Raw genomic sequence first — 57,671 nt, 5'->3', positions numbered from 1 at the left:
AATATCATGTTGGTCAGCCCTACCACATTACTGGTGGCTTTGCGCACTATCACCAATTTGTGGCGTTACGAGCATCAAAGCCAAAATGCGCAACGTATTGCTGAAAGGGCCGCCAGACTTTATGACAAAGTACGCTTGTTTGTTGATGATATGGCATCTTTGGGGCAAAGCCTCGATAAAGCACAACTAAGCTATCACCAGGCAATGAATAAGCTGTCCCAGGGGCGTGGTAACCTGATTGGGCAAATAGAAAGTTTTCGCACTCTAGGGGTCGAGGTAAAGCGGCCTATTAGCCCATTACTGGCAGAAAAAGCCTGCGCGGAGCATCAACCTGAGGGGGATTTAGCGCTATCCGATGACGCAGAATCGGGGGGATTCCCAGAGTAATTTAATTGGCACCGCAGCTAGGGGATGTGGGGCTTTCATCGGAGTTCTGGTACACTTCTTCGAAAGATTGACTGAAAAGCAGGCATAGAAAATGGTAGATCAGGAGAAGGAAACCACCCATTTTGGTTTTCGCACCGTAGCCAAAGAGCAGAAAGAAGGCATGGTGGCAGAAGTTTTTCATTCCGTAGCAGCTAAATACGATCTAATGAATGACCTGATGTCATTTGGTGTTCATCGTATTTGGAAGCGTTTTACGATTGACTGTAGCGGTGTCCGTCGTGGCCAACGCGTGTTGGATTTAGCAGGCGGTACTGGCGATCTGACAGCTAAGTTCTCCCGTTTAGTGGGTGAACAGGGTGAAGTCGTCCTGGCTGATATTAATGAATCCATGTTGCGGATGGGGCGTGAAAAACTCCGTGATAAGGGTATCGTAGGTAATGTTAGCTATGTGCAGGCCAATGCTGAAGCTTTACCTTTCCCTGATAATTATTTTGACTGCATTACCATTTCATTCGGTTTGAGAAATGTCACCGAAAAAGAAAAAGCATTACGTTCTATGTTTCGGGTACTGAAGCCGGGTGGACGTCTGTTAGTTCTTGAGTTCTCTAAGCCTCTCCTCGAACCGTTAAGCAAAGCCTACGATGCCTACTCCTTCCATATCTTGCCTAAAATTGGTGAGCTTGTGGCTCAGGACGCTGAAAGTTATCGCTATCTGGCAGAATCTATTCGGATGCATCCTGATCAAGAAACACTAAAAGGTATGATGGCCGACGCTGGGTTTGAAAACGTAACCTATTCCAATTTAACCGGTGGCATTGTTGCGTTACATCGGGGTTTTAAGTTCTAACAGGAATATGGCTATGTCACTAAGAACACTAATGCTGAAGCCCTTTTTATTGAAACCAAGGTTACTGACCCCCCTGATAACCGCAGCCTTAGAAACGGTTCTCAATGGTGTGTTGTTTAATGATAAAAGCCTGAAAGCTACACGTTCACGTTTAGTGGGCAAAGTGTTACGTATTGAATTACGTGAAATAAATTTCCCATTGCTGTTCGTGTTTAGCGAGCGCCAAGTCGATGTCTTAAGCCAGTGGGATGATGATGCGGACTGCATAGTCAAAACGGATGTCGCTGTATTGGCAAGATTACGTGACCGCCAGCAACTTTCGCCTTTAATGCGTACGGGTGAACTGGTGGTTGAAGGTGACATTCAAGTAGTCCAGCAACTTGTCGCGCTATTAGATCTTGCTGAGTGGGATCTTGCAGAATGGTTGGCACCTTATGTGGGTGATGTTGCTGCTGAAAGTCTGGGACAAGCTATTCACAAAAGTAGCGGTTTTCTTAGTAGGCAATTACGGCAACAGCAGCATTATTTGGCTGAAGCTATCACCGAGGAGTGGAAAATGGCTCCCAACCCGCTGGAAGTCATGTGGTTTCATGAAGAAGTCGATGTAACCGCTCGTGCAACCGAAGCTTTGAGTTCCAGATTGGCAACTATGGAGACAAAATAATGACGCCAGGAGAACTTCGGCGCCTGTACTTAATCATTCGGGTCTTCTTGAGTTATGGGTTGGATGAATTAATTCCAAATATACGTCTGACGCTACCACTACGGGTTGGGCGTCATCTGTTTTTTTGGTTATCTAACCGACATAAAGATAAGTCATTAGGTGAGCGTTTACGTCTTGCTTTGCAGGAGTTGGGGCCTGTCTGGATCAAATTCGGCCAAATGATGTCCACGCGCCGTGACTTGTTTCCTCCAAATATTGCCGATCAATTAGCTCTGCTACAAGATCGGGTCGCTTCTTTTGATGGTGCGTTAGCGCGTAAACATATTGAGATTGCAATGGGGGGGGCGTTAGAAACATGGTTTGATGATTTTGATTCACAAGCTCTAGCTTCAGCTTCCATTGCTCAAGTGCATACTGCACGCTTAAAAGAGAATGGTAAGGAAGTCGTACTGAAGGTTATTCGCCCTGATATCCTGCCGATTATTAAAGCTGATGTGCGTTTAATGTATCGTTTAGCTGGTTGGGTACCAAAGCTTTTACCTGATGGCCGCAGATTACGCCCGCGTGAGGTTGTTCGTGAATATGAAAAAACGCTGCTTGATGAACTGAACCTTCTGCGTGAAGCGGCTAATGCCATTCAACTACGTCGTAATTTTGAAGACAGTCCAATGCTCTACATTCCCGAGGTGTATTCGGACTATTGTCGTGAAAGTGTATTGGTCATGGAACGGATTTACGGCATCCCGGTATCTGATATTGCTGCTTTAGAAGACCAAGGTACCAATATGAAGTTACTGGCAGAGCGCGGGGTGCAAGTCTTTTTCACCCAGGTTTTCCGTGACAGCTTTTTCCACGCAGATATGCATCCGGGGAATATTTTTGTCAGCTATGAACATCCTCATGATCCGCTTTATATTGGTATTGATTGCGGTATTGTCGGCTCACTGAATAAAGCAGATAAACGTTATCTAGCTGAGAATTTCATTGCTTTCTTTAACCGCGATTACCGCCGGGTTGCTGAGTTACATGTGGACTCTGGCTGGGTACCTCGAGATACCAATGTCGAAGATTTTGAATTCGCCATCCGTACCGTTTGCGAACCTATCTTTGAAAAACCACTGGCAGAAATATCATTTGGGCATGTGCTGCTGAATCTCTTTAACACCGCGCGCCGTTTTAATATGGAAGTACAGCCACAGTTAGTTCTGTTACAGAAAACCTTGTTATATGTTGAAGGGTTAGGGCGTCAGCTTTATCCTCAGCTTGACCTCTGGACTACCGCCAAGCCGTTCCTGGAAAGTTGGCTGCGGGACCAGGTCGGCCTACCTGCCGTAATCCGTGCATTAAAAGAGAAAGCCCCTTTCTGGGCTGAGAAGTTCCCTGAGCTACCAGAACTGGTTTACGACAGCTTACAGCAGCATAAATTATTACAGCAAAGTGTGGAGAAGCTCACTATACAGATACAAGGTCAGCAACAACGTCAGGGGCAGTCACGGTATTTGTTCGGCGTTGGCGCTACACTATTAGTGAGCGGTACTATCTTATTCTTGGCCGATGCAACCGAAATCTCTACAGGGTTCATTGTTGCAGGTGTATTGGCTTGGTTTATCGGTTGGCGACGTACCAGTTAAATTATTTATCGCTGAGAATGTTGGGTTATGGGTTATTACATAACCGTGAGTTATATAAACTTGTTCAATAAGCTATGAGCTAGTTCAAAGTGCGGTAAGTTAGATCAGTATCCACAGAGGCTGTATAACGTATAATACGTTTCTCTGTGGAATAACCCCTATAAATAGAGGTGCATGTAATGGGTAGTATAAGTATTTGGCAGTTATTAATAATTGCTGTGATCGTAGTTCTGCTGTTTGGTACAAACAAATTGCGGACGTTAGGGTCAGATTTGGGCGCATCGATCAAGGGCTTTAAAAAAGCGATTGGCGATGATTCGCAAACTCCACCAACAAACGTTGATAAGACCAGCAATGATGCTGACTTTGCGAAATCGATTACTGAGAAACAACAGCTTGCAGCAAAAGCTGAAGAATCTAAGAGTCACGAAAAAGAACAGGGATAAGCTGTGTTCGATATCGGGTTTAGTGAACTGCTACTGGTTCTTGTTATCGGTCTGGTCGTGCTGGGGCCAGAGCGATTACCCGTAGCTGTAAGAACTGTCTCTGGCTGGATTCGTACATTGCGTTCGCTTGCTGCAACCGTACAAAACGAGTTGGCACAAGAGCTAAAACTACAAGAGTTACAAGACAGCCTGAAAAAGGTAGAGCAGGCTGGCTTACAAAATTTGACGCCTGAATTGAAGGCGTCGATGGATGAACTCAAAGAAGCTGCAGAAGCGCTAAAACGTTCTTATCATGCTGATGCTGGCTCAGAAGCTCCACATACGATCCATAACCCATTGGTGACAGAACCGGAAGCGATTCATGATGGTGTCACGCCAGCGGAGCCAGCAACACAGGTTTCCGCATCGGTGCAGGTCCCTAATATACTTGAAGCGGAGGCGGCGTCAGCGGCTGATTCTGTAATCGAAACTGCACCTGTTACTGCTGTAAAATTGGCGGTTCAGGGAAAGGGCTCGGCTAAGTTGATTCCAGAACAAGAAGTAGGGTTAGCCGATGTTATGGATAAACCCGTAATCAGGAAGCAAATCGACACAATCGATTCCGATGGCACGGATTTATCCAGTGCTGACCAATCTCGTATTCACCAACCTGGCGGCGATCGGTAAACATGGCTGTTGATGATACCCAACCTCTTATCTCTCATCTGATAGAACTGCGTAAGCGGTTACTGAATTGTATAATCACTATTTTGGTGGTTTTTCTGGTATTGGTCTTTTTTGCCAATGACATCTATCATTTGGTGTCAGCGCCGTTGATCAAACAGTTGCCTGCCGGTGCCAGTATGATTGCAACGGATGTAGCATCACCGTTTTTCACTCCTATCAAGCTGACCATGATGGTTTCGGTGTTCGTTTCTGCACCGATGATTCTTTATCAGGTTTGGGCATTTATTGCTCCTGCATTATATAAGCATGAGCGCCGCTTGATGGTACCGTTGTTGATATCCAGTAGCCTTTTATTTTATCTTGGGATGGCATTTGCATACTTTGTCGTCTTCCCATTGGCTTTTGGCTTTTTCGCCAAAACAGCGCCAGAAAGCGTACTGATAGCGACAGATATCACCAAATACCTCGATTTTGTCATGGCGCTCTTTATGGCCTTTGGTATTTCTTTCGAAGTTCCGATTGCGATCATTCTCTTGTGCTGGGCGGGTGTAACAACCCCAGAAGCATTGAAGAAAAAGCGGCCTTATGTGTTTGTCGGCGCCTTTGTTGTAGGGATGCTCCTTACACCTCCAGATGTATTGTCACAAACACTGTTGGCTATTCCGATGTATCTGTTATTTGAGGTTGGTGTATTCTTTGCCCGTTTTTATACCGGTAAACAGCGCCGTGCAGATATTGAAGAAAATGAAGGCACAGATAGTCATCCGAAAGCACCTTAAATTGATGAGTTGATGTTTTAGCCGCCCTTTTGGGCGGCTTCTGTTTTGGAACACTTATGTTTGATATCGGTGTTAATTTAACCAGCATACAGTTTGCAAAAGATTGTCATCAGGTAGTCCGCCGGGCAAAAGAAGCCGGGGTTCTCGGTATCCTGATTACCGGTACTGATGCAGATGAAAGCTTGGCAGCACAGACTCTGGCCGCTGAATACCCTGGCTATTGTTGGTCGACTACAGGTGTTCACCCTCATCATGCGAGCAGCTGGCAAGATAGTGTCGAGCAGAAGATTCGCACTTTGGCAGCTACTGTCCCCGTAGTCGCTATTGGTGAGTGCGGGTTAGACTTTAACCGTAATTTTTCCACCCCAGCGCAACAAGAAATCGCATTTACCGCTCAATTAGCTTTGGCTGCCGAACTTTCGCTGCCGGTATTTTTGCATTGTCGTGATGCTCACGAGCGTTTTATTGATTTGTTGGTTCCTTGGCTAGATAAAATACCGGCGGCTGTTGTGCATTGCTTCACGGGTAACGGTGATGAATTAGATGCCTGTTTAGCATTGGGTTTATCTATAGGTATCACTGGTTGGGTTTGCGATGAGCGTCGTGGCCTTGATCTTAGAGCTTTGTTACCGCGTATTCCTGTTCAGCAGTTATTATTGGAAACTGATGCCCCCTATTTATTGCCAAGGGATTTGAATCCTAAGCCGGCATCACGTCGCAATGAACCCTGTTTTCTGCCCCATATCGTCCAGCAGGTTGCAGCCTGGCGACAAGAAGACCCTAATTGGCTAGGACAGAAAACTGATGAAAACGCCCGCCGGGTTTTCCGGCTGGTTTGAGTTAGGAGAACAATATGAGCTATGCATTTCCGGGCACCTTTCCTGGTCGCCGTATGCGCCGTGTACGCCGTCATGACTTCAGTCGCCGTTTGGTTGCCGAGAATCAATTGACGGTCAATGACCTGATTTATCCGGTGTTTGTCATGGAAGGGACTAACCAGCAGCAAGCCGTTACTTCAATGCCGGGTGTTTCTCGCATGACAATTGATCTGCTACTGAAAGAAGCAGAAACAATTGCTAAGCTCGGTGTGCCGGTTATATCGCTATTCCCGGTTATTGAAGCGGGAAAAAAATCATTATATGCAGAAGAGGCGTATAACCCGGATGGTCTAGTTCAGCGTACTGTGCGTGCGTTGAAAGATGCAGTTCCTGAGCTAGGTATTCTGACTGACGTTGCACTCGATCCCTATACGACCCATGGTCAAGATGGTGTGATTGATTCTGATGGTTACGTGATCAATGATGTCACCAAAGAGATTCTAGTACGTCAGGCACTATCGCATGCTGAAGCTGGCGCTGAGATTATTGCACCAAGCGATATGATGGATGGCCGTATAGGCGCAATTCGTGATCAATTAGAGCTCCAAGGGTTAGTAAACACCCAGATAATGGCTTATTCAGCTAAGTATGCGTCTTGCTACTATGGTCCATTCCGCGATGCCATAGGCTCGAGCGGCAATCTAAAAGGGGGGAATAAAAAAACTTATCAGATGGATCCCGCCAACAGTGATGAAGCACTGCAAGAAATAGCCCAAGATTTACAAGAAGGTGCTGATATGGTGATGGTAAAACCAGGAATGCCATATCTGGATGTTGTACGCCGGGTGAAAGATACTTTTGGTGTTCCAACCTTTGCCTATCAGGTGTCTGGTGAATATGCCATGCATATGGCAGCGATTCAAAATGGCTGGCTTCAAGAGAAACCGACGGTGATGGAATCGTTGTTATGCTTTAAGCGGGCAGGTGCGGATGGCGTATTAACTTATTTCGCAAAGCAAGTTGCGCAATGGCTACATGATGACCAGATGCAGCGCTAAGGGATTATAGCTTAAGAGTCACAGCATTCAGATAGGCACTGGCTGCGCCTATCTGAATGAATTCTATAATGATGAGGTAATACCCATCTAGATTATTGTAAGTTAGCGTGTTATTGCTTTTCGAACTGACGATTGTCCAGGCTATGCTTAATTTGGCTATTGAGCATATTCAGTAACAACATCGAGCGGGCTTCACCATCAGGTTCGGTATAAATAGCCTGTAATCCGGCAAAAACGCCATCAATAATTGTTACAGTATCACCGGGTACCGGTACTTCCGGGGCAATTATCTTATCCACAGCATGGGCTTGCATATCTGCAATGACGGTTGCTGGGATCACTGCGGGCTGTGTACCAAAACGAACAAAATGGCTAACCCCCCGGGTGGCGCTGACGGTTGTGGTATGGATATTTTCCGGGTCAAACTCAGCGAATAAATAATTGGGGAATAGAGCCTCTATTGCCTCAATACGTTTCCCTCGAACTATCTTTTCGATAGTCACTATTGGTGTCCAACAGTTTACAGTCTGCCGTTCCAAATGCTCTTTGGCGCGTAAAATCTGACCGCGTTTACAATATAATAAATACCAAGATTTCATAGTTTCACATACCTTTGGGTACTATTTAGCAGCATAACAAAAGCAGTGAGCGAGATATAGTGAGGATAAATGGATCACTTCCAATATACAGATTATTTTGAGCGGTACGGATTGTACCTACGCTGATGAGAATTAGCGATAAATAATAACATGACGTTATTTTAAGGTGAGTTTGTATTCATTTTTAACAAAAAGACAGCAACCACTATAAAGACAGCCTATAATGGCGCATCCCATAGCCGCCGAAATGATCAGCATGAAATACCGTGACTTACGTGACTTCCTCTCATTACTGGAACAGAGGGGTGAACTTAAACGTATTAGCCAGCCCATTGATCCTTATTTGGAAATGACAGAAATTGCCGATCGCACGTTACGTGCTGGTGGGCCTGCGTTACTTTTTGAGAACCCTAAAGGTTACAGCATGCCCGTGCTGTGTAATCTGTTTGGCACCGCTAAGCGAGTCGCCATGGGGATGGGGCAAGAAGATGTCAGCGCCCTGCGAGATGTTGGTAAGTTATTGGCCTTCCTGAAAGAACCCGATCCTCCAAAAGGTTTCCGTGACTTACTTGATAAGCTGCCAAAATTTAAGCAGGTATTGAATATGCCAACGAAACGCTTGAACTCGGCCCCGTGTCAGGAGCAAGTTTGGCAAGGTGATGATGTTGATTTAAGCCGCATCCCTGTGATGCACTGCTGGCCAGAAGATGCCGCACCGCTAGTATCTTGGGGATTGACTATTACACGTGGTCCCCATAAAGAGCGACAGAACCTAGGCATCTATCGCCAGCAGGTACTGGGTAAAAACAAATTAATTATGCGTTGGCTATCCCATCGTGGTGGTGCGCTGGATTATCAGGAATGGTGTGAGGCACACCCTGGTGAACGTTTTCCGGTCGCTGTCGCCTTGGGAGCAGACCCTGCTACGATCTTAGCCGCAGTGACCCCAGTACCAGACACGCTGTCTGAATATGCCTTCGCTGGCTTGTTACGCGGGCATAAAACGGAAGTGGTGAAGTGTCTTTCCAATGACCTTGAAGTTCCTGCAAGTGCAGAAATTGTATTGGAAGGATATATCGAGCAGGGGGATATGGCTCCGGAAGGTCCTTATGGCGATCATACGGGCTATTACAATGAAATAGATAATTTCCCCGTGTTTACCGTCACGCATATTACACAGCGCCAAGACGCAATTTATCATTCAACTTATACGGGCCGGCCACCGGATGAACCTGCGGTGATGGGGGTGGCACTGAACGAAGTCTTTGTGCCTATTTTACAAAAGCAATTCCCGGAAATTGTTGATTTCTACTTGCCACCAGAAGGGTGCTCATACCGGTTGGCGGTGGTAACCATCAAGAAACAATATGCAGGCCATGCCAAACGCGTGATGATGGGAGTATGGTCGTTTTTACGCCAGTTTATGTATACCAAGTTTGTTATTGTTTGTGATGACGATATTAATGCTCGTGATTGGAATGATGTAATTTGGGCGATCACCACCCGGATGGACCCATCCCGCGATACTGTGTTAATTGAAAACACACCGATAGATTATTTGGATTTCGCCTCACCGGTTTCCGGCTTGGGATCGAAAATGGGGCTGGATGCCACCAACAAATGGCCAGCAGAGACTCCGCGTGAATGGGGGCGTCCAATTAAGATGGACGAAGAGGTCCGTGCCCGTATTGATGCTATTTGGGATGAGCTGGCTATTTTCAGTGACAAAGACGCGAAACGCTAACCAGCGTCGGCTTTGTACTTGGTTTTGCATTTGATGACCCGACAGAGGGACGGCATGACAACTTTAAGCTGTAAAGTAACCTCCGTAGAGGCCATTACCGATACGGTGTACCGGGTGCAATTGGTGCCTGAATCTTCTTTTTCTTTCCGCGCCGGGCAGTATTTGATGGTGGTGATGGATGAGCGTGATAAGCGTCCGTTTTCGATGGCTTCCACACCGTTGCAGCAAGACTTTATCGAGTTACATATCGGTGCTTCAGAGCTGAATTTGTACGCAATGGCGGTGATGGACCGCATCCTAAAAGAGAAAACACTGGATGTTGATATTCCTCATGGAGATGCCTGGTTCCGTGAAGGGAGTAAGCGTCCGTTGGTTCTGATTGCTGGCGGTACTGGCTTCTCTTATGCGCGCTCAATCTTGTTAGCCGCGTTAGCGGAACAACCTGATCGCGAAGTCTCTATCTATTGGGGAGGTCGTGAAGCGGTACACCTGTATGACTTAGGTGAGTTGGAGGCACTATCGATTAAGTATCCGCAGTTGAAAGTCATTCCCGTAGTAGAACAACCGGAAGAAGGCTGGCGTGGGCGCACAGGGACTGTACTGAGTGCTGTACTGCAAGATTACGGTTCTTTAGCTGAGCAGGACATTTACATCGCGGGGCGTTTTGAAATGGCTAAAATTGCCCGTGAGCGTTTTTGTGTGGAGCGTGGCGCGCAGGAAGAACATATCTTTGGTGATGCTTTTGCCTTTATCTAAAAGAGATAAAAATAAAAGAGAGATAAAAAACCCGCCCATGACAGGCGGGGAAATGGCAACTAAACATGATATACCTCGGTGAGCAGGGCCTGCGTTCAGGCCCCTAATTCTTGAGGTCGGGTGGTTATATGTATTTGGCTACTATAAGCGCTCAAATACGGTCGCAATACCTTGTCCTAGGCCGATACACATGGTTGCCAGCCCAAATTGCACGTCACGGCGCTCCATCAGATTTAACAATGTGGTAGAGATCCGTGCCCCTGAACAGCCTAGCGGGTGACCTAATGCAATGGCTCCACCGTTCAGGTTTACTTTATCGTCCATGCTTTCTAACAGGCCTAAACCTTTCAGACAAGCCAGTGACTGAGCAGCAAACGCCTCGTTTAACTCAAATAAACCAATATCTGCCAATTCAAGGCCAGCACGTTTTAATGCCAATTGACTAGCAGGTACCGGGCCGTAGCCCATGATTGAGGGGTCACAACCTACGACAGCCATCGAACGGATACGTGCTCGTGGAGTTAAACCTAATGATTTCGCTCTGGACTCGCTCATAATCAGCATCGCAGAAGCCCCATCGGACAATGCTGATGACGACCCGGCCGTGACTGTGCCATTTACCGGATCAAATGCAGGGCGCAGGGCTGCCAGACCGGACAGACTCGTTTCAGGACGAATAACTTCATCGAAATCAAAGCGTTTTAATACACCTTCTGCATCATGCCCATTGGTAGCAACAATTTCTTTTGCGAAATGGCCTGCCTGAGTAGCAGCATAAGCACGTTGATGAGAACGGAGTGCAAACTCATCTTGTGACTGGCGGCTGATATTGTGAATTTTAGCCAACATCTCAGCAGTCAAGCCCATCATTCCTGCCGCTTTGGCAACAGTGCGACCCATTCCTGGATGGAAATCCACGCCGTGGTTCATTGGCACATGGCCCATATGTTCCACGCCACCAATCAAACTGATTTTTGCATCGCCCACCATAATGGCTCGTGCACCATCATGCAGAGCTTGCATTGATGAGCCACATAGGCGATTAACGGTCACAGCGGGTACGCTGTGAGGAATTTCGGCTAATAAAGAAGCGTTACGGGCAATATTGAAACCCTGCTCCAATGTTTGTTGCACACAACCCCAATAAATATCGTCGATTTCAGCAGCATTCAACCCAGGATTACGGCTGATAACGGCACGCATTAAATGGGCAGAGAGGTCTTCAGCCCGTACATGACGAAAAGCTCCCCCTTTGGAGCGGCCCATCGGTGTACGTACGGCATCAATAATGACTACGTTTTCCATATTTTCAGACCTCACGCTGGTTGATTGGTAGAAACATCAAGCAGCGCTGCTGCCACAGGATAATAGCTTTCGTTATGTTCAGCTTTAGCTCGTAGGCCCGCAGGAACGTGATATAACGCCCCAAGGTGGGCATAGCGTTGAGCCATTTCGACATAATTTGCGCTACCGAGCGTATCAAGGTAACGGAAGACTCCTCCGTGGAATGGAGGGAAACCAAGACCATAAACCAATGCCATGTCGCCTTCGGCTGCGCTGGCAATAATACCTTCTTCTAGGCAACGCACGACTTCATTGATCATTGGGATCATGGTGCGGGCGATAATGTCTTTATCGCTGAATTTTTGCAGCGGTTGGCTGATTTCCTCCAGTAATTTATCCACTTGTTCGTCATCTTCTTTACGTGGCTTACCCTTTGCATCTTGCGTATAGCGATAGAATCCTAGGCCATTTTTTTGCCCAAATCGTTGGTTATCAAACATCACATCAACCGCATCACGGTAATCCTTGTTCATTCGCTCAGGGAAACCGGCCGCCATCACTGCTTGTGCATGATGGGCAGTATCAATCCCAACGACATCCAATAGATAAGCGGGGCCCATCGGCCAGCCAAACTGTTTTTCCATCACTTTATCAATTTGGTGGAAATCTCCGCCGTCTCTAACCAGCATGCCAAAACCTGCCAGATACGGGAATAAGACGCGGTTGACGAAGAAACCAGGGCAATCATTGACAACAATGGGGGTTTTCCCCATTTGTGTAGCGTAAGCAACTACTGTTGCAAGGGTTTTATCCGAGGTTTTTGCTCCACGAATAATTTCAACCAGTGGCATCCGATGTACCGGATTGAAGAAGTGCATACCACAGAAGTTTTCAGGACGTTTGAGTGATTTAGCCAAATGATCAATAGGAATCGTTGAGGTATTGGAAGCTAAAACGGTATCTTCACCGATTAATGTTTCTACTTCTGCAAGCACGGCGGCTTTAACCTTCGGGTTCTCTACCACAGCTTCGACGATCACTTGGGCTCGTTCAATACCCGCATAATCTAAGGTTGGCCTAATAGTCGCCAGAATACTTGCCATTTTAAGGCCATCCACCTTGCCGCGTTCCAGCTGTTTGTTCAGTAATTTCGCGGCCTCATTCATTCCAAGATCCAGCGATTTGTCATTAATGTCTTTCATAATGACTGGCACACCTTTCAGCGCTGACTGATAGGCAATCCCACCGCCCATAATTCCAGCCCCTAGAACCGCGGCCAGTTTTGGTGCAGTGACGCCTTTGGACAGTTTTTTGGCCTGCGCTTTTACATACTGGTCGTTAAGAAAAATCCCCACCAAAGCGCGAGCTTCATTGGAACCCGCTAAAGGGACAAAACTGTTGGTTTCTAAGTTCAGTGCTTCGGTACGACAAAGTTTTGCGGCGGCTTCAATAGTTTTTACTGCGGTCAATGGTGCGGGATAGTGTTTCCCAGCGACTTGCATGACCATACTTTTAGCAATGGTAAAACACATAGCCGCTTCGGTAGGATTGAGTTTTAATGGTTCCAGTTTTGGGCGGCGTGCCGCCTGCCAATCGAGCTTACCGTCAATAGCTTGTTTCAGCATAGTTAAGGCCGAATCGACCAGTTTCTCAGGGGCGACAACTGCATCAACCAGCCCGATCTTTAGTGCGTCGTTGGCAGTAACATCTTTACCTGTGGCAATAATTTCAAGTGCACTATCAGCGCCTAGCAGGCGTGGCAAACGCACCGAACCACCGAAGCCCGGCATGATGCCCAACTTGGTTTCCGGGAGGCCGATACGTGCTTCTGGGGAGGCGATGCGAAAATCAGTCGCCAGAATACATTCGCATCCACCACCTAGCGCGTATCCATTAATTGCAGAAATGGTTGGCACAGGTAAATCTTCCAGTCGATTGAAAATGGTGTTGGCGAACACCAGCCACTGGTGCAATTTTTCTGGTGGGGCATTAAACAGGGATAGAAACTCAGTAATATCGGCGCCAACAATCAAGGCTGTCTTAGCTGAACGTAGTAGCAACCCTTTGAGTTCACTTTGTTTTTCTAACACATTCAAGGCTTCACCCAAGGTGGCTACGGTTTTAGTATCCAGTTTATTAACTGAACCTGGAGCATCAAATACCAACTCGGCAATACCGTTTTCCAACCAGTGGAGCTGTAATGTTTCGCTTTGGTAGAGCATATCTATCTCCTGAATAAGCGCGGTGATCTGGTATGACCAGATATTCAGGAAGTGTGGTTATTTTGTTAATAAAATGCAAATGAGAGATTGTTTTTTTGCAGTGAAGATCACAATCAATAAGGTAGACTAATTGATCTTTATCATATTTATTCGAGATGTTTCGAGAGACTAAATAATCGATCTATTTGTGCGAGCAGAGCTTGGCTGCAACACCCATTATTTGGGGTATAGTGGTTATCAATTTGTAGAATAAACGTCATCGAAACATGGTTTCGGTGACTATGATAAGATAAAAAAATTAAGTTTTAATAGCTAAGGGTACTGTGATGGAAACGCTGGCTTCTTTATATAACGAACATTTATCTACTCTACAACAGCGCACCCGCGATGTGCTGGAGCGTCATCAATTAGACGCATTGCTGATTCACTCTGGTGAATTACAGCGACTTTTTCTTGATGACCGTGACTATCCCTTTAAGGTGAATCCACAGTTTAAAGCTTGGGTCCCCGTAACTGAAGTGCCCAATTGCTGGTTATGGGTTGATGGAGTTAATACACCGAAATTATGGTTCTACTCACCGGTAGACTATTGGCATAGTGTCGAACCGCTACCTGATAGCTTCTGGACAAAAAATATTGATGTTCAGCCATTGCTGAATGCTGATGATATTGCGCAACAATTACCTGTTCAGCGTGAACGTGTTGCTTATATTGGTTATGCCCAGCAGCGTGCACAAGCTTTAGGCTTCAGTGCTGAGAACATTAACCCGCAGCCGGTCTTGGATTATCTTCATTATTATCGCTCTTATAAAACGGATTACGAATTGGCGTGCATGCGTGAAGCACAAAAAACTGCAGTCGTAGGGCATCGTGCTGCATATGAAGCATTCCAGTCGGGTATGAGTGAGTTTGATATTAACCTAGCTTACCTGATGGCTACTGGTCATCGTGATACTGATGTTCCTTACGATAATATTGTCGCGCTGAATGAACACTCCGCAGTACTTCATTACACGATTTTACAGCATCAACCTCCGGCAGAAATGCGTAGTTTCCTGATTGATGCAGGTGCTGAATATAATGGCTATGCTGCCGATTTGACCCGGACTTACGCAGCAGACCGTGATAGTGATTTTGCTGCTTTAATTAACGACCTTAATACTGAGCAATTGGCGCTGATCGATACGATTAAAAGTGGTGAACGCTATACCGATTATCACGTTCAGATGCATCAACGCATTGCTAAGCTTTTGCGTATACATAATTTAGTCACGGGTATCAGCGAAGAGGCGATGGTCGAACAGGGGATTACCTGCCCATTCCTACCACATGGCCTGGGTCATCCGCTTGGGTTGCAAGTACATGATACTGCTGGTTTTATGCAGGACGATAAAGGTACGCACCTGAACGCACCATCTAAGTATCCCTATCTACGTTGTACACGTATTCTGCAACCGCGCATGGTGTTGACTATTGAGCCGGGCCTGTACTTTATTGATTCTTTGTTGGCTCCTTGGCGCACCAGTGAGTTCAGCAAACATTTCAATTGGGGTCGCATTGATGCGCTGAAGCCTTATGGTGGTATTCGTATAGAGGACAATATTGTTATTCATGATAAACGGGTCGAAAATATGACGCGTGATCTGAAACTGGCCTGATGCAGCCTTACCTGATACTTGCTATGCCGGTTACTATCAGTGAAGAGATCAAGAAAAGTCGTTTCATTACCTTGCTGGCTCATACCTGTGGGGTTAATGAGGCCAAAGATTTCATTCAGCAGGTTAGGCAGCAACATCCAACGGCCCGGCATCATTGCTGGGCTTTTGTTGCCGGTCCCCCGACTGATTCCCAGCAGTTAGGTTTTTCCGATGATGGAGAACCCTCTGGTACCGCCGGTAAACCCATACTGGCACAGCTGATGGGGAGTGATATTGGCGAAATCACGGCTGTTGTTGTGCGTTATTACGGCGGTATTAAACTTGGCACCGGTGGGTTAGTAAAAGCTTATGGTAGTGGTGTACAACAGGCACTAAAACAGGTGGCGGTAAAATATAAAGTTCCCCAGGTGGAATATACTTTACAGTGTGACTATGCGCAGCTTGCTATGGTAGAAATGCTATTACAGCAGGTTGAAGGCCAGATTTTACGGGGTGAATACACGGAACTTGTAACACTTCATCTCTCTCTGCCAGCAACTCAAGCCTGCCAAGTTGGGGAGAAATTGCGTGATCTCAGTCGTGGTACATTGCAATTAACACCTATTTCGTAATAATCCCCATCCAAGTGAATTGCTAAGGAACGTGCCGGAATGCATTTTCGTGCCATAACCCGTATTGTTGGTCTGCTGGTCATCCTATTCTCCGGAACAATGTTTATTCCCGGGCTGGTGGCTTTGATCTATCGTGATGGTGCTGGCCGTGCCTTCAGTGAAACTTTTTTTGTTGCTGTGTCTATCGGGCTTTTGCTTTGGCTACCGAACCGAAAACAGAAGCATGAGTTAAAGCCTCGCGAGGGTTTTCTCATCGTCGTATTATTTTGGACGGTGTTGGGTAGTGTCGGGGCATTACCTTTTTTATTCTCAGAACGACCTAATCTTTCATTAACTGATGCATTCTTTGAATCATTCTCAGGGTTAACTACCACAGGGGCAACTACATTAGTGGGGTTGGACTCACTTCCCAAAGCAATTCTATTCTATAGACAAATGCTGCAATGGCTTGGCGGAATGGGGATCATTGTACTCGCTGTGGCTATTTTACCAATTTTGGGCGTGGGGGGGATGCAGCTCTATCGCGCAGAAATGCCCGGTCCGCTGAAAGATAATAAAATGCGGCCCCGTATTGCGGAAACAGCTAAAACGCTTTGGCTTATCTATGTACTACTGACTATCGCTTGTGCGCTTGCCCTTTGGGGGGCGGGGATGTCGGTGTTTGATGCTATCTCTCATAGTTTTTCGACGATAGCTATCGGTGGCTTTTCAACCCATGATGCCAGCATTGGGTACTTTAACAGCCCAACGATCAACACAATTATTGGCATATTCTTGCTGATTTCTGGCTGTAATTTTGGTTTACACTTTGCGGTACTCAGTGGCAGAAGCGTGAAAGTCTATTGGCGCGACCCCGAATTCCGTATGTTTATTTTTGTACAATTGACACTGGTTATCGTTTGTACCTTAGTGCTCTGGCAACATAGTGTATATAAGTCGGGAATAGAAACCTTAAATCAGGCGTTCTTCCAAGTGGTTTCAATGGCTACCACGGCAGGCTTCACGACCGACAGTATTGCGAAGTGGCCGCTCTTCTTGCCCTTACTCTTATTGTGTTCTGCTTTTATTGGTGGTTGTGCGGGGTCTACCGGGGGCGGTCTAAAAGTTATTCGTATCCTCTTGCTCTACTTACAAGGTTCACGCGAGTTAAAACGGTTGGTCCACCCTAATGCGGTTTACACCATTAAACTGGGGCGGCGTGCATTACCCGAGCGGATCCTTGAAGCAGTTTGGGGCTTTTTCTCTGCTTATGCGCTGGTATTCATTATCAGTATGTTAGCGATCGTTGCGACTGGGGTTGATGAATTTTCTGCCTTCGCGGCTGTCACTGCGACGTTGAATAACCTCGGGCCCGGTTTGGGGGTAGTGGCTGATAACTTTACATCTATGAATCCCGCAGCCAAATGGATATTGGTGATTACGATGTTATTTGGCCGGCTGGAAGTCTTCACCTTGCTAGTCCTTTTCACCCCAACATTTTGGCGCGAGTAGTTCTGCATAAGGAACATTACTATGAAAATACTAATACTTTACTCCAGCCGAGACGGCCAAACGAAAACTATAGCTTCTTATATAGCTAAGCAATTAACAGAGGAGGCCACTTGTGAAATACAAGACCTATCTCAAGCTGGTCAAATCGAACTGAGCCAGTATCAGCAAGTTATCATCGGGGCTTCTGTACGTTATGGGCATTTCAGCTCGGTGTTGAATAAGTTCGTCAATAAACACGTCGCGCAATTGAACCAGATGCCAAGTGCATTCTTTGCTGTGAACTTAACGGCACGTAAGCCAGAAAAACGTTCGCCACAAACCAATACATATGTACGTAAGTTTTTATTGAGCACTCCCTGGCAGCCAACGTTGTGCTCGGTATTCGCCGGTGCCCTGCGTTATCCACGCTACAGTTGGATAGATCGGATAATGATTCAACTTATTATGCGCATGACTGGGGGAGAAACCGATACCAGTAAAGAGGTTGAGTATACGGATTGGCAGCAGGTAAGCCGTTTTGCTCAGGATTTTTTGGCACTGCAGTATAAAAAGTAGCTATCATGCTGGTTATCACAGCAAATTGTTGAAAAAAAACACGGTTGAAAAGTTTTTTGAAATTAGGGGTTGCAGGCTGTCAGGAACTCCCTATAATGCGCCTCCACTGACCGGGAACAACGAAACATACTTCGCCGGGTCAGGAAGAGAAAAGCAAACTTGAACTTCGAAAGAAAGAAAAGAAAACCTTGACTCTTCAGCGGGAAAGCGTATTATCTGCCTCCCGCGTTACCGTAAGATTCGCCGAAAGGCAAACGGGTAACGAACGCTCTTTAACAATTTATCAGACAATCTGTGTGGGCACTCGCAAGACGATATCGACGCCTGTTTCGGCAGGCAGAAATAATATCAAGTCTTGAAGAGTGACCAAAGCAGTAAACATTTTGACTTCGGTCAGAATGACTATTTGCAGAAAGTAATCTTTGAGCATCGCTGCTTTTACGCAAGTAAAAGTCAGCAAATCAAACAAATCTTAAATTGAAGAGTTTGATCATGGCTCAGATTGAACGCTGGCGGCAGGCCTAACACATGCAAGTCGAGCGGCAGCGGGAAGTAGTTTACTACTTTGCCGGCGAGCGGCGGACGGGTGAGTAATGTCTGGGGATCTGCCTGATGGAGGGGGATAACTACTGGAAACGGTAGCTAATACCGCATGACCTCGCAAGAGCAAAGTGGGGGACCTTAGGGCCTCACGCCATCGGATGAACCCAGATGGGATTAGCTAGTAGGTGGGGTAATGGCTCACCTAGGCGACGATCCCTAGCTGGTCTGAGAGGATGACCAGCCACACTGGAACTGAGACACGGTCCAGACTCCTACGGGAGGCAGCAGTGGGGAATATTGCACAATGGGCGCAAGCCTGATGCAGCCATGCCGCGTGTGTGAAGAAGGCCTTCGGGTTGTAAAGCACTTTCAGCGAGGAGGAAGGGGTTGAGTTTAATACGCTTAATCATTGACGTTACTCGCAGAAGAAGCACCGGCTAACTCCGTGCCAGCAGCCGCGGTAATACGGAGGGTGCAAGCGTTAATCGGAATTACTGGGCGTAAAGCGCACGCAGGCGGTTTGTTAAGTCAGATGTGAAATCCCCGCGCTTAACGTGGGAACTGCATTTGAAACTGGCAAGCTAGAGTCTTGTAGAGGGGGGTAGAATTCCAGGTGTAGCGGTGAAATGCGTAGAGATCTGGAGGAATACCGGTGGCGAAGGCGGCCCCCTGGACAAAGACTGACGCTCAGGTGCGAAAGCGTGGGGAGCAAACAGGATTAGATACCCTGGTAGTCCACGCTGTAAACGATGTCGACTTGGAGGTTGTGCCCTTGAGGCGTGGCTTCCGGAGCTAACGCGTTAAGTCGACCGCCTGGGGAGTACGGCCGCAAGGTTAAAACTCAAATGAATTGACGGGGGCCCGCACAAGCGGTGGAGCATGTGGTTTAATTCGATGCAACGCGAAGAACCTTACCTACTCTTGACATCCACAGGATTTGGCAGAGATGCCTTAGTGCCTTCGGGAACTGTGAGACAGGTGCTGCATGGCTGTCGTCAGCTCGTGTTGTGAAATGTTGGGTTAAGTCCCGCAACGAGCGCAACCCTTATCCTTTGTTGCCAGCACGTAATGGTGGGAACTCAAGGGAGACTGCCGGTGACAAACCGGAGGAAGGTGGGGATGACGTCAAGTCATCATGGCCCTTACGAGTAGGGCTACACACGTGCTACAATGGCAGATACAAAGTGAAGCGAACTCGCGAGAGCCAGCGGACCACATAAAGTCTGTCGTAGTCCGGATTGGAGTCTGCAACTCGACTCCATGAAGTCGGAATCGCTAGTAATCGTAGATCAGAATGCTACGGTGAATACGTTCCCGGGCCTTGTACACACCGCCCGTCACACCATGGGAGTGGGTTGCAAAAGAAGTAGGTAGCTTAACCTTCGGGAGGGCGCTTACCACTTTGTGATTCATGACTGGGGTGAAGTCGTAACAAGGTAACCGTAGGGGAACCTGCGGTTGGATCACCTCCTTACCTAACGATACGCATTGCGCAGTGCCCACACAGATTGTCTGATGAATGTAAACGAGCAAGAGCACCTGTTGATGTTATGAGTTTCGACTCATGCTGACGCGAAACGGTTAAATTTCGGTTTGATCGGCATTTTCGTGTCCCCATCGTCTAGAGGCCTAGGACACTGCCCTTTCACGGCTGTAACAGGGGTTCGAATCCCCTTGGGGACGCCAATCCGATAATGAGTGAAAGACATTATCACCGGTTCTTTATGAACTGAAAATAACGTAAAGATGACTTTACCAAGTCATGTTTACGATATTGCTCTTTAACAATCTGGAACAAGCTGAAAATTGAAACATTACAGCTGAAATTTACCCCTCCGTAGAGATATTGGGGTAAAGAGTAACCTGTAATAGAGTCTCTCAAATAATCGCAACACAAGATGTACTGTCAGCAATGACAAGACACCTTTGGGTTGTGAGGTTAAGCGACTAAGCGTACACGGTGGATGCCTAGGCAGTCAGAGGCGATGAAGGGCGTGCTAATCTGCGAAAAGCGTCGGTAAGCTGATATGAAGCGTTACAACCGACGATACCCGAATGGGGAAACCCAGTGCAATACGTTGCACTATCGTTAGATGAATACATAGTCTAACGAGGCGAACCGGGGGAACTGAAACATCTAAGTACCCCGAGGAAAAGAAATCAACCGAGATTCCCCCAGTAGCGGCGAGCGAACGGGGGGGAGCCCAGAGTCTGAATCAGTTTGTGTGTTAGTGGAAGCGTCTGGAAAGTCGCACGGTACAGGGTGATAGTCCCGTACACCAAAATGCACAGGCTGTGAACTCGATGAGTAGGGCGGGACACGTGACATCCTGTCTGAATATGGGGGGACCATCCTCCAAGGCTAAATACTCCTGACTGACCGATAGTGAACCAGTACCGTGAGGGAAAGGCGAAAAGAACCCCGGCGAGGGGAGTGAAATAGAACCTGAAACCGTGTACGTACAAGCAGTGGGAGCACCTTCGTGGTGTGACTGCGTACCTTTTGTATAATGGGTCAGCGACTTATATTTTGTAGCAAGGTTAACCGAATAGGGGAGCCGTAGGGAAACCGAGTCTTAACTGGGCGTCTAGTTGCAAGGTATAGACCCGAAACCCGGTGATCTAGCCATGGGCAGGTTGAAGGTTGGGTAACACTAACTGGAGGACCGAACCGACTAATGTTGAAAAATTAGCGGATGACTTGTGGCTGGGGGTGAAAGGCCAATCAAACCGGGAGATAGCTGGTTCTCCCCGAAAGCTATTTAGGTAGCGCCTCGTGAACTCATCTTCGGGGGTAGAGCACTGTTTCGGCTAGGGGGCCATCCCGGCTTACCAAACCGATGCAAACTCCGAATACCGAAGAATGTTATCACGGGAGACACACGGCGGGTGCTAACGTCCGTCGTGAAGAGGGAAACAACCCAGACCGCCAGCTAAGGTCCCAAAGTCATGGTTAAGTGGGAAACGATGTGGGAAGGCACAGACAGCCAGGATGTTGGCTTAGAAGCAGCCATCATTTAAAGAAAGCGTAATAGCTCACTGGTCGAGTCGGCCTGCGCGGAAGATGTAACGGGGCTAAACCATGCACCGAAGCTGCGGCAGCGACACTTAGGTGTTGTTGGGTAGGGGAGCGTTCTGTAAGCCGTTGAAGGTGACCTGTGAGGGTTGCTGGAGGTATCAGAAGTGCGAATGCTGACATAAGTAACGATAATGCGGGTGAAAAACCCGCACGCCGGAAGACCAAGGGTTCCTGTCCAACGTTAATCGGGGCAGGGTGAGTCGACCCCTAAGGCGAGGCTGAAAAGCGTAGTCGATGGGAAACAGGTTAATATTCCTGTACTTGGTGTTACTGCGAAGGGGGGACGGAGAAGGCTAGGCTGGCCGGGCGACGGTTGTCCCGGTTTAAGCGTGTAGGGGGAGTGACCAGGTAAATCCGGTTGCTTATCAACCCTGAGGCGTGATGACGATGCACTACGGTGCAGAAGCAGTTGATGCCATGCTTCCAGGAAAAGCCTCTAAGCATCAGGTAACATTAAATCGTACCCCAAACCGACACAGGTGGTCAGGTAGAGAATACTCAGGCGCTTGAGAGAACTCGGGTGAAGGAACTAGGCAAAATGGTGCCGTAACTTCGGGAGAAGGCACGCTGGCGTTAGGTGAAAGGACTTGCTCCTGGAGCTGAAGCCAGTCGCAGATACCAGCTGGCTGCAACTGTTTAATAAAAACACAGCACTGTGCAAACACGAAAGTGGACGTATACGGTGTGACGCCTGCCCGGTGCTGGAAGGTTAATTGATGGGGTCAGCCGCAAGGCGAAGCTCTTGATCGAAGCCCCAGTAAACGGCGGCCGTAACTATAACGGTCCTAAGGTAGCGAAATTCCTTGTCGGGTAAGTTCCGACCTGCACGAATGGCGTAATGATGGCCAGGCTGTCTCCACCCGAGACTCAGTGAAATTGAACTCGCTGTGAAGATGCAGTGTACCCGCGGCAAGACGGAAAGACCCCGTGAACCTTTACTATAGCTTGACACTGAACATTGAGCTTTGATGTGTAGGATAGGTGGGAGGCCTTGAAGTGTGGACGCCAGTCTGCATGGAGCCAACCTTGAAATACCACCCTTTAATGTTTGATGTTCTAACTCGGCCCCATAATCTGGGGTGAGGACAGTGTCTGGTGGGTAGTTTGACTGGGGCGGTCTCCTCCCAAAGAGTAACGGAGGAGCACGAAGGTTAGCTAATCACGGTCGGACATCGTGAGGTTAGTGCAAAGGCATAAGCTAGCTTGACTGCGAGAGTGACGGCTCGAGCAGGTACGAAAGTAGGTCTTAGTGATCCGGTGGTTCTGAATGGAAGGGCCATCGCTCAACGGATAAAAGGTACTCCGGGGATAACAGGCTGATACCGCCCAAGAGTTCATATCGACGGCGGTGTTTGGCACCTCGATGTCGGCTCATCACATCCTGGGGCTGAAGTAGGTCCCAAGGGTATGGCTGTTCGCCATTTAAAGTGGTACGCGAGCTGGGTTTAGAACGTCGTGAGACAGTTCGGTCCCTATCTGCCGTGGGCGTTGGAAGATTGAGAGGGGCTGCTCCTAGTACGAGAGGACCGGAGTGGACGAATCACTGGTGTTCGGGTTGTCATGCCAATGGCATTGCCCGGTAGCTAAATTCGGAAGAGATAACCGCTGAAAGCATCTAAGCGGGAAACTTGCCTCGAGATGAGTCTTCCCTGGGGCTTAAAGCCCCCTGAAGGAACGTTAAAGACTATGACGTTGATAGGCTGGGTGTGTAAGTGCAGCGATGTATTGAGCTAACCAGTACTAATGATCCGTGAGGCTTAACCTTACAACACCAAAGGTGTTTTGAATTGAGAGAGATTTTCAGCGATGTTCCGAGATTGTGTTGACTGGCGTGACAAGAGTTACTTGTACGCGGGTTGACTGAACCAGAATTTGCCTGGCGGCCATAGCGCGGTGGTCCCACCTGATCCCATGCCGAACTCAGAAGTGAAACGCCGTAGCGCCGATGGTAGTGTGGGGTCTCCCCATGCGAGAGTAGGACACTGCCAGGCATCAAATAAAGCCAAGACCCCATGCCAAAAGCGTGGGGTTTTTGCTGTGTGCGAAACAGCGAAACCAGAGAAATTGCGTTTTGGGTGGTAGATGAATTCCGGGTTTATGAGCGATAGGCTGACAAGGTCTATTGGCGTGAAATATGGCACCTACAGGAAAAATCTGCCCGATATCAAGTCCTTCTAGAGTTCTAGGGCCAATTTTCTTTGTATTGGTCCCCACCCTCACCGTGACGATCAGATTAAAGCGGCTTTACTAAGTGTTCTCCCGCTCTTTAACTAACATTCCGGTAGTATCGAGACTTCTTAGCCCTATCCTATGAGGTTTTTCTGGTGATGATATCGCTAGTAGCTCGAACACTATTTTTTCATTATTTACTTGAAATAAAAAATACAAACAGCCCATTACGATCGGTTAGACTAGCGTCAGAGTTAGTTAGAATGAGCATCCAATGTAATGTCGAATCAGCGTTCCTCTCTAAAACACCTTAATACCTTTGCGCTACCTGCTTATGCAAGCAATGTCATTAGTGCCGGCTCAGTAGAAGCATTAATTGCTGCTTGGCATGAGTCAAAAGCTAAGCGACAGCCGGTACTATTACTAGGTGAAGGCAGCAATGTGTTATTTATCAAAAATTTCTCTGGGACAGTACTGCTCAACCGAATTATGGAGATTACTTCTACTGAAGACAGTGCTGCTTGGCATTTACATGTCGGTGCTGGGGAGAATTGGCATCAACTGGTATGTTATTCACTGCAGAATAATATGCCGGGGTTGGAAAATTTAGCGTTAATTCCAGGCTGTGTCGGCTCTGCGCCGATCCAAAATATAGGTGCCTATGGAGTTGAATTAAAACAAGTATGTGAATATGTTGATTTACTTGATATGGATAAAGGTACTATTCAGCGTATCTCCGCTGAGGAGTGCCAGTTTGGTTACCGTGACAGCATTTTTAAACATCGCTACGGGAATGGATTTGCTATTGTATCTGTCGGTATTAAGTTGATGAAATCATGGACCCCAACGCTGGGTTATGGCGACTTAATACGTATGGACCCATTAACGGTCACTGCCACAGATATTTTTAACTCTGTCTGTACAATGCGGCGGAGTAAACTTCCAGACCCAATGGTCACGGGTAATGCCGGGAGTTTCTTCAAAAATCCTGTCGTGAGCGCGGCAATCGCTGAGGAGATCGTACAATGTTACCCCAATGCTCCTCATTATTTACAACCAGATGGATCAATAAAACTGGCTGCAGGTTGGTTGATCGATCAATGCGCACTTAAGGGATATCAAATCGGTGGTGCCGCAGTACATCAGCAACAAGCTCTGGTGCTGATTAACCAATCAGAAGCGACTGGCCAAGATGTAATACATCTTGCGCGTTATATCCGTCAGCAGGTCGCACAGAGATTTTCAATCTGGTTGGAACCAGAGGTACGCTTTATTGCTGATAATGGTGAAGTTAATGCTGTGGAGCATTTATCGTGAAAGATATTAGGGTCCCCTTACGGTTAGTAAGTATATTATCTGATGGTACTTTTCACTCAGGCGAGCAGTTGGGTGAAACGTTGGGCATGAGTCGCGCAGCTATTAATAAACACATGCAAACTATTAGAGATTGGGGCTTAGATGTCTTTACTGTCCCAGGTAAAGGCTACAGCTTACCTACTTCTATCCAGTTACTTGATGAACAAAAAATATTAAGTTATTTACCTACGGGCCACGTAACAGTATTACCCGTAGTCGATTCTACTAATCAATATTTATTGGATCGTATTACTGAATTGAAATCAGGTGATGCGTGTGTTGCGGAATATCAGCAAGCAGGGCGAGGCCGGCGTGGGCGTCAATGGGTTTCTCCTTTTGGAGCTAATCTTTATTTATCAATGTACTGGCGGCTGGAACAAGGCCCTGCGGCTGCAATGGGATTAAGCTTGGTTGTTGGGATTGTTATGGCAGAGGTACTGCAGAATTTAGGTGCGGAGAAGGTTCGTGTTAAGTGGCCTAATGATCTGTATTTAAATGATAAAAAGCTGGCCGGAATATTAGTAGAACTTACGGGGAAAACGGGTGATGCAGCACAATTAGTTATTGGTGCAGGTATTAATCTGACAATGCGTGGTTCAGAAAAAAATGTTATTAATCAAGATTGGATAAATTTGCAGGATGCTGGTGTTACTATCGATCGTAATAAACTCACTGCTGAGATCTTATCTGAATTACGACTTGCGGTAGTTAAATTCGAGAATGAGGGCTTATCGGCATTCCTTTCTCGTTGGCAGAAAATGGATAATTACCTTAATAGGCCTGTGAAATTAATTATTGGTAATCAAGAGGTCTTTGGTATTGCACGTGGAATCGATCAACAAGGCGCATTATTACTAGAACAAGATGGTAATGTAAAACCTTATATTGGCGGCGAGATATCCCTTCGAGGTGTCTGATTAATTAATGGGAGATAACTATCTCCCATATATGATTATTTTCTTAAGCGTACACTTTCGACTGCATGATTGGCACTTTTCGTCATTATTAAACTTGCTCTTTCACGAGTTGGCAAAATATTTTGCTTTAAATTCAATCCATTAATCTCATTCCATAACTGAGTGGCGATCTTGATAGCTTCAGTCTCTGGTAGTTTTGCATAATTATGAAAGTAAGAGTTTGGATTTGAGAATGCACCCTGACGAAACTTAAGAAATCTATTAATATACCAACTCTGAAGTAAATCCTCAGGTGCATCCACATATATAGAGAAATCTACAAAGTCTGATACAAATACGTGATGGGGGTCATGTGGGTAATCCATCCCACTCTGTAGCACATTTAAGCCTTCTAATATTAGGATGTCAGGTTGTTTTATTACCTTATTACCATCAGGGACAACATCATATATTAAATGAGAATAAACGGGTGCTGTAACATAATCCGCTCCTGATTTAACCTCAGAGACAAATTTCACCAGATTATGCATATCATAGGATTCCGGGAATCCTTTTTTCTTCATTAGCCCACGTTCGTTGAGCACCTTATTAGGATGAAGGAAACCATCGGTTGTAATGAGCTCTACGCTACGATGTTCCGGCCAACGGCTAAGCAAAGCTTGCAATAAACGGGCGGTAGTACTTTTACCGACAGCTACACTGCCAGCAATGCCGATGACATAAGGAATACGTTGCCCATCAGTACCAAGGAATTGCTCAAGAACAGCCTGACGACGCAAATTAGAGCTAATATAAAAATTAAGTAGGCGCGAAAGCGGAAGATAAATCTGTGCTACTTCATCTAATGAAAGGTCTTCGTTAATCCCTTTGAGTTTAACGATTTCTTCTTCTGTCAGTGTCAATGGCACTGAATCGCGTAATGCCGCCCACTGGGTACGATCGAACTGTAGATAAGGCGTCGCTAAAGATTGTTCTCTTTTTGTCATAAGCCAAATTCTGCCTGTTAACGCAGGTTGGGAAAGGCGCTGGACGCCAACTCCAGATAAGAAACAAGCTGCATATTATAGGCAGCTTGGTTTTTGGTGTAGACATTTTTGCGCTTAGTGAGTGATTTCTTTGACGCGTGTTGCTATTCCAATCAATTAAGAGGACTTATGGCAGGTTCAAGTATTTCTATTTTTTACACTATGGTTCATTAGTTTGGTATGGCTGCGTGTGGTTGAACCACAGTAAACAAGCGTTTGAAATAAATTGCGGTTGGATGATAGTTACCATTAGGAGTGCAGGCATAGTCAGGGATCTCCCCCACATAACGGTAGCCCTGTGCACGATAAAAAGACTCAGCGGAAGAACCGGATCGAGTATCGAGATATATTAATCCACGACGTAATTGCACTGAGATGTTTTCTGCAGCAATGATTAACTTATGTCCTATTCCAGTGCGACGGCTACGGCTATGAACAAGTAATTTTTGTATTTCTGCACGATTTAAACCATTCGCTTTTTGGCAAAGAACTAATTGGATAGTACCGATGACGCCAATTTCATCACGTGCTATCCATATAAGAGTAATGCTTCTCTCTCTATGGCTGGGCGTAGACTGTGGTAATAACCCTCATTCTTCCAGAGAAAGTGTATGCGTCTTGTAACCCACGGAGGCACCATGAGTGACTGCATCAATAAGTAAACTGGCTAACCCACTTCGGTATATGGGTAAAGTTGCGGCATTAAGCAAAACTATCTTCATAATAAAATTTCTCTCTGAAACTGTCTGCTCTGATATCCATTGCTAAGCAATAAACAAGCCAAACTTATAAAGTGGGCAGTGGTAAACACTTTTCTGCTTATTAGCCATTCAGGAATGCACTGATGTAGAATAATTTTCCCCATTGTGGTGCATATGATTAAAGTGATGTTTAGGACAATATTGTTCGGTGATGAGATATGGATAAGATTTTTGAGGATGAATCATTATAATGAGAGGTGGGTACAATATTTGATTGTTTGAGTGTTAATTGAGCTAACTATGCTTGATAATACCTCTGTGATTTGAAAATTGGTTGTTTTATGAGCAAAGACGCGAGTTATGCAATTTTTTTGTTGCATCATAGCTCCGCTCTACCTAGAATGCGCTGCACTTGATGCCGGCATAGCTCAGTTGGTAGAGCAACTGACTTGTAATCAGTAGGTCCCGAGTTCGACTCTTGGTGCCGGCACCATTCAAGTACTAAAATTTAGGTGGGGTTCCCGAGCGGCCAAAGGGAGCAGACTGTAAATCTGCCGTCATCGACTTCGAAGGTTCGAATCCTTCCCCCACCACCATATTTAACCTTGAGTCCCAGGGTAATTCAGAATGTTGAATCCCCAGTAAACACTCAAGGGGAGGGTAGCGTCCCTCGATGAAGAGTGAAGTGGCCAAGCCCTTCCTTTCAGATTTCTGCAGATTAAGTCAGGTAGCCGAGTTCTAAGATGCGGGCATCGTATAATGGCTATTACCTCAGCCTTCCAAGCTGATGATGTGGGTTCGATTCCCACTGCCCGCTCCAAGATGTGCTGATATAGCTCAGTTGGTAGAGCGCACCCTTGGTAAGGGTGAGGTCGGCAGTTCGAATCTGCCTATCAGCACCATTTCTCATTCTCTCGTCCCCTGATTTTCTTTCTGTTTTATGGATTCAGCAAGCATATGCTTGGTTGATGTGGTGAAACCACCGATTCCGTGTCTTAGAGGGACAATCGATGTCTAAAGAAAAGTTTGAACGTACAAAACCGCACGTTAATGTGGGTACTATTGGCCACGTTGACCATGGTAAAACTACCTTAACTGCTGCAATCACCACCGTATTGGCTAAAACATACGGCGGTAGTGCTCGTGCATTCGACCAGATCGACAACGCTCCGGAAGAAAAAGCGCGTGGTATCACCATCAACACTTCTCACGTTGAATATGATACTCCGTCACGTCACTATGCACACGTTGACTGCCCAGGTCATGCTGACTACGTTAAAAATATGATTACCGGTGCTGCTCAGATGGATGGTGCGATCTTGGTTGTTGCTGCAACCGATGGCCCTATGCCACAGACTCGTGAGCATATCCTGTTAGGCCGCCAGGTTGGTGTCCCATACATTATCGTCTTCCTAAACAAATGTGACATGGTTGACGATGAAGAGTTGTTGGAGTTGGTCGAAATGGAAGTTCGTGAACTTCTGTCTCAATACGAGTTCCCTGGCGACGATACTCCAGTCATCCGTGGTTCAGCGTTGAAAGCGCTGGAGGGGGATGCTGAATGGGAAGCTAAAATTATCGAGTTGGCGGAAGCCCTAGATAGCTATATTCCGCAACCAGAGCGCGCTATCGATAAGCCATTCCTATTACCAATTGAAGACGTATTCTCTATTTCTGGCCGTGGTACTGTAGTTACTGGCCGTGTAGAGCGCGGTATTGTTAAAGTTGGTGAAGAAGTTGAAATCGTTGGTATTATCGATACGATTAAAACGACTTGTACTGGCGTTGAAATGTTCCGCAAACTGCTGGACGAAGGTCGTGCCGGTGAGAATGTCGGTGTTCTGCTGCGTGGTACTAAGCGTGACGATGTTCAGCGTGGTCAAGTACTGGCGAAACCAGGCTCGATCAAACCACACACGAAATTTGAGTCAGAAGTTTATATTCTGAGCAAAGATGAAGGCGGCCGTCATACACCGTTCTTCAAGGGCTACCGTCCTCAGTTCTACTTCCGTACAACTGACGTAACCGGTACCATTGAGCTGCCCGAAGGCGTTGAAATGGTTATGCCTGGTGACAACGTAAACATGATTGTTAACCTGATTGCTCCTATTGCAATGGATGATGGTTTGCGCTTCGCAATTCGTGAAGGTGGCCGTACAGTTGGTGCTGGCGTTGTTGCTAAAGTCATTGAATAAGATTTGACGCGACATGCGATAAAAGGGCATCATTTGATGCCCTTTTTATACGTTGCATACTAGAACCTATCTCGTCAGTGGTTTTTAATCGTAATTACTGGTGAGATAGGCTCTGGAAATACGGCGAATAGTGCTGAAATAGTGCTGAGTGGTGCCGATTAGAGAGTCTCTAGGGCATCCTTCGGCTTGGTTTGCTTTGCGATGCGAAGCAAAGTTGTTTGTTCTGAATCATAGTGACAGGTTGGTTTATGAGTGCGAATACCGAGGCTCCAGGGAGCGGACGCGGCCTGGAAACGGCTAAATGGCTAATCGTTGCTGTATTGTTAGTTGCAGCAATTGTCGGTAATTATTATTACCGTGAATATAGCTTGCCGCTGCGCGCGTTGGCAGTTGTAGTAATTATCGCTGTTGCAGGTGCTGTTGCATTGATGACAGCAAAAGGTAAAGCCACTGTAGCCTTTGCTCGTGAAGCACGCACGGAAGTGCGTAAAGTGATTTGGCCTACCCGTCAGGAAACACTGCATACAACGTTAATCGTTGCTGCGGTCACTGCTGTAATGTCACTGATTCTATGGGGACTGGATGGTATCCTGGTCCGCTTGGTATCATTTGTTACTGGCCTGAGGTTCTAAGATGTCTGAAGCACCCAAAAAGCGTTGGTACGTCGTTCAGGCGTTTTCCGGTTTTGAAGGCCGTGTAGCACAGTCGCTACGTGAGCATATCAAGTTACATGACATGGAAGAGCTGTTTGGCGAAGTCATGGTTCCAACGGAAGAAGTCGTAGAGATTCGTGGCGGTCAACGCCGTAAAAGTGAACGCAAATTCTTCCCAGGCTATGTACTGGTACAGATGGTCATGAACGATGCCAGCTGGCACCTAGTACGTAGCGTACCACGTGTAATGGGCTTTATCGGTGGTACATCCGATCGTCCGGCACCAATCAGTGATAAAGAAGTTGATGCGATTATGAATCGTCTTCAGCAAGTGGGTGATAAGCCACGTCCGAAAACACTGTTTGAACCAGGCGAATTGGTTCGTGTTAGCGATGGTCCGTTTGCAGACTTCAACGGTGTTGTTGAAGAGGTGGACTACGAGAAGAGCCGCCTGAAAGTATCCGTTTCTATTTTTGGCCGTGCAACACCGGTTGAATTGGATTTCAGTCAGGTAGAAAAAGGCTAATTCATTTTTCAGCGGTGGTTGAAATTTGAGTCTTGTCTTAGGCGCGAAATTAAAATATAATTTCGCGCCTTTTGTTTTTAGATGTTTTGCTTTTGTCATCCGTGGTAACCATATCCATGGAAATAACAAGCGAGACAAAACACGGGGAGCCTCAAACGAGGCGATACTACCCAAATCGAGGAAATCGTAAATGGCTAAGAAAGTACAAGCCTATGTCAAGCTGCAAGTAGCAGCTGGTATGGCGAACCCAAGCCCACCAGTCGGTCCGGCTCTGGGTCAGCAGGGTGTTAACATCATGGAGTTCTGTAAAGCGTTCAATGCTAAGACTGAAAGCATTGAAAAAGGCCTGCCGATCCCAGTTGTTATTACTGTTTATTCTGATCGCTCTTTCACTTTCGTTACTAAAACCCCGCCAGCAGCAGTTCTGCTGAAAAAAGCGGCAGGTATAAAGTCTGGTTCTGGCGTGCCGAACAAAGACAAAGTAGGTAAAGTGACCAGTGCTCAGGTCCGTGAAATCGCAGAAACCAAAGCTGCGGATATGACTGGTTCTGACGTTGACGCGATGATGCGTTCAATCGAAGGTACTGCTCATTCCATGGGCCTGGTAGTGGAGGGTTAATAAATGGCTAAGCTGACCAAGCGCATGCGCGTGATCCGTGACAAAGTTGATGTTACTAAGCAATACGATGTCAACGAAGCTATTGCTCTGCTGAAAGAGCTGGCTACTGCTAAATTCGTAGAAAGCGTGGACGTTGCCGTTAATCTCGGTATTGATGCACGTAAATCTGACCAAAACGTTCGTGGCGCGACTGTGTTGCCACACGGTACTGGCCGTTCAGTACGCGTTGCTGTTTTCGCTCAGGGTGCAAACGCTGAAGCTGCGAAAGAAGCAGGCGCTGAATTGGTAGGTATGGACGACTTGGCTGATATGATCAAAAAAGGCGAAATGAACTTCGACGTCGTTATTGCTTCTCCAGATGCAATGCGCGTTGTTGGTCAATTGGGCCAAATCTTGGGTCCACGTGGCCTGATGCCTAACCCTAAAGTGGGTACCGTTACACCTAACGTTGCTGAAGCAGTTAAAAATGCTAAAGCAGGTCAGGTTCGTTATCGTAATGATAAAAACGGTATTATCCACACTACCATTGGTAAAGTTGATTTCGACTCAGATAAGTTGAAAGAAAACTTAGAATCTCTGGTTGTTGCGCTGAAAAAGGCTAAGCCTGCTACAGCGAAAGGCGTATATATCAAGAAAATCAGCCTGTCCACTACCATGGGCGCAGGCGTTGCTATTGAGCAAAGCGGCCTGACTGCAGTAGTGAACTAATCACTAATTGCTTTTATCGCTTTACGTGGGCGTAAGGTTTGTCTAGAATCTTACGCCCATGCTATCTGTTGATAGTTGTATCACCTTCGGCAGAGCAACAAAATTTTTCGGTTGGAGCTTGGCCTTATCCAAGCCTCCGTCCAAGACCGCAGGCGTGTTGAAAAACACTTAATTTCCTGCGTAGACGGTGACAGAACCTAAAGAAAATTTTTCTTTCTTTATTTGTTTATAAAGAATGATAAAGAATAGTCTTTGCTGGATTCTGCTCACCGTGTTTCAACGCTCGTTCACGGCAATTTTGTAGTGAATTGGGTGACGTGAGTTCCGGGGAATTATTCTCCGGTTAATCCAGGAGCAAGAACTAATGGCACTAAATCTTCAAGGCAAACAAGCGATTGTTGCTGAAGTTAAAGAAGTAGCCAAAGGTGCGCTGTCTGCGGTTGTTGCGGATTCCCGTGGCGTTACCGTTGATAAAATGACTGAACTGCGTAGAGCAGGTCGTGAAGCTGGCGTTCATATGCAAGTTGTTCGTAACACCTTGCTGCGCCGCATTGTTGAAGGCACTCCATTCGAATGCCTGAAAGACACGTTTGTTGGTCCAACCTTGATTGCATTCTCTGCTGAACATCCGGGCGCAGCTGCTCGTCTGTTCAAAGCATTTGCTAAAGATAATGCAAAATTTGAGGTTAAAGCAGCAGCCTTTGAAGGCGAGTTAATCCCTGCGGCTCAAATCGACCGCTTGGCAACTCTGCCAACCTACGAAGAAGCAATCGCACGTCTGATGGGAACCATGAAAGAAGCTGCCGCTGGCAAGCTGGTTCGTACTCTGGCTGCGCTGCGCGATCAGAAAGAAGCTGCTTAATTGCCTTTTTTCTTCATCGTTGCTTTTTAACGTATAAACTATTTCTGTATTTTAGGAACACTTGTTATGTCAACTATCACTAAAGACCAAATTCTGGAAGGCGTTGCAGCTCTGTCTGTAATGGAAATCGTTGAACTGATCTCCGCTATGGAAGAAAAATTCGGCGTTTCAGCTGCTGCTGTTGCTGCAGGTCCTGCTGCTGCTGTTGAAGCTGCAGAAGAACAAACTGAATTCGACGTTGTTCTGGCTTCATTCGGCGAGAACAAAGTTGCAGTAATCAAAGCTGTTCGCGGCGCAACTGGCCTGGGCTTGAAAGAAGCTAAAGACCTGGTTGAGTCTGCACCAGCAGTTCTGAAAGAAGGCGTGAACAAAGACGAAGCTGAGACTCTGAAAAAATCTCTGGAAGAAGCTGGTGCTTCTGTTGAGATCAAGTAAGTTTAGCTTTGAGTTCGCAGCCTAACTTTATAGGCTGATGGCTGGTGACTTTTTAGTCATCAGCCTTTTTGCGCTGTAGGGCGTCAGTAGCATTTCACACTGTTTAGCTACTGACTAACCCCTAATATTCCTTTCTATTGACGACTTAATATACTGCGTTCTCAGCTACGACCCACTCGGGTAGCTCGGTAGTCAAGGTAACGCGATGAAATGGTTTAAGAGTGATAGAAAAGAGTATTCCGGGAAGTGTTTCGACTTCTCGATCAAAATAATAGTGTTGCATGACCTGTCCTAGTTTAGGGCGGACAGAGTGGGTCACTGATCAGCGAGCTGAGGAACCCTATGGTTTACTCCTATACCGAGAAAAAACGTATTCGTAAGGATTTTGGTAAACGTCCACAAGTTTTGGACATACCTTATCTCCTTTCTATCCAACTTGACTCGTTCCAGAAATTTATCGAGCAAGATCCCGAAGGGCAGCACGGACTAGAAGCAGCATTCCGTTCTGTTTTTCCTATCCAGAGCTACAGCGGCAATTCGGAGCTGCAATACGTTAGCTACCGTCTTGGTGAGCCAGTATTCGACGTCAAAGAGTGCCAGATCCGTGGTGTGACTTATTCAGCACCGCTGCGCGTTAAACTGCGTCTGGTTATCTATGAGCGGGAAGCTCCGGAAGGTACGGTCAAAGACATCAAAGAACAAGAAGTCTATATGGGTGAAATTCCACTCATGACCGAAAATGGTACCTTTGTTATTAATGGTACTGAGAGGGTTATCGTATCTCAGCTGCACCGTAGTCCTGGTGTGTTCTTTGACAGCGATAAGGGTAAAACCCATTCATCGGGTAAAGTGCTGTACAACGCACGTATCATCCCTTACCGCGGTTCATGGTTAGATTTCGAGTTTGATCCGAAAGACAACCTGTTTGTACGTATTGACCGTCGCCGTAAATTGCCTGCAACCATCATTCTGCGTGCATTGAATTTCACCACTGCACAGATCCTGGATCTGTTCTTTGAGAAAGTGGTCTTTGAGATTCGTGATAACAAGCTGCAGATGGAATTGGTTCCAGAGCGCCTGCGCGGTGAAACGGCATCCTTTGATATTGAAGCGAATGGTAAAGTTTACGTCGAGAAAGCGCGTCGTATTACTGCTCGCCATATTCGCCAGCTTGAAAAAGACGGCATTGATCGCATCGAAGTACCGGTTGAATACATTGCCGGTAAAGTTGTTGCAAAAGACTATGTTGATGCGAGCACCGGTGAGCTGATCTGTGCAGCTAACATGGAGCTGTCACTGGATTTGCTGGCTAAGCTGAGCCAGTCTGGCCACAAGCAAATTGAAACGTTGTTCACCAACGATCTGGATCACGGTGCTTATATCTCCGAGACCCTGCGTGTTGACCCAACCAGCGATCGTCTGAGCGCCTTGGTTGAGATCTATCGCATGATGCGCCCTGGTGAGCCGCCAACACGTGAAGCTGCTGAAAATCTGTTTGAGAATCTGTTCTTCTCCGAAGACCGCTATGATTTATCTGCGGTTGGCCGGATGAAGTTCAACCGTTCTCTGTTGCGTGATGAGATCGAAGGTTCCGGTATCCTGAGCAAAGAAGACATCACTGAAGTGATGAAAAAGCTCATTGATATCCGTAACGGTAGAGGCGAAGTGGATGATATCGACCACTTAGGCAACCGTCGTATTCGTTCCGTTGGCGAGATGGCTGAAAACCAGTTCCGTGTCGGTCTAGTTCGTGTTGAGCGTGCAGTTAAAGAGCGTTTGTCTCTGGGCGACCTCGATACTCTGATGCCGCAGGACATGATCAACGCCAAGCCTATTTCGGCTGCGGTGAAAGAGTTCTTTGGTTCCAGCCAGTTGTCCCAATTTATGGACCAGAACAACCCGTTGTCTGAGATTACGCATAAGCGCCGTATCTCTGCATTGGGTCCGGGCGGTTTGACCCGTGAACGTGCTGGCTTTGAAGTTCGAGACGTACACCCGACTCACTACGGTCGCGTATGTCCAATCGAAACGCCAGAAGGTCCAAACATCGGTTTGATCAACTCCTTGTCTGTATATGCACAGACTAACGAGTATGGTTTCCTGGAAACACCTTATCGTCGTGTACGTGATGGTGTGGTGACCGATGAAATTAACTATCTGTCTGCTATTGAAGAAGGCAACTTCGTTATCGCTCAGGCGAACTCCAACCTGGATGATGAAGGCCGCTTTTTAGAAGATTTGGTTACTTGTCGTAGCAAAGGCGAATCAAGCCTGTTTAGCCGCGAGCAAGTTGACTACATGGACGTATCTACTCAGCAAATCGTATCCGTTGGTGCTTCTCTGATTCCATTCTTGGAACACGATGACGCCAACCGTGCCTTGATGGGTGCGAACATGCAACGTCAGGCGGTTCCTACTCTGCGTGCTGATAAGCCGTTAGTGGGTACTGGTATGGAACGTGCAGTGGCGGTTGACTCAGGGGTAACCTCTGTAGCCAAACGTGGCGGTACTGTTCAGTACGTAGATGCATCCCGTATCGTTATTAAAGTTAACGAAGATGAGATGTACCCAGGCGAAGCAGGCATTGATATTTATAACCTGACCAAATACACCCGTTCTAACCAGAACACCTGTATCAACCAGATGCCTTGTGTGAATCTGGGTGAGCCAATCGAGCGCGGTGACGTGCTGGCAGATGGCCCATCGACAGACCTGGGCGAACTGGCATTGGGTCAGAACATGCGCGTAGCGTTCATGCCTTGGAACGGCTACAACTTCGAAGACTCCATCTTGGTCTCCGAGCGCGTGGTGCAAGAAGATCGCTTCACAACCATCCATATTCAGGAATTGGCATGTGTGTCACGCGACACCAAGTTAGGGCCTGAAGAGATCACTGCCGATATCCCGAACGTGGGTGAAGCAGCACTCTCCAAATTAGATGAATCCGGTATCGTGTATATCGGTGCTGAAGTGACTGGCGGTGACATTCTGGTTGGTAAGGTAACGCCTAAAGGTGAAACCCAACTGACGCCAGAAGAGAAACTGTTACGTGCGATCTTCGGTGAGAAAGCGTCTGATGTTAAAGACTCTTCTCTGCGTGTACCAAACGGTGTTTCTGGTACGGTTATCGACGTACAGGTCTTTACTCGCGATGGCGTAGAAAAAGACAAACGTGCATTGGAAATCGAAGAGATGCAACTGAAGCAGGCTAAGAAAGACCTGACTGAAGAGTTGCAGATCCTGGAAGCGGGCTTGTTTGCACGTATCCACGCGGTACTGGTTTCTGGTGGCATCGAAGCAGAGAAGCTGAGCAAGTTACCACGTGAACGCTGGCTGGAACTGGGCCTGACCGACGAAGACAAGCAAAACCAGCTGGAACAGTTGGCAGAGCAGTACGACGAAATGAAATCCGAATTCGAGAAGAAGATGGATGCCAAGCGTCGTAAAATTACCCAAGGCGATGATCTGGCACCTGGTGTGCTGAAAATCGTCAAGGTGTATCTGGCGGTTAAACGTCAGATTCAACCGGGTGATAAAATGGCCGGTCGTCACGGTAACAAAGGTGTTATCTCTAAGATTAACCCAATCGAAGATATGCCTTACGATGAAAACGGTACGCCGGTAGACATCGTTCTGAACCCGCTGGGCGTACCATCGCGTATGAACATCGGTCAGATTTTGGAAACCCACTTAGGGATGGCAGCGAAGGGTATCGGCGAGAAAATCAACGCCATGCTCAAGAAGCAGGAAGAAGTTGCCAAACTGCGTGAGTTCATTCAGAAGGCCTACGATCTGGGCGACAACGTTTGTCAGAAAGTTGATCTGAGCACCTTTACCGATGACGAAGTACTGCGTCTGGCAGAGAACCTGAAAAAAGGTATGCCAATCGCAACGCCAGTCTTCGATGGTGCGACAGAGAAAGAAATCAAGGAACTGTTACAGCTGGGTGGCCTGCCAACGTCTGGTCAGATTACCTTGTTTGACGGCCGTACCGGTGAGCAATTTGAACGCCAGGTTACTGTCGGCTACATGTACATGCTGAAACTGAACCACTTGGTTGATGACAAGATGCATGCGCGTTCTACCGGTTCTTATAGCTTGGTTACTCAGCAGCCGCTGGGTGGTAAAGCTCAGTTCGGTGGTCAGCGCTTCGGTGAGATGGAAGTGTGGGCGTTGGAAGCTTATGGCGCCGCGTACACATTGCAAGAAATGCTTACCGTCAAGTCCGACGATGTAAACGGCCGTACCAAGATGTACAAAAACATCGTGGATGGCGATCACCGTATGGAACCAGGAATGCCGGAGTCCTTCAACGTATTGTTGAAAGAAATCCGCTCTCTGGGCATCAATATCGAGCTGGAAGAAGAGTAACTCTTCACCAGACGGCAAGCTCTCATAGCCGGGAGTTTGCTGGTGGTTCGCACTGGTCACAGGGGCGCTCAAACCTAGGTTCTTAGGTTTGGGTGCCTATCAGGTCTAACTCCGACAGGAGCCAATCCGTGAAAGACTTATTAAAGTTTCTGAAAGCGCAAACTAAGACCGAAGAGTTTGATGCGATCAAAATTGCTCTGGCATCGCCAGACATGATCCGTTCATGGTCATTCGGTGAAGTTAAAAAGCCGGAAACCATTAACTACCGTACGTTCAAACCAGAACGTGACGGCCTTTTCTGCGCCCGTATCTTTGGCCCAGTAAAAGATTACGAATGCCTGTGCGGTAAGTACAAGCGTTTAAAACACCGTGGTGTTATTTGTGAGAAATGCGGCGTTGAAGTGACTCAAACTAAAGTGCGCCGTGAGCGTATGGGTCACATCGAACTGGCGTCTCCAACTGCGCACATCTGGTTCCTGAAATCGCTGCCATCTCGCATCGGTTTGCTGCTGGATATGCCATTACGTGATATCGAACGTGTACTGTACTTCGAATCCTATGTGGTTATTGAAGGCGGTATGACCAACCTGGAACGTCGCCAGATTCTGACTGAAGAGCAGTATCTGGATGCGTTGGAAGAGTTTGGTGATGAGTTCGACGCGAAAATGGGCGCCGAGGCTATTCAGGCCCTGTTGAAAAACATGGATCTGGAAGCTGAGTGCGAGATCCTGCGTGAAGAATTGAACGAAACAAATTCTGAAACCAAGCGTAAGAAGCTGACCAAGCGTATCAAGTTGCTGGAAGCGTTCGTACAGTCTGGCAACAAGCCAGAGTGGATGATCCTGACTGTGCTGCCTGTGTTGCCGCCAGATCTACGTCCATTGGTTCCGTTGGATGGTGGTCGCTTTGCGACTTCCGATCTGAACGATTTGTATCGTCGCGTGATCAACCGTAACAACCGTCTAAAACGCCTGCTGGACTTGGCGGCACCGGACATCATCGTACGTAACGAAAAGCGTATGCTGCAAGAAGCAGTCGATGCATTGCTGGATAACGGCCGTCGCGGTCGTGCGATTACCGGCTCTAACAAGCGTCCGTTGAAGTCACTGGCTGACATGATCAAAGGTAAGCAAGGTCGTTTCCGTCAGAACTTGCTGGGTAAACGTGTTGACTACTCAGGTCGTTCGGTTATTACCGTTGGTCCATACCTGCGTCTGCATCAGTGCGGTCTGCCTAAGAAAATGGCTCTTGAGCTGTTCAAACCGTTCATCTATGGCAAGCTGGAACTGCGTGGTCTTGCTACCACTATCAAAGCAGCCAAGAAGATGGTTGAGCGTGAAGAAGCAGTTGTTTGGGATATCCTGGATGAAGTTATCCGCGAACACCCAGTGCTGCTGAACCGTGCACCAACCCTTCACCGTTTGGGTATCCAGGCGTTTGAACCGGTTCTGATCGAAGGTAAGGCAATCCAGTTGCACCCATTGGTTTGTGCGGCATATAACGCCGACTTCGATGGTGACCAAATGGCTGTTCACGTACCGCTGACACTGGAAGCTCAGTTAGAAGCGCGTGCGTTAATGATGTCTACCAACAACATCCTGTCACCAGCGAACGGCGAGCCAATCATCGTTCCTTCTCAGGACGTTGTATTGGGTCTGTATTACATGACCCGCGACTGTGTTAACGCCAAAGGCGAAGGCATGGTTCTGACTGGTCCGAAAGAAGCTGAGCGTATTTATCGCGCTGGCCTGGCATCTCTGCATGCCCGCGTAAAAGTACGTATTACCGAAGAAATTCGTAATACCGAAGGCGAAAGCATTACGCGTACCAGCATTATTGATACGACTGTAGGCCGGGCTATTTTGTGGATGATCGTCCCGCAAGGCCTGCCTTACTCTATCGTTAACCAGCCGCTGGGCAAAAAAGCTATCTCCAAGATGCTGAACACTTGTTACCGCATCTTGGGCTTGAAGCCAACGGTTATCTTTGCTGACCAAATCATGTACACCGGTTTTGCTTACGCAGCACGCTCAGGCGCCTCTGTAGGTATCGATGACATGGTTATCCCAGAAGCGAAAGCGGGGATCATCGAAGAAGCTGAAACTGAAGTTGCTGAGATCCAAGAGCAGTTCCAATCTGGTCTGGTAACGGCAGGCGAACGTTATAACAAAGTGATCGATATCTGGGCTGCGGCTAACGAACGTGTTGCTAAAGCGATGATGGATAACTTGTCGGTTGAGGATGTTGTCAACCGTGATGGCGTTGTTGAACAGCAAGTTTCATTCAACAGCATCTTCATGATGGCCGACTCCGGTGCGCGTGGTTCTGCCGCACAGATTCGTCAGCTGGCAGGTATGCGTGGTCTGATGGCTAAGCCAGACGGCTCGATCATTGAAACGCCAATCACTGCGAACTTCCGTGAAGGTTTGAACGTACTTCAGTACTTCATCTCAACCCACGGTGCGCGTAAAGGTTTGGCGGATACCGCATTGAAAACTGCGAACTCCGGTTACCTGACCCGTCGTTTAGTTGACGTGGCACAGGATCTGGTGGTGACTGAGGATGATTGTGGTACCCATAATGGTATCGTGATGACCCCGGTTATCGAAGGTGGTGATGTTAAAGAGCCACTGCGTGATCGCGTACTGGGTCGTGTGACCGCAGAAGAAGTTATCAAGCCCGGTTCGGCTGATATTCTGGTTCCGCGTAACACCCTGCTGGACGAAAAATGGTGTGATCTGTTAGAAGAAAACTCCGTCGACAGCGTTAAAGTTCGCTCCGTAGTAAGCTGTGAAACTGACTTCGGTGTGTGTGCTAACTGCTATGGTCGCGACCTGGCACGTGGTCACATCATCAACAAAGGTGAAGCGGTTGGTGTTATTGCAGCACAGTCCATCGGTGAGCCGGGTACTCAGCTTACGATGCGTACGTTCCACATCGGTGGTGCGGCATCTCGTGCGGCAGCAGAATCCAGCATCCAGGTTAAGAACAAAGGCAGCTTGAAACTGAGCAACGTCAAGTTCGTGACCAATGCGGCTGGCAAGCTGGTTATTACGTCTCGTAATACCGAGCTGAAGCTGATCGACGAATTCGGTCGTACCAAAGAAAGCTATAAAGTGCCTTACGGTGCGGTAATGGCTAAAGGCGATGGCGCAGAAGTTCAGGGCGGCGAAACCGTTGCTAACTGGGATCCGCACATCATGCCAGTGGTCACCGAAGTGAGCGGTTTCATTCGCTTCGCCGACATGGTTGATGGCCAGACCATTACTCGCCAGACCGACGAACTGACTGGTTTGTCTTCTCTGGTGGTTCTGGACAGTGCAGAGCGTACGGGTAGCGGTAAAGATCTGCGTCCAGCACTGAAAATCGTTGATGCCAAAGGCAACGATGTATTGATCCCAGGTACTGATATGCCTGCTCAATACTTCCTGCCAGGTAAAGCGATTGTACAGCTGGAAGACGGTATTCAGATCGGTGCGGGTGATACCCTGGCGCGTATTCCTCAGGAATCAAGCGGTACCAAGGATATTACCGGTGGTCTGCCACGTGTTGCTGACTTGTTCGAAGCACGCCGTCCGAAAGAGCCTGCAATCCTGGCTGAAATCAGCGGGATCATCTCGTTCGGTAAAGAGACCAAAGGCAAGCGTCGTCTGGTGATCTCACCGTTGGATGGTAGCGATGCATACGAAGAGATGATTCCGAAATGGCGTCAGCTTAACGTGTTCGAAGGTGAAGTTGTGGAACGCGGTGATGTGGTTTCCGATGGCCCAGAATCTCCACATGATATTCTGCGTCTGCGTGGCGTTCACGCGGTTACCCGCTACATCACCAACGAAGTGCAGGAAGTTTACCGTCTGCAAGGCGTTAAGATTAACGATAAACACATTGAAGTTATCGTTCGTCAGATGCTGCGTAAAGGCACTATCGTTGATGCAGGTAGCACCGACTTCCTGGAAGGCGAGCAGGCAGAAATGTCCCGCGTTAAAATCGCTAACCGTAAGCTGGCAGCAGAAGGCAAAATCGAGGCTACGTTCACCCGTGACCTGCTGGGTATCACCAAGGCATCCTTGGCGACCGAGTCCTTCATCTCTGCGGCTTCGTTCCAGGAAACCACGCGCGTTCTTACTGAAGCGGCAGTTGCCGGTAAACGTGATGAACTGCGCGGCCTGAAAGAAAACGTAATCGTAGGCCGTCTGATCCCAGCCGGTACTGGTTATGCTTATCATCAGGATCGTATGCGCCGTAAAGCACAGGGTGAAGCTCCTGTTGTTCCACAAGTCAGCGCGGATGAAGCGACTGCAAACCTGGCCGAATTGCTTAACGCCGGTTTTGGTAACAACAAAGGCTAATCTCTTTGCCTGCGGGTTTTTGATAGACAAACGGCCCTCTTCTCGGGCCGTTTTTTTTTGCTTATTTTTATCACGATTTTTTTATCAAAATTACTTTCAATGTTCCAATTGCACATCAAACTAAGTTATCTCTGATTTTTAGCGGCATATTAAGAACAAATAATGAAATGCAACGGTGTAATACCAGCCAGTGGTGTAACTCACTGATATTACGCCTTCGGGCGGTTTTTCAATATTACGTGAACTCGGTTATCGCAATGAACGGCCTAAATGGCTATCCCAATCTTTCCACACGGGCTGTAAGCCTGCTTTTGTTAACGCTTGTGCGACCTGTTTCGGGGAGCGGTTATCATGGGGCGCAAATTGTTCCAGTTCGGGATGATCATCAGCATAACCCCCCGGTTGGGTTTTTGACCCAGCACTGACATTATTGATGGCAAGCGGAATGACATTATCGCGGAAGAAAGGTGATTCTCGGGTAGACAACGACAGTTCCACATCAGGTGCAAATAGGCGAAAGGCGCAGATCAGTTGCAGCAGTTGTGGCTCACTCATGATGGATGCAGGTTCAATCCCGCCAGCGCACGGACGCAAGCGTGGGAAAGAGATCGAATAACGGGTTTGCCAGTAAGTTTGTTGCAAATAAAACAGGTGCTCCGCCAACATATAACAGTCGGTACGCCAACTATTAGATAAGCCAATCAAGGCACCCAATCCGATCTTGTCGATCCCCGCACGGCCCAAACGATCTGGGGTTGCCAGCCGCCAGTGAAAATCCTGCTTATGACCCCGCAAATGGTGCTGCTGATACGTCGCTGGGTGATAGGTTTCCTGGTAAACCATCACGCCATCTAATCCCAGCGCCTTTAATTCAGCATATTCATCTTCTGCCAATGGCTGAACCTCCATCATTAGCGAACTGAACCTACTGCGGATCGTAGGGAGGTGACGGCGAAAATAATCCATTCCTACTTTTGTCTGGTGCTCTCCGGTTACTAGCAGCAAGTGCTCAAAACCCAGCGCTTTGATGGCTTCACACTCTCGGATAATCTCCGCTTCATCCAATGTCTTGCGTTTGATGCGATTACTCATCGAGAAGCCGCAGTAAGTGCAATCATTAGCACACAGATTGGAAAGATAAAGCGGCACATAAAAACTGACCGTATTCCCAAAACGTTGGCGTGTCAGTTGTTGGGCCTTCTGTGCCATTGGCTCCAGGTAAGCCAGTGCGGCGGGGGAAATGAGCGCCATCAAATCTTCGCGGGTGGGCTTGATGGCATTCAGCGCCCGTTCAACGTCTGCGGGTTTTTTACTGTTGATGGTTAAGGCGATATCGTCCCAGTCCAACTGTTGCCAGCGCTGGTTGAAGTCTTCAGACATGGTTTTGCTCCTCAAGTTGACTGAGGAAACCCGTTAGTGGGCTGGTGGCGGTGGCTTGTAGTTGTAATGTATTAGGTTGTGAAGGATTGAACTGTGAAGCGCCAAGCCCAGCCAAGCGTGCCAGTTCGCCAGATTCAACCGCTAGCCGGAAAGCATGGGCCATCTGCACCGGGGAATGAGCTACGGCAATTGCAGTATTCACCAGTACGGCATCGGCACCCAGCTCCAGTGCTTCAAGGGCATGGCTCGGTGCACCAATGCCCGCATCAACGACGACCGGGACTTTAGATTGTTCGATAATAATTTGCAGGAAGTCGCGAGTACGTAACCCCAAATTAGATCCTATCGGTGAGCCTAATGGCATCACCGCGGCACAACCCACTTCTTCCAGTCGTTTACACAATACGGGGTCAGCACCACAGTAAGGTAAAACAACAAACCCCTCTTTCACCAGCACTTCGGCGGCCTTGAGCGTTTCTATCGGGTCAGGTAGCAAATATCTCACATCTGGATGAATTTCCAGTTTTACCCAATGGGTATTCAAGGCTTCGCGGGCCAGACGTGCGGCAAAAATAGCTTCCTCAGCGGTTTTGGCACCGGATGTATTAGGCAGTAAGCGCACTCCCAACTGCCGCAATGGTGCGAGGATCGCGTCGTTTCCTGACTGTAAGTCAACGCGCTTCATGGCCATGGTAATAAGTTGTGAACCCGAGGCGCGGAGTGCTTCCAGCATCAGTTCGGGAGAGGAGAACTTCCCTGTGCCCGTAAATAAACGAGACGTAAAAGTAGTATCGGCAATTTTCAGCATGTCAGCCTCCGGCAATGGCTTGGAACAGCAAAATATTATCACCCGCTTGCAACCGATGATTTTGCCAATCGGCGCGCGGAATAATGACCTGATTAATAGCCAGTGCGGTTCCTGGCTGGTGGTGTTTAAGTTGGTTGAGCAGCATCTCGGCGGTGATATTGCACTCCACCTCTAATGGCTGGTCATTGAGCATTATTGGTATGTGATTGGTCTTCACAAGCCACCTCCACACGCCGGGCAATGAGCTGCCTTTGTCAGTTGCAGGGTGCTCCAACTCTGCTGTTTGCCATCAAATAGCCGTAATTTTCCGCTCAGCGCTAATGGTATCCCCGCGAGCATTTTAATGGCTTCCAGCGCCTGCAATGTGCCGATGACACCGACCACCGGCCCCAGAACACCGGCGGTACGGCAGTTACGCTGAGGCAGATCTTTATCTGGATAAATACAGGCGTAGCAGCCTTGAGAATAGGGCGGTTCAATCACCAACAGTTGTCCACTAAACCCCACAGCACTGCCGCTGATTAACGGCTTCTGTGCCGCGACACAGGCGGCATTCACCTGATGGCGGGTCTCCATGTTGTCACTGCAATCCAGAACTAAATCTGCATTAGCGATAGCATCGGTCAACACTTCTCCTGTCAGACGTGTATCCAGTGCGACAATACGGATCTGTGGATTGAGCTGCTGCAAATGGCATTGCGCTAACCGGGCCTTATTGTGGCTAACCGATGAGGCGGGGTTCGATAACGTTTGGCCGATATCTGCTGTGCGATACAGGATCTGGCGCTGCAAATTAGTGAGATCCAACTGGTCATCGTCAGCCAGTAGTAACTGACCGACACCGGCGGCGGCCAGATAGAGCGCGGCGGGGGAACCCAACCCACCGAGGCCAACAATCAGCACACTGGCGCCCTTTAGCTTTAGTTGCCCTTCTGGTCCGATATCTTCCAGTAGCAGTTGGCGGCTATAGCGTAAAAATTCACTGTCACTTAGCGTCTGGTCATTTTTCATCAGCCAACTCCTTACCCTCGATCAGGTGCAGTAATTGTGCGGTTGCCCGTTGCCAGTCACTTGCCAACGTAATGGCGCTGACCACGGCGATACTGCCGACGCCAGTTGCTAATACGTGTGGCACCCGCTCAATACTGATGCCACCGATAGCCACGGTTGGGTAATCCGGCGTATTCTTCACCTGACGGCTTAAAGACGCCAACCCCTGTGGGGATGACGGCATCTGTTTGGTCTGAGTAGGGAAAATATGCCCCAGCGCGATATAAGAGGGGCGCAGTGTTTTTGCCACCGCCAACTCATGTTCATCATGGGTAGAAATGCCGAGCCGTAACCCCGCTTGCTGAATTGCCGCTAAATCAGCGGTTTCCAGATCTTCCTGACCGAGATGAACGCCATAAGCGCCGTGTTTAACCGCCAACTGCCAGTAATCATTGATAAATAAGCGCGCCTGATAGCGTTTTCCTAATTCGATGGCCGCGACAATATCTTGCTCGACCTGTGCATCGTCTGCATTTTTAATGCGCAGTTGTAGCGTCGTGACTCCGGCTGCCAGCAGGCGTTCTATCCATAATAATGAGTCCACCACTGGGTAGAGCCCAAGACGCTGTTCCGTGGAGGGGAAACCTGGTGTAGCCACAGGAGAGAGGGCATCAAGTTGGTTCATTATTGGCCCCTGTACTCAGATTCGCCGGGCGGTGATATAGCTCACTGCCACGGGAGCGAAACTCGGCCGACATTTTTTCCATCCCTGATTGCAGAATATTAATTGGCTGCGCTACTTTCATTGCCTGTGCTACTTCTATCGATTGTACTGCTGTGGTTGGTGTAGCGGCTTGTGCTTGTGTGGCCGCTTGTTCTTGTGCAGCAGCATAGTCGCGGACTTCTTGTGAAATTTTCATTGAACAGAATTTCGGGCCGCACATGGAACAGAAGTGAGCGACTTTCCCGGACTCTTGCGGCAGGGTTTCATCGTGATAAGCGCGGGCTGTTGCTGGATCGAGCGCCAAATTAAACTGATCTTCCCAGCGGAATTCAAAGCGGGCTTTTGACATGGCGTTATCACGGATCTGAGCTCCGGGGTGGCCTTTGGCCAAATCTGCGGCGTGCGCGGCAATTTTGTAAGTAATAAGCCCTTGTTTCACATCTTCTTTATTCGGCAGGCCGAGGTGTTCTTTGGGGGTGACATAACAGAGCATGGCACAACCAAACCAGCCGATCATCGCTGCACCAATCCCTGAGGTAAAGTGGTCATAGCCCGGTGCGATATCCGTGGTCAGTGGGCCTAAGGTATAAAACGGCGCTTCGTGGCAGTGTTCCAGCTCCTCGGTCATATTGCGGCGGATCATCTGCATCGGCACATGCCCTGGGCCTTCGATCATCACCTGTACATCATACTCCCAGGCGATTTTGGTCAATTCACCCAAAGTATGCAGTTCGGCGAATTGAGCTTCATCATTGGCATCCTGAATAGAACCAGGGCGAAGGCCATCGCCCAGTGATAATGAAACGTCATAGGTTGCACAAATTTGACAGATTTCGCGGAAATGCTGATACAGGAAGTTTTCCTTATGATGAGAAAGGCACCATTTTGCCATAATTGAACCGCCGCGAGAGACGATACCGGTTAGGCGTTTGGCGGTCATCGGTACATAGCGCAACAAGACCCCTGCGTGGATAGTAAAATAGTCTACCCCTTGCTCTGCCTGCTCTAACAGGGTGTCACGGAACATTTCCCACGTCAGATTTTCGGCCACGCCATTAACTTTTTCCAGCGCCTGATAGATAGGTACTGTGCCAATAGGGACCGGGCTGTTACGTAGGATCCATTCCCGCGTTTCATGAATATAGCGACCCGTAGATAAGTCCATCACCGTATCGGCCCCCCAGCGGGTAGACCAGACCAGTTTTTCCACCTCTTCTTCAATGGAAGATGTCACGGCGGAATTACCGATGTTGGCATTCACTTTGACCAGAAAATTACGGCCAATAATCATCGGTTCAGATTCTGGGTGATTAATATTGGCGGGGATGATAGCCCGACCCGCAGCCACTTCCTGACGCACAAACTCGGCGGTGATATTTTCCGGCAGATGGGCACCAAACGCTTGTCCCGGATGTTGTTGAAGCAATACTTCACCACGAATACGTTCACGGCCCATATTTTCCCGTAGGGCGATAAACTCCATTTCTGGAGTGATCTTCCCCTGTCGGGCGTAATGCAACTGAGTCACACATTTGCCAGTGACTGCTTTCTGTGGGCGGGGCAGATGCTCAAAACGTAAATGGTCCAGACCTTCATCAGCCAAACGTTGTTGGGTAAAACCGGAACTGACAGATGCCAGCGCTTCGATATCTTGGCGATCAGCAACCCAAGCGGCACGCAGTTTAGGCAGCCCGTTGTGAACATCCAGTTTAGCTTGTGGGTCACCATAGGGACCGGAGGTGTCATAAACCGGGATAGCCTCATTATCTTCATAGCGTGGTTCGTTTTTACTGCCACCGATTTGCGTCGGGCTGAGTTGGATCTCACGCATTGGCACCTGAATATCGGGCCGTGAGCCTTGTAGATAAATACGTTGGGAATTGGGAAAAGTAACGCCTTGTAAGGTATTAATAAACTGTTGGGCCTCTTCGCGCTGTTTTTTACGAATAGGTATGCCTTTACGTGGGGGTGACGAATTTTCAGCGGATAATGACGTTGTATTATTAGACATAGCAATTCCTACCAGTGTGGTTTATAGAGCCAGTGTGGTGTATCGGGAAAATTGCTTGTCTGGAGCTTGGCGGGAGTAACGATGTTGGCCAGTGACCGGTAGCTACCCTTGAGGGTGAGTATCGGGCCTGTAGCGATAAATTACTCTTGTTCCCTTCGCGGGTATTAACCCGATCAGGTTCCGCGGATCCCGAATTAACGGTCTCAGCCTGCGTTTGCTTTCCTAAAAAAGCAGGTGCTAGGCACTCCGACAAGAGTCTTTACTATACGAGGTTGAATTAAAACTACAAGAGCCTACTTATGAGCAGGCTATTCTGCTTGCTCATTTTGTGCGAGTTACCCGTATCTGCTGTTTATTCGCAGTTACTGGCGGCGGTCAGTTGACCTGGCTCTTTTTATCAGCATCCGCTGGCTGGGCGGCTTGCCAGGACTCGGCGGCCCATTGAATTAATTGGTCTTCCAGCTTGAAACGGGCGTCAAGCGCTTCACCGATATCCGATAAAGCTTGTTGATACTCGGTGCAGCTATCGTCGTCGATTTCAATGTTTGTATAGCGATCATGGAATGCCATGATAGTTTGAGTGTTGTTTTTTAATGCAGGATGAATTTTGGCGGTCAGTGCCATTTTGGGGCTAGATGCGCCCTCCACCTCTTTGATAATTCTGTCATAGATATGGAAATGGCCTGAAGAAAGATAGTCGACTAAATTATGGCAAAAGTTCTCCAGCGTTTTTGCATTAAGCGGGGTATGCTTCTCTTTTTGCGGCTTAATACCGATCACGGTGCAATAAGAGACTAAAAGTTCTTTACGCGCATGAAGCCATTGATCAATTAATTCATTACTACCGCCAACGCGTTGAGTCAGGCTTTCCAGTCGGTTGAGCATGAACGACTCCATTAGTAAGAAAAAATATTGTGGGTTACAAAAATGTAACAGCCGGTTTCTAGATTGCCAGTGAAATAGAGGTTGTGCAACAACGATATGGAACTACAACTTACAGGTAAAGAAAGTGGCTGGTGGATTGTCAGTCATGAAAATAAATTATGGTTGCCGAAGGGAGATCTACCACAAGGCAATGCCGCTAATTGGTCACTGCAAGGCGCGACTGCACGGCAGATTGGTGAATGGCAAGGGCAGCCTGTGTGGCTTATCCGCCAGATGATGCCTTCTGGGATGGGGTCGGTCCGGCAATTATTGGATGTTGACCGCGGTTTATTTCAGTTGGCAGGGCGCGGTGTGCAATTAGCCGAATTCTATCGTTCACATCGCTTTTGTGGCTATTGTGGGCATGAAATGCATGCCAGCCGGACGGAATGGGCCAGCTTATGTAACCACTGCCGGGAGCGCTATTATCCGCAAATTGCCCCCTGCGTGATTGTTGCTATTCGCCGTGGTGATGAAATTTTGCTGGCACAACATGTGCGCCATCGTGGCGGTATCAATACCGTGCTGGCGGGGTTTGTTGAAGTGGGGGAGACCCTGGAACAGGCGGTTTCACGGGAAGTGTTGGAAGAAAGTAATATTCACATTAAGAACCTGCGCTACGTGACGTCACAGCCTTGGCCATTTCCTCATTCACTGATGATGGCATTTATGGCGGATTATGACAGCGGTGAATTATGTCATGACCCGAAAGAGTTACTGAATGCCGGCTGGTATCGCTATGACCAATTACCGTTGCTGCCTCCACCTGGTACCGTGGCACGCCGTCTGATTGAAGATACGGTCATATTATGCCGCGAAGAGCTGGGTTCGACAGGGTAAGCGCTAAAACCTGTGTTCAGGCAGTTCAGGAAAGAGCCATCTGACATGCTACAATTCCGTTTTGTAATATAATGCCACTTTATAATACAAGGCCGTCAGATCATTAAGGGAGCCCTATCATGAATGAGTTGAAAAACGATCGCTATCTGCGTGCTTTGCTACGTCAGCCTGTAGACATGACACCGGTATGGATGATGCGGCAGGCAGGCCGTTATTTGCCAGAATATAAAGCAACCCGCGCTATTGCTGGGGATTTTATGTCACTGTGCAAAAATGCAGAGTTAGCCTGTGAGGTCACGATGCAACCACTGCGTCGTTATCCTCTGGATGCAGCGATTCTGTTTTCCGACATTCTGACCATCCCTGATGCCATGGGACTGGGGCTCTATTTTGAAACTGGCGAAGGCCCGCGTTTTCAATCCCCAATTACCTGCCGGGCTGATGTTGAAAAATTGCCGATCCCCGACCCTGAGCAGGAATTGGGTTATGTGATGAATGCGGTGCGTACCATTCGTCGCGAACTGGCCGGCTCGGTGCCCTTAATCGGTTTTTCTGGTAGCCCATGGACTCTGGCGAGCTATATGGTTGAAGGCGGCAGTAGCAAAGCCTTTACCAAACTGAAAAAAATGATGTATGCCGAACCGCAAACCTTGCACTTGCTACTGGATAAACTGGCAGACAGCGTCATTTTGTATCTTAATGCCCAAATCAAGGCGGGGGCCCAATCGGTCATGATCTTTGATACCTGGGGTGGGGTACTGACAGACCGTGATTATCATGAATTCTCATTGAATTATATGCATAAAATCGTCGATGGTTTGATCCGTGAAAACGAAGGCCGTAGGGTCCCAGTAACCTTGTTCACCAAGGGCGGGGGGCAGTGGCTGGAAGCGATGGCAGCCACCGGTTGTGATGCGCTGGGTCTGGACTGGACAACGGATATCGCGGATGCGCGTCGTCGTGTTGGTGATAAAGTTGCATTGCAAGGCAACATGGATCCTTCGGTTCTGTATGCCCCCCCTGCGCGTATTGAGCAGGAGGTCAGTACCATTTTGGCGAGCTTTGGTCAGGGTGAAGGGCATGTGTTTAATCTGGGCCACGGGATTCATCAAGATGTACCGCCAGCACATGCCGGTGCATTTGTGAACGCGGTACATGCGTTATCACGGCCTTATCATCAAAAATAATCAGTGTGTAGGATGGAGCCGGTTAGTCAATGGTTGATACTAAATTGATAGTTGATACTAAACCGATAGTTGATACTAAAGCGCTACAGGCAGAGCAGCGGCAACGGGCATCGGAGATTATTCTTCATGATGACATTGATAGCGAGTCTGTGCGCTTTATTGCTGGTGCTGATGTCGGTTTTGAACAGCATGGGGAGATAACCCGTGCTGCTATCGCTATTTTACGCTATCCCTCTCTGGCGCTGGTGGAATACCAGGTTGCCAGAGTGGCAACTTCTTTGCCTTATATCCCCGGCTTACTCTCTTTTCGTGAATATCCTGCGTTGTTGGCCGCGTGGGCGCAGTTGAAGCAGCGCCCTGATCTGATTCTGGTCGATGGGCAAGGCATCGCTCATCCTCGCCGCCTCGGTGTTGCCAGCCATTTTGGTTTATTGGTCGATGTGCCGACGATTGGTGTTGCTAAAAGCCGCCTGTGTGGTGATTTCTTGCCACTGCATCAGAATGTCGGTGCGGTGCAGCCCTTGCTCGATAACGATGAACAGCTTGGCTGGGTATGGCGCAGTAAAATCCGTTGTAATCCACTGTTTATTTCGCCTGGGCATCGGGTGAGTGTTGGCAGTGCGCTGAGATGGGTTCAACGTTGCATGGCGGGTTATCGTTTGCCTGAACCAACCCGCTGGGCGGATGCTATCGCTTCAAACCGCCCGCAATTTCAACGTTGGCGGCGGAAAAATCCTGATTTTCTTGGCAAGCGTAGGGATATGATTTAATTTCGGTTACACTGCCGCGCAGATAATGAATAATGAGAACTCATCATGTTACGTAATCCGATTCATCTACGGCTCGAAAAGCTGGAAAGTTGGCAACATCTGACTTTTATGGCTTGCCTGTGCGAGCGGATGTATCCCAATTACCAGCAATTTTGTTTGGAAACCGAATTTGGCGATCCGGCGGTTTATCGACGTATTCTGGACCTTATCTGGGAAACGTTAGTCGTCAAGGACGCTAAAGTGAACTTTGATAGTCAATTGGAAAAGCTGGAAGAGGCCATTCCATCATCTGATGACTATGCTATCTACGGTGTTTATCCTGCGATTGATGCGTGTATCGCATTAGGTGAGGCTATTCATTCACGTTTGAGTGGTGAAACACTGGAACATGCCATCGCGATCAGCGAAGCATCAATCCGTACTGTTGCGATGCTGGAAATGACGTTGGCAGGTAAAGAAATGACCGATGAAGAACTAAAAATCTTGCCTGCGATTGAAGAGGAATGGGATATCCAGTGGGAGATTTTTCGTCTATTAGCTGACTGTGAAGAGCGCGACTTAGATCTGATCAAAGGGCTACGATCTGACCTGCGGGAAGCCGCTGTTAGCAACATTGGCATAAATTTAACGCAATAAGGCAAGAAAACGTGATTTAACGCCTGATTTGTCACGTCTTAAGGCTTCACATCTGCCCCCTGTCTGTTCTACATTTGGGGGGCTAATTAAAAGTGGCTATCGGTGCGTGTATGCAGGGAGTGCTGTCCATCGGCATATCCGTCGCACTTGATGCTTTGCAAACGATAAATACACTGTAAGGATAACGTATGAATAAGACTCAACTGATTGACGTAATCGCGGACAAAGCGGACCTTTCTAAGGTACAAGCTAAAGCTGCTCTGGAATCCACACTGGCTGCAATTACCGAATCTCTGAAAGAAGGGGATCCTGTACAATTGGTTGGTTTTGGTACCTTCAAAGTAAACCATCGTAATGAGCGCACTGGCCGCAACCCACAAACTGGTAAAGAAATCAAAATTGCTGCCGCTAATGTACCTGCGTTTGTTTCTGGTAAGGCACTGAAAGACGCTGTCAAGTCATAGTGTGTCAGTAAAAATAATAAGCAGGGGGGGGGTAAAGCCCCTTTTGTTTATGCGGCGGGTGCTGATAACCTTCGGATTAACCTTGGGTCTCAGCGCCTGTAGCAGCCTGTCAGATTCCCCTCAATTCAGTGCCAGCGGGTATATCGCCGATAGCGGTGTCGTTCGTTTATGGCGTCAGGATAATGCGCAGCAGCAGCCTCAGGTGTTGATGAGCGTTTACAGTCCCTACTTCGGGGGCAATACCCGAGTGACCTTCTACGAGTACCAGAATGGTATTTTACGGGAAATCCGGCGCAACGATTTAGGCAGTACCCCAAAGAGTGTCCAGTTGCGTTTCGATGAGCAAGGGCAGGCCAGCTTTATGCAACGCCAGCTCGCTTCGCGGCGTGAGCCGCTCTCCATGGATGATATAGCTGTTTACCAGTTAGAAGCCAAACGCATTTTGGATCTGAGCCGTGTGTTACGTGCGGGTGACGTAAGGTTAATTCAGGGGCGTTGGCAGGATGGAATGCTTACTACCTGTGCGGGTAAAACGTTGCGTCTGAATCTGGATGATAATTCGCAGGCATGGCTGACAACGCGGGATGAGAAGAATACGCAACCTCTCGGTGTCGCATGGCTGGATTCACCTGAAGGGCAACAACTTCTGCTGGTCGCGAATCAGGACTTCTGCCGTTGGGAACCTCAGGCAGGCAGCCTGTAAGTTACCGATGATCTATAAGTTACCGGTTATCAGCGGTACAGCGTCATAATATGGTCAGTAATCGATTATGATCCGCAATAAGTAGGGCACAGCTCACTAGACTGTACCCTTTGAGAGACAGTGAGCCTTTACTTACCGCGAGCTATCGCTCGATAACCGATATCTTTACGACAGAAAACCCCTTCCCACCGGATACCCTCAGCTAACCGATAGGCATATTGCTGTGCCAGCGCGACTGTTTCACCGAGCGCAGTGACACACAAGACACGGCCACCATTGGTGACAACTTCATTATTCCCATTCAGCTTGGTCCCGGCGTGGAAGACTTTTCCATCTGTGACTTCCTGCTGTGGTAAGCCATGAATAACATCACCCTGGCGGTAATCTGCTGGATAACCGCCAGCGGCTAAAACGACCCCCAGTGATGGGCGCTCATCCCAGTCTGAGGTTTTTTCATTCAGTTTGCCTTGTGTACCGGCTAAACACAGTTCGACCAAATCGGAGCGCATACGCAACATGATTGGCTGAGTTTCTGGATCGCCAAAGCGGCAGTTGAACTCAATGACTTTGGGTTGCCCATCGGCTGAAATCATCAGGCCAGCATAGAGGAAACCTGTGTAAATATTACCTTCCGCCGCCATACCACGCACGGTCGGCCAGATAACCTGATCCATGACCCGTTGGTGAACGTCATCCGTTACCACGGGTGCAGGGGAATAAGCTCCCATACCACCGGTATTTGGCCCGGTATCACCATCGCCAACTCGCTTATGATCCTGACTGGTTGCCATTGGCAAAACATTTTCGCCATCAACCATCACGATAAAGCTGGCTTCTTCGCCATCGAGGAACTCTTCCACCACAATACGGTGACCAGCATCACCAAAAGCGTTACCGGCTAACATGTCATTCACGGCGGTTTCAGCTTCTTCCAGCGTCATCGCAACAATCACGCCTTTACCAGCGGCCAGACCATCGGCTTTGATAACGATTGGCGCACCTTTTTGACGTACATAGGCCAACGCGGCATCGACATCTGTAAAGTTTTGGTATTCCGCTGAGGGAATATTGTGACGGGCCAGGAAATCTTTGGTGAAGGCTTTAGAACCCTCCAATTGAGCCGCAGCCTGAGTCGGGCCAAAAATAGCTAAACCCGCCGCGCGGAACGCATCAACCACGCCGATCACCAAAGGGGCTTCTGGGCCAACGATAGTCAGGCCGATATCATGGCTTTGAGCAAAGGCCAGTAAACCGGCAATATCAGTGGCCGCGATATCAACATTTTCTAAGGTCGGTTCCAGTGCTGTGCCGGCATTGCCTGGTGCAACATAAATTTTGTCCGCTAAAGGAGATTGGGCGGCTTTCCAGCTCAGAGCGTGTTCACGACCGCCGTTACCAATTATCAAAATATTCATCTGGATGACTCCGTGAGGGGCGCGTCATCTAGCGCCCCTTCCTATATAAGAGGGTTAATTAATGACGGAAATGGCGCATGTCGGTGAATATCATGGCAATACCGTGTTCATCAGCAGCCGCGATAACTTCATCATCACGAATTGAGCCGCCCGGTTGGATGACACAAGTAATGCCCACAGCCGCTGCGGCATCAATACCATCACGGAACGGGAAAAAGGCATCCGAGGCCATGGCTGAACCAGCCACTTCCAGTCCTTCATCTGCGGCTTTGATACCGGCTATTTTCGCGGAGTACACGCGGCTCATTTGGCCTGCACCTATTCCGATTGTCATGTTATCGCGGGCATAGACAATCGCATTAGATTTAACAAATTTAGCCACTTTCCAGCAGAACAGCGCATCACGCAGTTCCTGTTCGGTAGGCTGACGCTTGGAAACCACGCGAAGATCGGCCGCCGTCACCATACCTAAATCGCGTTCTTGTACCAGCAAGCCCCCATTAACACGTTTGAAATCTAAACCTGCCGAACGTGCTTGCCACTGGCCACAAGTCAGGACTCGGACATTTTGTTTAGCCGCAAGCAATGCCAGTGCATCAGAGCTGACCGTTGGTGCAATAATCACTTCGACAAACTGGCGTTTGATGATGGCGCTGGCCGTTGTCGCATCCAATTCACGGTTAAAGGCGATGATGCCACCGAAAGCTGAGGTTGGATCCGTTTGATAGGCGCGTTCATAAGCAGCAAGAATAGAGTCACCAATAGCCACACCACATGGGTTGGCATGTTTAACGATCACACAGGCTGGATCGCCGAACTCTTTCACACATTCCAGTGCGGCATCGGTATCCGCAATATTGTTATAAGAGAGGGCCTTCCCTTGTAATTGCTGGGCTGTGGCAACTGATGCCTCTTTGATATCTTCTTCTATATAGAAGGCTGCTTGCTGGTGGCTGTTTTCGCCGTAACGCATATCCTGCTTCTTTATATAGTTAAGATTTAGGGTGCGAGGGAAATGGCCTGAAGGTTGTTCAGTATCACCATGATAAGGTGGCACCAGTGTGCCGAAGTAGTTGGCGATCATGCTGTCGTAGGCGGCGGTGTGTTCGAAAGCTTTAATTGCCAGATTGAAGCGGGTGGGGTAAGTCAACGAACCATCATTATTATCAAGCTCAGCAATAATGGCGGGGTAGTCGCTGCTCTTCACCACGATGGCGACATCTTTATGGTTCTTGGCCGCAGAGCGAACCATGGTTGGGCCACCGATATCGATATTCTCAACCGCATCTTCCAGCGAGCAATCCGGGCGGGCAACTGTTTGGGCGAAGGGATACAGATTTACGACGACAATATCAATCGGCTGAATGTCATGTTGAGCCATGATGCCATCATCCTGACCACGACGACCTAAAATCCCACCATGCACCTTTGGATGCAAAGTCTTAACACGTCCATCCATCATTTCCGGGAAGCCAGTGTAGTCAGACACTTCGGTAACGGGCAAACCAGCATCAGCCAGCAGGCGGGCAGTCCCACCGGTGGAAAGTAACTCGATACCGCGTTGAGAAAGTGCTTGGGCGAATTCGATGATACCTGCTTTGTCAGACACACTGAGTAGAGCACGGCGGATTGGACGGCGTTGTTGCATGGTTTTATCCCTTGGATTTGGAGTCGCAGTTTTCTTCACTATCAATTAATAGGGCACCACCAATTAATAGGGCGCCACGTACTATTTCGTTGATATTTTGTCGATGAGGTCACCCTTTTCGACGCGGGGAATTGTAGCGAAAACGATTGCGTGATGCTCGTCAATTTTGAGCGCAGATTCAATCTGTGGATAAGTTTGTGTACAACTGCGTATAAAGCGGGGTTTTGCTGTGGAATGCAGCAAACAGTCATTTTTATTGAAAATAGCGGTTGCGGGCTGCGTAGAACTCCCTATAATGCGCATCCATCGAGACGGCACACAACGAATCAAGTAGTTGAGTGACCGGCAAAGAGAACAGAGAAATTCAACGAAATAAATAGTTGACTCTGAATGAGGAAAGCGTAATATGCGCACCTCGCGTTACCAACCAGGTGTTGCTAACGCACT

At 48.0% G+C, this 57,671-nt stretch carries 44 protein-coding genes, 5 tRNA genes, 3 rRNA genes, 2 pseudogenes and 1 riboswitch (1 of these 55 running past the window's edge); of the genes and pseudogenes, 40 read left to right on the top strand and 14 right to left on the bottom strand.

The features are described 5' to 3' along the window. The 9 genes and pseudogenes from rmuC to hemB all read left to right on the top strand — a co-directional run. Nucleotides 1-387 carry the 3' portion of a DNA recombination protein RmuC gene (gene rmuC, locus AC971_RS07385; protein WP_025382213.1) on the top strand. Its footprint begins 1,119 nt before the window's first position, so the window shows 387 of its 1,506 coding nt (coding positions 1,120-1,506); its start codon lies off the left edge, out of view; the stop codon is at nucleotides 385-387. A gap of 91 nt (nucleotides 388-478) precedes the next feature. After that, nucleotides 479-1,234 (top strand): bifunctional demethylmenaquinone methyltransferase/2-methoxy-6-polyprenyl-1,4-benzoquinol methylase UbiE, encoded by a 756-nt coding sequence (gene ubiE / locus AC971_RS07380; RefSeq protein ID WP_025382214.1) that lies wholly within the window; start codon nucleotides 479-481, stop codon nucleotides 1,232-1,234. A 13-nt stretch (nucleotides 1,235-1,247) separates the two neighbouring features. Beyond that, nucleotides 1,248-1,898, top strand: a complete 651-nt coding sequence (ubiJ, locus tag AC971_RS07375) for a ubiquinone biosynthesis protein UbiJ (RefSeq protein ID WP_025382215.1) — start codon at nucleotides 1,248-1,250, stop codon at nucleotides 1,896-1,898. Further along, a complete protein-coding gene (ubiB, locus tag AC971_RS07370; RefSeq protein ID WP_025382216.1) occupies nucleotides 1,898-3,529 on the top strand; it encodes a ubiquinone biosynthesis regulatory protein kinase UbiB in 1,632 nt (543 codons plus the stop codon). The genes ubiJ and ubiB overlap by 1 nt, the downstream gene beginning before the upstream one ends. A 179-nt stretch (nucleotides 3,530-3,708) precedes the next feature. Next, nucleotides 3,709-3,975, top strand: a complete 267-nt coding sequence (tatA, locus tag AC971_RS07365; RefSeq protein WP_025382217.1) for a Sec-independent protein translocase subunit TatA — start codon at nucleotides 3,709-3,711, stop codon at nucleotides 3,973-3,975. Nucleotides 3,976-3,978: 3 nt separating this feature from the next. After that, a pseudogene (gene tatB / locus AC971_RS25735) lies at nucleotides 3,979-4,399 on the top strand (Sec-independent protein translocase protein TatB); the annotation flags it as partial. Nucleotides 4,400-4,643: 244 nt separating this feature from the next. Then, complete coding sequence (gene tatC / locus AC971_RS07355; RefSeq protein WP_025382219.1) at nucleotides 4,644-5,420, top strand: Sec-independent protein translocase subunit TatC; 777 nt, start codon at nucleotides 4,644-4,646, stop codon at nucleotides 5,418-5,420. Between the two features lie 56 nt (nucleotides 5,421-5,476). Then, a complete protein-coding gene (gene tatD, locus AC971_RS07350) occupies nucleotides 5,477-6,259 on the top strand; it encodes a 3'-5' ssDNA/RNA exonuclease TatD (RefSeq protein ID WP_025382220.1) in 783 nt (260 codons plus the stop codon). Nucleotides 6,260-6,273: 14 nt separating this feature from the next. Continuing rightward, nucleotides 6,274-7,296, top strand: a complete 1,023-nt coding sequence (gene hemB / locus AC971_RS07345) for a porphobilinogen synthase (RefSeq protein WP_025382221.1) — start codon at nucleotides 6,274-6,276, stop codon at nucleotides 7,294-7,296. Nucleotides 7,297-7,406: 110 nt separating this feature from the next. On the opposite strand, the gene rfaH is transcribed toward hemB, so the two are convergent. Continuing rightward, nucleotides 7,407-7,895 (bottom strand): transcription/translation regulatory transformer protein RfaH, encoded by a 489-nt coding sequence (gene rfaH / locus AC971_RS07340; protein WP_025382222.1) that lies wholly within the window; start codon nucleotides 7,893-7,895, stop codon nucleotides 7,407-7,409. A gap of 247 nt (nucleotides 7,896-8,142) precedes the next feature. Here rfaH and ubiD point away from each other — a divergent pair, with 247 nt between their 5' ends. Both ubiD and fre read left to right on the top strand, forming a co-directional pair. Further along, nucleotides 8,143-9,639 carry a 4-hydroxy-3-polyprenylbenzoate decarboxylase gene (gene ubiD / locus AC971_RS07335; protein ID WP_038402499.1) on the top strand — a complete coding sequence of 499 codons (1,497 nt, stop codon included), beginning with the start codon at nucleotides 8,143-8,145 and terminating at the stop codon, nucleotides 9,637-9,639. A 54-nt stretch (nucleotides 9,640-9,693) separates the two neighbouring features. Then, a complete protein-coding gene (gene fre / locus AC971_RS07330) occupies nucleotides 9,694-10,395 on the top strand; it encodes an NAD(P)H-flavin reductase (RefSeq protein WP_025382224.1) in 702 nt (233 codons plus the stop codon). Nucleotides 10,396-10,536: 141 nt separating this feature from the next. Here fre and fadA read toward each other — a convergent pair whose 3' ends face one another. Beyond that, complete coding sequence (gene fadA, locus AC971_RS07325) at nucleotides 10,537-11,700, bottom strand: acetyl-CoA C-acyltransferase FadA (RefSeq protein WP_025382225.1); 1,164 nt, start codon at nucleotides 11,698-11,700, stop codon at nucleotides 10,537-10,539. Between the two features lie 11 nt (nucleotides 11,701-11,711). Beyond that, nucleotides 11,712-13,901: a fatty acid oxidation complex subunit alpha FadB gene (gene fadB / locus AC971_RS07320; RefSeq protein ID WP_025382226.1), complete on the bottom strand. Its 2,190-nt coding sequence runs from the start codon at nucleotides 13,899-13,901 to the stop codon at nucleotides 11,712-11,714. 326 nt (nucleotides 13,902-14,227) lie between these two features. On the opposite strand from fadB, the gene pepQ reads away from it, so the two are divergent. The 10 genes from pepQ to birA all read left to right on the top strand — a co-directional run bounded on the left by pepQ (nucleotide 14,228) and on the right by birA (nucleotide 26,280). Continuing rightward, entirely contained in the window at nucleotides 14,228-15,559 is a 1,332-nt protein-coding gene (pepQ, locus tag AC971_RS07315; protein WP_025382227.1) for a Xaa-Pro dipeptidase, read from the top strand. Beyond that, entirely contained in the window at nucleotides 15,559-16,170 is a 612-nt protein-coding gene (locus tag AC971_RS07310) for an IMPACT family protein (RefSeq protein ID WP_025382228.1), read from the top strand. Before pepQ ends, AC971_RS07310 begins: the two co-directional genes overlap by 1 nt. 39 nt (nucleotides 16,171-16,209) lie before the next feature. Then, nucleotides 16,210-17,661 carry a Trk system potassium transporter TrkH gene (gene trkH / locus AC971_RS07305; protein ID WP_025382229.1) on the top strand — a complete coding sequence of 484 codons (1,452 nt, stop codon included), beginning with the start codon at nucleotides 16,210-16,212 and terminating at the stop codon, nucleotides 17,659-17,661. A 21-nt stretch (nucleotides 17,662-17,682) separates the two neighbouring features. Continuing rightward, the gene (hemG, locus tag AC971_RS07300) at nucleotides 17,683-18,216 is read left to right on the top strand and encodes a menaquinone-dependent protoporphyrinogen IX dehydrogenase (protein ID WP_025382230.1); all 534 of its coding nucleotides are present in this window, start codon (nucleotides 17,683-17,685) and stop codon (nucleotides 18,214-18,216) included. 474 nt (nucleotides 18,217-18,690) lie between these two features. Further along, nucleotides 18,691-20,233 (top strand): 16S ribosomal RNA (locus AC971_RS07295). A 136-nt stretch (nucleotides 20,234-20,369) separates the two neighbouring features. Then, nucleotides 20,370-20,445: transfer RNA gene (locus AC971_RS07290), tRNA-Glu, on the top strand. 251 nt (nucleotides 20,446-20,696) lie between these two features. Continuing rightward, nucleotides 20,697-23,603, top strand: a 23S ribosomal RNA gene (locus tag AC971_RS07285). A gap of 110 nt (nucleotides 23,604-23,713) precedes the next feature. Continuing rightward, nucleotides 23,714-23,829 (top strand): 5S ribosomal RNA (gene rrf / locus AC971_RS07280). Together the 16S, 23S and 5S rRNA genes with 1 tRNA gene alongside form the textbook arrangement of a ribosomal RNA operon. A gap of 457 nt (nucleotides 23,830-24,286) precedes the next feature. After that, a complete protein-coding gene (gene murB, locus AC971_RS07275) occupies nucleotides 24,287-25,324 on the top strand; it encodes a UDP-N-acetylmuramate dehydrogenase (protein ID WP_025382231.1) in 1,038 nt (345 codons plus the stop codon). Beyond that, nucleotides 25,321-26,280, top strand: coding sequence for a bifunctional biotin--[acetyl-CoA-carboxylase] ligase/biotin operon repressor BirA (gene birA, locus AC971_RS07270; protein WP_025382232.1), 960 nt, complete (start codon nucleotides 25,321-25,323; stop codon nucleotides 26,278-26,280). The genes murB and birA overlap by 4 nt, the downstream gene beginning before the upstream one ends. Nucleotides 26,281-26,315: 35 nt before the next feature. On the opposite strand, the gene coaA is transcribed toward birA, so the two are convergent. Both coaA and AC971_RS21880 read right to left on the bottom strand, forming a co-directional pair. Next, nucleotides 26,316-27,266 carry a type I pantothenate kinase gene (gene coaA / locus AC971_RS07265; protein WP_025382233.1) on the bottom strand — a complete coding sequence of 317 codons (951 nt, stop codon included), beginning with the start codon at nucleotides 27,264-27,266 and terminating at the stop codon, nucleotides 26,316-26,318. Nucleotides 27,267-27,475: 209 nt separating this feature from the next. Further along, a pseudogene (locus AC971_RS21880) lies at nucleotides 27,476-27,934 on the bottom strand (GNAT family N-acetyltransferase). Nucleotides 27,935-28,423: 489 nt separating this feature from the next. Between AC971_RS21880 and AC971_RS07260 the strand changes: the two are divergent. The 13 genes from AC971_RS07260 (at nucleotide 28,424) to rpoC (ending at nucleotide 42,724) form a co-directional block, all read left to right on the top strand. Then, nucleotides 28,424-28,499: transfer RNA gene (locus AC971_RS07260), tRNA-Thr, on the top strand. Nucleotides 28,500-28,517: 18 nt separating this feature from the next. After that, nucleotides 28,518-28,602, top strand: a tRNA-Tyr gene (locus tag AC971_RS07255). A gap of 149 nt (nucleotides 28,603-28,751) precedes the next feature. Next, nucleotides 28,752-28,826: transfer RNA gene (locus tag AC971_RS07250), tRNA-Gly, on the top strand. 6 nt (nucleotides 28,827-28,832) lie between these two features. After that, a tRNA-Thr gene (locus AC971_RS07245) sits at nucleotides 28,833-28,908 on the top strand. A 108-nt stretch (nucleotides 28,909-29,016) separates the two neighbouring features. Next, nucleotides 29,017-30,201, top strand: coding sequence for an elongation factor Tu (gene tuf, locus AC971_RS07240; protein WP_025382234.1), 1,185 nt, complete (start codon nucleotides 29,017-29,019; stop codon nucleotides 30,199-30,201). A gap of 248 nt (nucleotides 30,202-30,449) precedes the next feature. Continuing rightward, complete coding sequence (secE, locus tag AC971_RS07235) at nucleotides 30,450-30,833, top strand: preprotein translocase subunit SecE (protein WP_025382235.1); 384 nt, start codon at nucleotides 30,450-30,452, stop codon at nucleotides 30,831-30,833. Nucleotide 30,834: 1 nt separating this feature from the next. Next, nucleotides 30,835-31,380 carry a transcription termination/antitermination protein NusG gene (gene nusG / locus AC971_RS07230; protein WP_002210671.1) on the top strand — a complete coding sequence of 182 codons (546 nt, stop codon included), beginning with the start codon at nucleotides 30,835-30,837 and terminating at the stop codon, nucleotides 31,378-31,380. A 190-nt stretch (nucleotides 31,381-31,570) separates the two neighbouring features. After that, nucleotides 31,571-31,999 (top strand): 50S ribosomal protein L11, encoded by a 429-nt coding sequence (gene rplK, locus AC971_RS07225; RefSeq protein WP_002210672.1) that lies wholly within the window; start codon nucleotides 31,571-31,573, stop codon nucleotides 31,997-31,999. Nucleotides 32,000-32,002: 3 nt separating this feature from the next. Further along, a complete protein-coding gene (gene rplA / locus AC971_RS07220; protein WP_025382236.1) occupies nucleotides 32,003-32,707 on the top strand; it encodes a 50S ribosomal protein L1 in 705 nt (234 codons plus the stop codon). A gap of 364 nt (nucleotides 32,708-33,071) precedes the next feature. Then, a complete protein-coding gene (gene rplJ, locus AC971_RS07215) occupies nucleotides 33,072-33,569 on the top strand; it encodes a 50S ribosomal protein L10 (RefSeq protein ID WP_002210674.1) in 498 nt (165 codons plus the stop codon). A 66-nt stretch (nucleotides 33,570-33,635) separates the two neighbouring features. Further along, a complete protein-coding gene (rplL, locus tag AC971_RS07210) occupies nucleotides 33,636-34,004 on the top strand; it encodes a 50S ribosomal protein L7/L12 (RefSeq protein WP_002210675.1) in 369 nt (122 codons plus the stop codon). A 342-nt stretch (nucleotides 34,005-34,346) separates the two neighbouring features. Beyond that, on the top strand, nucleotides 34,347-38,375 hold the full coding sequence (gene rpoB / locus AC971_RS07205; RefSeq protein WP_025382237.1) for a DNA-directed RNA polymerase subunit beta: 4,029 nt from the start codon (nucleotides 34,347-34,349) through the stop codon (nucleotides 38,373-38,375). Between the two features lie 128 nt (nucleotides 38,376-38,503). Then, nucleotides 38,504-42,724, top strand: a complete 4,221-nt coding sequence (rpoC, locus tag AC971_RS07200; protein WP_002210677.1) for a DNA-directed RNA polymerase subunit beta' — start codon at nucleotides 38,504-38,506, stop codon at nucleotides 42,722-42,724. A gap of 249 nt (nucleotides 42,725-42,973) precedes the next feature. Here the strand turns inward: rpoC and thiH are convergent, their stop codons facing one another. The 7 genes from thiH to AC971_RS07165 all read right to left on the bottom strand — a co-directional run bounded on the left by thiH (nucleotide 42,974) and on the right by AC971_RS07165 (nucleotide 49,522). Beyond that, on the bottom strand, nucleotides 42,974-44,104 hold the full coding sequence (gene thiH, locus AC971_RS07195; protein ID WP_025382238.1) for a 2-iminoacetate synthase ThiH: 1,131 nt from the start codon (nucleotides 44,102-44,104) through the stop codon (nucleotides 42,974-42,976). Further along, entirely contained in the window at nucleotides 44,097-44,912 is an 816-nt protein-coding gene (locus tag AC971_RS07190) for a thiazole synthase (RefSeq protein ID WP_025382239.1), read from the bottom strand. Before AC971_RS07190 ends, thiH begins: the two co-directional genes overlap by 8 nt. A gap of 1 nt (nucleotide 44,913) precedes the next feature. Next, nucleotides 44,914-45,129: a sulfur carrier protein ThiS gene (gene thiS / locus AC971_RS07185; RefSeq protein WP_025382240.1), complete on the bottom strand. Its 216-nt coding sequence runs from the start codon at nucleotides 45,127-45,129 to the stop codon at nucleotides 44,914-44,916. Next, the gene (locus AC971_RS07180; protein ID WP_025382241.1) at nucleotides 45,126-45,923 is read right to left on the bottom strand and encodes a HesA/MoeB/ThiF family protein; all 798 of its coding nucleotides are present in this window, start codon (nucleotides 45,921-45,923) and stop codon (nucleotides 45,126-45,128) included. The genes thiS and AC971_RS07180 overlap by 4 nt, the downstream gene beginning before the upstream one ends. Beyond that, entirely contained in the window at nucleotides 45,913-46,587 is a 675-nt protein-coding gene (gene thiE / locus AC971_RS07175) for a thiamine phosphate synthase (RefSeq protein ID WP_025382242.1), read from the bottom strand. Before thiE ends, AC971_RS07180 begins: the two co-directional genes overlap by 11 nt. Beyond that, a complete protein-coding gene (thiC, locus tag AC971_RS07170) occupies nucleotides 46,574-48,637 on the bottom strand; it encodes a phosphomethylpyrimidine synthase ThiC (RefSeq protein WP_025382243.1) in 2,064 nt (687 codons plus the stop codon). Before thiC ends, thiE begins: the two co-directional genes overlap by 14 nt. Nucleotides 48,638-48,770: 133 nt before the next feature. After that, nucleotides 48,771-48,896, bottom strand: a riboswitch (TPP riboswitch). A 116-nt stretch (nucleotides 48,897-49,012) separates the two neighbouring features. Further along, nucleotides 49,013-49,522, bottom strand: coding sequence for an Rsd/AlgQ family anti-sigma factor (locus AC971_RS07165; protein ID WP_025382244.1), 510 nt, complete (start codon nucleotides 49,520-49,522; stop codon nucleotides 49,013-49,015). A gap of 96 nt (nucleotides 49,523-49,618) precedes the next feature. Here AC971_RS07165 and nudC point away from each other — a divergent pair, with 96 nt between their 5' ends. The 6 genes from nudC to AC971_RS07135 all read left to right on the top strand — a co-directional run bounded on the left by nudC (nucleotide 49,619) and on the right by AC971_RS07135 (nucleotide 54,161). Next, entirely contained in the window at nucleotides 49,619-50,401 is a 783-nt protein-coding gene (gene nudC, locus AC971_RS07160) for an NAD(+) diphosphatase (RefSeq protein WP_025382245.1), read from the top strand. Nucleotides 50,402-50,520: 119 nt separating this feature from the next. Then, complete coding sequence (hemE, locus tag AC971_RS07155) at nucleotides 50,521-51,588, top strand: uroporphyrinogen decarboxylase (protein WP_025382246.1); 1,068 nt, start codon at nucleotides 50,521-50,523, stop codon at nucleotides 51,586-51,588. Nucleotides 51,589-51,653: 65 nt separating this feature from the next. After that, nucleotides 51,654-52,358 (top strand): deoxyribonuclease V, encoded by a 705-nt coding sequence (gene nfi, locus AC971_RS07150; protein ID WP_025382247.1) that lies wholly within the window; start codon nucleotides 51,654-51,656, stop codon nucleotides 52,356-52,358. Nucleotides 52,359-52,403: 45 nt separating this feature from the next. Then, complete coding sequence (locus AC971_RS07145; protein ID WP_025382248.1) at nucleotides 52,404-52,994, top strand: YjaG family protein; 591 nt, start codon at nucleotides 52,404-52,406, stop codon at nucleotides 52,992-52,994. A 188-nt stretch (nucleotides 52,995-53,182) separates the two neighbouring features. Then, nucleotides 53,183-53,458 carry a nucleoid-associated protein HU-alpha gene (hupA, locus tag AC971_RS07140; RefSeq protein WP_002210689.1) on the top strand — a complete coding sequence of 92 codons (276 nt, stop codon included), beginning with the start codon at nucleotides 53,183-53,185 and terminating at the stop codon, nucleotides 53,456-53,458. A gap of 49 nt (nucleotides 53,459-53,507) precedes the next feature. Then, on the top strand, nucleotides 53,508-54,161 hold the full coding sequence (locus AC971_RS07135; protein ID WP_025382249.1) for a DUF1481 domain-containing protein: 654 nt from the start codon (nucleotides 53,508-53,510) through the stop codon (nucleotides 54,159-54,161). Nucleotides 54,162-54,289: 128 nt separating this feature from the next. Here AC971_RS07135 and purD read toward each other — a convergent pair whose 3' ends face one another. Then, a complete protein-coding gene (purD, locus tag AC971_RS07130) occupies nucleotides 54,290-55,576 on the bottom strand; it encodes a phosphoribosylamine--glycine ligase (protein WP_025382250.1) in 1,287 nt (428 codons plus the stop codon). Nucleotides 55,577-55,634: 58 nt separating this feature from the next. Continuing rightward, nucleotides 55,635-57,224 (bottom strand): bifunctional phosphoribosylaminoimidazolecarboxamide formyltransferase/IMP cyclohydrolase, encoded by a 1,590-nt coding sequence (purH, locus tag AC971_RS07125; protein WP_025382251.1) that lies wholly within the window; start codon nucleotides 57,222-57,224, stop codon nucleotides 55,635-55,637. Between the last annotated feature and the right edge of the window lie 447 nt (nucleotides 57,225-57,671).

Source organism: Yersinia similis, assembly GCF_001053095.1.
In the GTDB taxonomy this organism is placed as follows: Bacteria; Pseudomonadota; Gammaproteobacteria; order Enterobacterales; family Enterobacteriaceae; genus Yersinia; species Yersinia similis.
This window is presented reverse-complemented; position numbering and strand designations above follow the sequence as displayed.

What these genes read in the sequence shown, in the direction of transcription:
- ubiE (WP_025382214.1), top strand. Translation starts at nt 479, where the DNA reads ATGGTAGATCAGGAGAAGGAAACCACCCATTTTGGTTTTCGCACCGTA.
- ubiJ (WP_025382215.1), top strand. Translation starts at nt 1,248, where the DNA reads ATGTCACTAAGAACACTAATGCTGAAGCCCTTTTTATTGAAACCAAGG.
- ubiB (WP_025382216.1), top strand. Translation starts at nt 1,898, where the DNA reads ATGACGCCAGGAGAACTTCGGCGCCTGTACTTAATCATTCGGGTCTTC.
- tatA (WP_025382217.1), top strand. Translation starts at nt 3,709, where the DNA reads ATGGGTAGTATAAGTATTTGGCAGTTATTAATAATTGCTGTGATCGTA.
- tatC (WP_025382219.1), top strand. Translation starts at nt 4,644, where the DNA reads ATGGCTGTTGATGATACCCAACCTCTTATCTCTCATCTGATAGAACTG.
- tatD (WP_025382220.1), top strand. Translation starts at nt 5,477, where the DNA reads ATGTTTGATATCGGTGTTAATTTAACCAGCATACAGTTTGCAAAAGAT.
- hemB (WP_025382221.1), top strand. Translation starts at nt 6,274, where the DNA reads ATGAGCTATGCATTTCCGGGCACCTTTCCTGGTCGCCGTATGCGCCGT.
- rfaH (WP_025382222.1), bottom strand. Translation starts at nt 7,895, where the DNA reads ATGAAATCTTGGTATTTATTATATTGTAAACGCGGTCAGATTTTACGC.
- ubiD (WP_038402499.1), top strand. Translation starts at nt 8,143, where the DNA reads ATGATCAGCATGAAATACCGTGACTTACGTGACTTCCTCTCATTACTG.
- fre (WP_025382224.1), top strand. Translation starts at nt 9,694, where the DNA reads ATGACAACTTTAAGCTGTAAAGTAACCTCCGTAGAGGCCATTACCGAT.
- fadA (WP_025382225.1), bottom strand. Translation starts at nt 11,700, where the DNA reads ATGGAAAACGTAGTCATTATTGATGCCGTACGTACACCGATGGGCCGC.
- fadB (WP_025382226.1), bottom strand. Translation starts at nt 13,901, where the DNA reads ATGCTCTACCAAAGCGAAACATTACAGCTCCACTGGTTGGAAAACGGT.
- pepQ (WP_025382227.1), top strand. Translation starts at nt 14,228, where the DNA reads ATGGAAACGCTGGCTTCTTTATATAACGAACATTTATCTACTCTACAA.
- AC971_RS07310 (WP_025382228.1), top strand. Translation starts at nt 15,559, where the DNA reads ATGCAGCCTTACCTGATACTTGCTATGCCGGTTACTATCAGTGAAGAG.
- trkH (WP_025382229.1), top strand. Translation starts at nt 16,210, where the DNA reads ATGCATTTTCGTGCCATAACCCGTATTGTTGGTCTGCTGGTCATCCTA.
- hemG (WP_025382230.1), top strand. Translation starts at nt 17,683, where the DNA reads ATGAAAATACTAATACTTTACTCCAGCCGAGACGGCCAAACGAAAACT.
- murB (WP_025382231.1), top strand. Translation starts at nt 24,287, where the DNA reads ATGTCGAATCAGCGTTCCTCTCTAAAACACCTTAATACCTTTGCGCTA.
- coaA (WP_025382233.1), bottom strand. Translation starts at nt 27,266, where the DNA reads ATGACAAAAAGAGAACAATCTTTAGCGACGCCTTATCTACAGTTCGAT.
- tuf (WP_025382234.1), top strand. Translation starts at nt 29,017, where the DNA reads ATGTCTAAAGAAAAGTTTGAACGTACAAAACCGCACGTTAATGTGGGT.
- secE (WP_025382235.1), top strand. Translation starts at nt 30,450, where the DNA reads ATGAGTGCGAATACCGAGGCTCCAGGGAGCGGACGCGGCCTGGAAACG.
- nusG (WP_002210671.1), top strand. Translation starts at nt 30,835, where the DNA reads ATGTCTGAAGCACCCAAAAAGCGTTGGTACGTCGTTCAGGCGTTTTCC.
- rplK (WP_002210672.1), top strand. Translation starts at nt 31,571, where the DNA reads ATGGCTAAGAAAGTACAAGCCTATGTCAAGCTGCAAGTAGCAGCTGGT.
- rplA (WP_025382236.1), top strand. Translation starts at nt 32,003, where the DNA reads ATGGCTAAGCTGACCAAGCGCATGCGCGTGATCCGTGACAAAGTTGAT.
- rplJ (WP_002210674.1), top strand. Translation starts at nt 33,072, where the DNA reads ATGGCACTAAATCTTCAAGGCAAACAAGCGATTGTTGCTGAAGTTAAA.
- rplL (WP_002210675.1), top strand. Translation starts at nt 33,636, where the DNA reads ATGTCAACTATCACTAAAGACCAAATTCTGGAAGGCGTTGCAGCTCTG.
- rpoB (WP_025382237.1), top strand. Translation starts at nt 34,347, where the DNA reads ATGGTTTACTCCTATACCGAGAAAAAACGTATTCGTAAGGATTTTGGT.
- thiH (WP_025382238.1), bottom strand. Translation starts at nt 44,104, where the DNA reads ATGTCTGAAGACTTCAACCAGCGCTGGCAACAGTTGGACTGGGACGAT.
- AC971_RS07190 (WP_025382239.1), bottom strand. Translation starts at nt 44,912, where the DNA reads ATGCTGAAAATTGCCGATACTACTTTTACGTCTCGTTTATTTACGGGC.
- AC971_RS07180 (WP_025382241.1), bottom strand. Translation starts at nt 45,923, where the DNA reads ATGAAAAATGACCAGACGCTAAGTGACAGTGAATTTTTACGCTATAGC.
- thiE (WP_025382242.1), bottom strand. Translation starts at nt 46,587, where the DNA reads ATGAACCAACTTGATGCCCTCTCTCCTGTGGCTACACCAGGTTTCCCC.
- thiC (WP_025382243.1), bottom strand. Translation starts at nt 48,637, where the DNA reads ATGTCTAATAATACAACGTCATTATCCGCTGAAAATTCGTCACCCCCA.
- AC971_RS07165 (WP_025382244.1), bottom strand. Translation starts at nt 49,522, where the DNA reads ATGCTCAACCGACTGGAAAGCCTGACTCAACGCGTTGGCGGTAGTAAT.
- nudC (WP_025382245.1), top strand. Translation starts at nt 49,619, where the DNA reads ATGGAACTACAACTTACAGGTAAAGAAAGTGGCTGGTGGATTGTCAGT.
- hemE (WP_025382246.1), top strand. Translation starts at nt 50,521, where the DNA reads ATGAATGAGTTGAAAAACGATCGCTATCTGCGTGCTTTGCTACGTCAG.
- AC971_RS07145 (WP_025382248.1), top strand. Translation starts at nt 52,404, where the DNA reads ATGTTACGTAATCCGATTCATCTACGGCTCGAAAAGCTGGAAAGTTGG.
- hupA (WP_002210689.1), top strand. Translation starts at nt 53,183, where the DNA reads ATGAATAAGACTCAACTGATTGACGTAATCGCGGACAAAGCGGACCTT.
- AC971_RS07135 (WP_025382249.1), top strand. Translation starts at nt 53,508, where the DNA reads ATGCGGCGGGTGCTGATAACCTTCGGATTAACCTTGGGTCTCAGCGCC.
- purD (WP_025382250.1), bottom strand. Translation starts at nt 55,576, where the DNA reads ATGAATATTTTGATAATTGGTAACGGCGGTCGTGAACACGCTCTGAGC.
- purH (WP_025382251.1), bottom strand. Translation starts at nt 57,224, where the DNA reads ATGCAACAACGCCGTCCAATCCGCCGTGCTCTACTCAGTGTGTCTGAC.